The following is a 57317-nucleotide window of genomic DNA, read 5'->3' on the forward strand; positions in this document are numbered from 1 at the left end:
CGCCGATTAAATCAGGGCTCAGCCCTCGCCGGAAAGATCCCGCCGCGCCTTGTCCAGCTCCTCGGCGTAGCGTCGCATCAGATGGCTTTCAGTGAGCAGGCCAAGCACGATGCGGTCGTCGAAATCCTCAACGACCGCCAGCTCTTCAGCGCCGGCGCGCTGAAAGGTCTCGGCGGCGGACTGGACGTTCATCGACGGCACCAGCACCGCATCCTTGAACTGCGCGAGCGCCTGCACCGGAGTCTCGCCGTCTGAGAGGTCGCTGTGCAGTTCGGCCACGAGCAGCACGCCGACATAGTGCCGGCCCTCTTCGACGGCGATGACGCGCTGCGCCGAGCCGAGCGGGATCTCCTTGCGGAACTCGGCCAAGGTAATCGAAGCATCGATGGTGCGGACGTCCTTGCGCATCATCGACCCGACATTGAGGCTGCGCATCCAGCCGACGTCGTGGGCGCTGCGGATCGTCTCGCCGCGCAGATGGAAGCGCCAGGTCGAGAAGGAGTAGCCGAAGGTCTCGCGGACCAGAATGGCCGACATGATCGACGCTGCCAGCACCACGCCGGTGAGCGTCAGGTCCCGCGTCGATTCCAGCGCGAGAAAAGTCATGGTCAGCGGGCCGCCGACCACACCTACGGCAAGCGAGGTCATGCCGACGACAGCGGCGACCGCCGGATCGAGCGCGGTTGAGGGCGCAGCCATCGCCATGACGCCGGCAAAGACCTTGCCGAGCAGCGCCCCCAGGAACAGCGAGGCGAAGAACAGACCGCCGCGGAAACCGGAGCCGAGCGAGATCGCCGAGGCAGCAAGCTTCAGCACGAACACGCTAGCCACCACGGGAAGCGCGTAGTTCATGGCGAACTCGCGGTGCAGCGCGCCGTGTCCGCTGGACAGCACCTGCGGCGTGACCAGCCCGAGCAGCCCGACAACGATGCCGCCGATGAAAGGTCTGACGGAAGCGTCGATCGCCAGCCGCACAAAGACGCGCTCGATAAGGCTCACCAGATGCATGATCGCGATGGACGCAGCCCCGCCGAGCAGTCCCAGCAGCAGGAACGGCACATACTGGCTGGCGGTCAGCGTCGGCAGGCCGGAAAGTTCCAGTGGAAACGGCACGCCGCCGAACATCTCAGCCGTCAGCGAGGCGGCGATCGCCGCCGTCATGACCGGCGCTACATTGGCCACCGAGTAGATGCCGATGACCAGTTCGAAGCCGTAGAAGGCGCCCGTCAGCGGCGCGTCGAAAGCGGCAGCGATCGCCCCGGCGGCGCCGCAGCCGACCAGGATGCGCACGTCATTGCGGCGCAGCCGGAAGGCGCGCGCCAGCCGTGAGGCGATGCCGGAACCAACCTGCGTATAGCCGGCTTCCAGACCGACGGAGGCGCCGAAGCCGCTGGAGATCATGGTCTGGCCGACAATGATGAACGTATCGGTGAGCGACATGCGCCCACCGTAGAGCGCGTTGGCTTCGATCGGGTCGACAGGCGTTCTGAACTTCCGCCTTCTCAGCCAGATCACCGAAAGGCCGAGCAGCAGTCCCCCGATCGCCGGAAACATCGCCTGCACCGGACTGGCCAGCGAAAACATCGCTGAAAGACGCCCGCCCGGCTGCACGTCAAAGAGCAGGAAGTGCATGGCTTGCACCAGCGCGCTCATGCCGGTGACCAGGGCGCCCGCGATCATGCCGACCATCCCCGCCATCAGCACAATGACGATGCCGCGCGCCTCGAGCACGGGAATGGAATTGATCAGCACCGCCCGAAGCCGGCGGGCGTAGACTTGCGGTTCGTTTATGGCAGGCAACGGAGCGGCTCGCCGGTATGCGGAGGATGGATGCTGCCGCGCCTGATACGCCCGACGGCATGGAGTGGCAACCGCAATGCCGACCGCTTGTGGCGCCATTTTGGCGTTGCGTCGATTAGCGACGGTTGGGCCGGCTACCCTCGCTGCGAGAACGGGAAAATGTCACTGATCGAAGATGGTCAGCGGCCCGCAATCGTCCCTCGCGACGAAGGTCGCCAGCAGCTCCGCCGGCTCCGTTGCGCTCGCCTTCTCCGCGAACGATGCACCGTGCCCGGCGGCTCGAACCAGGTTCGTCCTTTGGCGGCAATTCCTTCGTCCCTCACATAGCCAGGCGGAAGTCGGGCCGCCAGCCGAGTTCGCTGACGGCCTTGTCGGTCGCGGCATGGCCGTTCGGCTCGGCGATGTTGAAGGCGCCCGGCGCGCCGCGCTCGACGGCAAGCAGCGCCGCATAAGCAGCGGCATCGACATGCACGGCCGGATCGGCCGCAATCTCATCTCCGGTGCCGGGACCATAGAGATGTCCATAGCGCAGCACGATGCCTGTCATGCTCGAGCCCTCGAGAACCTGGCGTTCGAGCGCGATCACGCCGCCGACGCTGATGCCGCGGCCGCCTTCGGCGCCGCTGTCGAGCGGATCGGTTTCGGCATGCGGCTCGGGTCCGGGCGCATAGGCCCAGGCGATGCTCTGCGCGATCAGGCGACGGGCGCCGGCCGACGTCGCGGCCTCGACCAGATTGCGGGTCCCCTCGTCGCGGACGCGCGCGTTTCCGATGATGGACTCGCCCATCCTATTGGGATCGAGTCCGGCCGGCAGATCGGTAAGCTGATGGATCACGACCTCTGGCCTCGCCGCGGCGACCGCCGCAAGCAGGCCGCCGGCATCGAACACATCGATCACCACCGGGCTGGCCCCGATCGCGCGGAGCTTCTCGGCCTTCTCGGCCCGACGCGTTGTCGCAGTCACCCGATGGCCGGCAGCGACCAGTTGCGGGATCAGGCGGCGGCCGATCGCGCCGGAACCGCCGGCAAGAAAGATGCGATAGCCCATCGTCTTCCATTCCATCTTGCGATAATATCAGAGTTCGAACAACATATAAGAGCTCTTACATCATGCGCAAGCAGAAACCGGAAATTCCGCCCCCTGGCAAAGGCAAGCGCGGCGAGGAAGGTTATCTCGGCTACCTGCTGCGCCAGGCCGCCGGCGCCTACAGGCTGCGGGTCGAGCGGGCGCTGGATGAGTTCGGCGTCACGCAGCCGCAATTCGCGACGCTGACCATGCTGTCGGCCTATCCAGGCATCTCCAATGCCGACCTCGCCCGGCTCGCGGTGCTGACGCCGCAGACGGTGAGCGTGATCGTCGGCAATCTGGAAAAGGCCGGTTCCGTGGTCCGCAAGCCGCATGCGGTGCACGGGCGCATCCAGCACCTCGATCTCAGCGACAGCGGCCGTGCCTTGCTGAAGAAATGTCGCGAGCGCGTGCAGCGGCTTGAACGCCAGCTGACCGCCGGACTTTCGGCCAACGACGAGCGCGCCGTCCGGCGCTGGCTGGTCGCCGTCGCGATCGCGGGCGCGGCCGGTTAGATCGCAGCACCCCCACCCGCTTCATAGAGCGTCAGCTTCCGATCCCCAATGCCGAGCTCCGCCCAGCTCGCGCGCCATTCGGCTATATGCGCTGACTTGAAATGCAACTCGAGCGCCGCACGATCCCGCCACGCTTCCGAGACATGGATCAGGCCGGGATCGAGAACATCCTGCGCATACGAATATGCCAGGCAGCCGGCTTCGGCGCGACTCGCTGAAATCATTCGTTCCATCGCCGGCCTTGCCTGCTCGAGCCTGTCGGGTGGCAGCCGAATCGTGCCGATGATGAGGAGCATGCGCCTTTCCTTTCGCCAGCCGGCTCAAATCCCGTAGCCTCTCTCCCACCTTCGCGCAAGCTTGACCGGTTAAGGTCGGGAGCCTGCCTTTGCGCTGGGCAAGTCTGGATTCGAGGACGATATGGCGATCAGCGAAACAATCCCGTCCGGCCTGGCGGCCAAGAACGGCCGCGACGTTTTCTTCGCGCTCGGCATCGTCGTCATCCTGGCGGTGCTGTTCCTGCCGATCCCGGCCTTCCTCATCGACATCGGCCTTGCCTTCTCGATCGCGCTCTCGGTGCTGATCCTGATGGTGGCGCTCTGGATCCAGCGGCCGCTGGATTTCTCCTCCTTCCCGACCGTGCTGCTCATCGCCACGATGCTCAGGCTCTCGCTCAACATCGCCACCACGCGCATGATCCTGTCGCATGGCAATGAGGGTACGCATGCCGCCGGTTACGTCATCTCGGGTTTCTCGAAGCTGGTGATGTCGAGCGACTTCGTCATCGGCCTCATCGTCTTCATGATCCTGATCGTGGTGAACTTCATCGTCATCACCAAGGGCGCCACCCGCATCGCCGAAGTCGGTGCGCGCTTCACCCTCGACGCCATCCCCGGCAAGCAGATGTCGATCGACGCCGACCTTTCCGCCGGAATGATCGACGAGAAGACGGCGCAGCTTCGCCGCCGCGAATTGGAAGAAGAATCCTCCTTCTTCGGCTCGATGGACGGCGCGTCGAAATTCGTGCGCGGCGACGCCATCGCCGGCCTCATCATCACCGCCATCAACATCGTCGGCGGCATCGCCATCGGCTATCTGCGCCACGGCATGGGCCTCGGCCAGGCGGCCGACGTCTTCATCAAGCTGTCGGTCGGCGACGGCCTCGTCACCCAGATCCCGGCCCTCATCGTCTCGCTCGCCGCCGGCATGCTCGTCTCCAAGGGCGGCACGCGGGGCTCCGCCAATCAGGCGGTGTTCGGCCAGCTCGGCGCGCATCCGCGCGCGCTCTATGTCGCGGCCTCGCTGCTCGTCATCCTCGGCCTTATGCCCGGTCTGCCGCTATTCCCGTTCTTTGCCCTTGCCGGCGCCATGGCCGGCCTCGGCTACGTCATCCCGCTGCGCCACAACCGCGCGCTGGCGGCAGCCGAAGCGCAGAAGAACAAGGAGAAGGCCGACAAGGTCGAGGAGGAGAAGAATTCGGTCAAGGCCTCGCTTGCGACTGCCGAGATCGAGCTGCTGATCGGCAAGCAGCTCTCGACCAGGCTGCTGGTCGCACATCAGGAGCTGGTGTTCCGCATGTCGAAGATGCGCAAGAAATTCGCCCAGCAATATGGGTTCGTGGTGCCGGAGGTGCGCGTTGCCGACGACTTCGCCATCCCGCCGAAGAGCTATCAGATCAAGGTCCACGGCACCGTCGTTGCCGAATACCAGATGCGCGTGGGCGAAATCATGGTGCTGCTTGGCACCCGCGGCGTGCCGGACATCCCCGGTGAGGAAATCCGCGAGCCGGCTTTCGGCATGCGCGCCTATTCGGTGCTGGAAACCTTCGCCGAAGATCTGAAGCGCGAGAACTACACCTTTGCCGACAACATGTCGGTGCTGCTCACCCACCTCTCCGAGGTGATCCGCAACAACCTGCCGCAGCTTCTGTCCTACAAGGACATGAAGGCGCTGCTCGAGCGGCTCGACCCCGAATACCGCAAGCTCGCCGACGAGATCTGCACCTCGCACATCTCCTATCCCGGCCTGCAGGCGGTGCTGAAGCTTCTGCTTGCCGAGCGCGTCTCGATCCGCAACCTGCACCTGATCATCGAAGCCATCGCCGAGATCGCGCCGCATGTGCGCCGCACCGAGCAGATCGTCGAGCATGTCCGCATCCGCATGGCGCAGCAGATCTGCGGCGATCTCTCCGAGGGCGGCATGCTCAAGGTGCTGCGCCTCGGCAACCGATGGGACCTCGCCTTTCACCAGAGCCTCAAGCGGGACGCCAAGGGCGAGGTGCGCGAGTTCGACATCGATCCGCGCCAGCTCGAGGAATTCGGCCAGGACGCCACCAAGGCGATCCGCAAGCATCTCGAAGCCGGCGAGCGCTTCGTGCTGGTCACCGCGCCGGACGCGCGGCCTTATGTGCGCATGATCATCGAGCGGCTGTTCACCACGCTGCCCGTGCTCAGCCACGTCGAGATCGCCAAGGGCGTCGAAATCAAGGTGCTCGGAACGATCTCGTGAACGCGCTCTCGCAAGGCGTCGTCATCGCCGCCTTCCTTGCCTTCTGCCGCATCGGCGCCTGTTTCATGCTGATGCCCGGCCTGTCGAGCGCCCGCGTGCCTCTCCAGGTCCGGCTGTTCGTGTCGATCGCCGCCACCGGCGGCCTGCTCGCCTTCCTCTGGGACCGCATCTATCCCTATGTGGATCCGCGCCCACAGGTGCTGGTGCCGATGATCGTTTCCGAGCTTCTGGTCGGCGGGCTGATCGGCGCCATGACCAGGCTCTATATGGAAGCGCTGCGCTTCATGGGCTCGGCCATCGCCATGATGATCGGCTATGGCGGCTCAGGCGGCCCGGCGATCGAGGAGCCGGAGCCGCAGGCTGCCCTCGCCGCCATCATCTCGTTCTCGGCGCTGCTCCTGCTTTTCGTCTTCGACTTCGACCATGAGATCGTGCGCGCGCTGGTCGCCTCCTACACGGTTGCTCCGGTCAATGTATTCTTCAACCCGCAGGCGGCGCTGGTGGACGTCACGGACACGGTGTCGGACGCCTTCTTCCTGGTCATCCGGCTCGGCAGTCCCTTCGTCGCCTACGCCATTCTGGTCAATTTGACGATCGGCTTCGTCAACAAGCTGACGCCGCAGATCCCGGTGTATTTCATCTCGCTGCCCTTCGTCATCGCCGGCGGGCTGATCATCTTCTACTTTGCCATCGGCACCTTGCTGTCGTTGTTCGTCGACGGCTTTGTCGACCTGACACTAGCGAGGTAGCCGCGATGGCCTCGCGCAAGGACAGACTGAAGAAGTTGGTCAAGGTGCAGGAGCAGTTGAAGGCGGTGCACGAAACCCGTCATGCCGGCTTCCTCTCCGCGGCCGCGGCGGCCGAATCGGAAGCAAAGGAACTCATCGGGCATTTCGACGCTGACAGCTCGCTGGCCGGCCTGTTCCCGGAACTTTACCATCGCCGGATTGCGAACGCGCTCGGCCAACAAAAACAGAATCTTGAAAGCGCCCGGGAGGAGGCGACGTTGATCGCCGCCGCGACCGCGCGGACCAATATGGTCGAGCGCGCCTATAGGGACGCTCGCCGCCGCGACGAGCGCGAACGCTCAGACCGCGAGCGGCTGGACCTCATTGCCCAGAAGCGGGGACATGACTAGGGCAATCAGGAAAAGCATGAAACGGTTGGGCTCGGCGACGTCGCCGTGGCCTCCCGTCCGGACTTGCGTCAAACCAAGGAGATAGAGCGGTGGATCCGGCGCGCGGCGAACGAGGCTGTCAGGTGCCGGTCGCCGTCGTGCCGACCGACTTGGCCGCCCCGATCCGCTCCCAGCGCCTCCCATTGCCCTGCGCCTGCCGGGCGAAATAGTTGTAGGGCGTGCTGGACCAATCACGGACCGCGCTGGTGAGGTTGTCGAGCACCAGGTCGCCCTCGTTGGTGCGCACCGTCAGCACCGTGTGTCCCTCGCCGTGATAGCTTGCCACGGTCAACAGCAGCGCCGAGGCCGGCCAGCCGCGCTTCATCAGTTCGAGCTTCTTCAGTATCGCGATATCCTCGCAATCGCCGGACACGGTCGGCACGCGCCAGTCGTCGTTCTTGCCGACAACGGCTCGATCACTGACCTCGGTAATGCGTGAATTGACCGAAAGGTTGATCTCGTTCAATTGCGCGCTAAGCTGAGGCCGCAGGGCGACGACCTTTGTTCCGCCGGCAGTGCTGCACAGGCTGGGTTGGCGGCTGCAGAACGAATAGAAGGCCGGCGGTGCGAACGCCTTGCCTTTGGTTTGCATCGCCGTTCCGGCCTGGGCGGCAAATGGGCTGGCAACCGACAGCAGAAATGCGATCAGCACGACATCGCTTTTCACGATCAACGTCTCCAAGGCGTGGTCTCGAGGATGAGGGGGCGGGGTTAATTAGTCGTTTTCAAAACCCCGAATTGCGCCGGCGGCGGGGCAACACCGTTAAAATATTAATACATGCTAAAATAAGATTTGAGCGCTGCACTGCACCTCGCCATCCCCGCAAGCCTGCCACAAGCTTGTTGCGTCATTGTGCAACGGACAAAAACCGGCAAAAGGCAGTGCTTTCTTGGCGATTTCACCTCCCAGCGACATCGTGATGGACGTCGCCCGTGCGGCGGAGCCGGCCGACGTCGAGGCCGCGCGGGCAGCACTCGCGAGGCGGGCTGGCGGTGCCGGGGAGACCTTCTCGATCGACCAGACTGCCTCGGTCGAGGCGGGCTCGGTGCTCTCGCGCGCCGCTGCCGACAAGGCCGAGGCGGCAAATCCAGCCAAAAAGTTCCAGCGCTTCGAGGCGATGGTGCTGACCACTTTCATCCAGAACATGATGCCTAAGGACACCGAGGGCGTTTACGGCAAGGGTCTGGCCGGCGACATGTGGAAATCGCAGCTTGCCGAAAAGGTAGCCGATGTCATGGCCGCGCATGGCGGGATCGGCATCGCGAGATCGATGCTTGCCGACCATTATCTGGACGGCAAACACAAGGTGCCGGTCGGGCCCGTTGGGGGCGGACCGGAGAAAGCCGAGATCGACCAGCAGACCAGGCTTTCGACCTCCCTGGTCGACGAGCTCGAGCGTAAGGCCGCCCGGTCTATGACCGGTGACGACACAACCATAAAAACGGACATCAAGATCTAGGGACCTACATGGCCGACCAAACGGACCTATCCAACCTGCCTGCACGAACCACCGCCGCGGAAGCACCGATCGCAGCTGCACGGCCTGGCAACCTCGCCGCCATCATTGGCCGGATCGAGGAGGCGGTGGACGAGGAGACGGCGGGTATCCGCAGCGGCACCAGCTACGACCTCAAGGCCTCGAATGCCCGCAAAAGCCGCTATCTCTACGAACTGACCCGCGCGCTGAAGGGCGCCAATGAGATCGAGTTCCTCGAGCAGCATCGCGAAGGGCTGGCGCGGTTGCGCCAGAAGCTGGCAAAGAACGAGGCGGCTATTCTTGCCCATCTCAATGCCGTCAACGAGGTCGCCACGCTGTTGAAGAACGCCATCCAGCGCGCCGATGCCGACGGCACCTATTCGGCAGGCGAATTCGGATATGCCCGGGCTTGAACGAGATGACTGCGGAGCAAGGTAGGATCCGGTGATCAAATTCCTCGCCGCAGCGCTTTGGATCTGCGCCGTAACCCTCGGCGCGGTGTTTTATTCGTTCCAGGCGGCGGGCGAGCGCGGCGTCGGTGAGCCGCCGAAGCCGATGCTGGGCGGTCTCGACTACGTCAAGACCGACATCATTTCGGTACCGCTCGTCCGCGATGCCAAGATCGACGGCTATTTTCTCACCAAACTCGTCTACACGGTGGAGCCGGATCAGATAAAGAAACTGTCGATCCCGGCGCCGGCGATCATCACCGATCAGGTCTATTCCTACCTCTATTCCAATCCGCAGATCGATTTCACCAAGAAGGACACGATCGATCTCGAGGCTTTCCGCAAAGCGATCCGCGAGACCGTCAACGCCCGCGTCGGCGTCGAGCTGGTGCATGACGTGCTGATCGACCAGGTCAACTTCCTGTCCAAGGACGAAATCCGCGACAACGCCATCCGCCGCCGCAAGACAGCCGGCGAGACCGCGCAAGCGATGACCAAGCCGTTCCAGCCGGAGCATTGATCGGCTCTGGATCGACTTGGCACCGCCAGGGGTTCACATGCTTGTCCGGTGATGCGACATGCCGCATGGCGGCCACGTTGACGTAAACGTCAACCCGAAGCTATATGCGCCGGTGGCTGTCGCCGCGCTCCCGCGCGACGCGGCGCCTCGCCCAGCGGCCAAGGCCGGTGCGCGTCAAACGCAACCAAACGAGGAGAACCGCCATGGGCGTTCAGGAGATTGCCGACAAGATCAGGTCGCGCGTGGCAAGCGCCGGCTTCGAGCACTCGGTCAAGTTCGACACCGGCAGCGACGGCGTCATCGTTATCGACGGCGCGACCGTTTCGACCGCCGATGCCCCGACCGACTGCACGATCAAGCTCTCGCTCGACGATCTCGATTCACTGATCGCCGGCGATCTCAACCCGACCATGGCCTTCATGGCCGGCAAGCTGAAGGTCGAGGGCGACATGACGGTCGCCATGGCGCTCAGCCAGTTGCTCGGCTGATTGGCGTCGAGACGCAATTACCACGCGATTCGGCACCGCGCTTCTTTGAACGCGCGACGCCGCGACTGCGCCTCTCCGCGGTGTTCAGGCCACGAAGTCCAAGGCCTTGACCTTGCGGCCGGCGGCCTTGATCGTGCCCGCGGTCCCGTCGAGCGAGCCCTCCTTCAGCTCGAGCGCCAGCAGGCGGTGCCGCTCATAGGGACCAGGCATGGCGAGCGAGCCGGTGCGATCGGCCGAAAAACCGAACCGCCCGTAATATGGCGCATCCCCGACGAGCAGGATCGCGCCATGACCGAGCCGCGCGGCCTCGCCGATCGCGTGCCGCATCAGCGCCGAGCCGATGCCGCCGCTCTTCAGGCCCGGCTCGACTGCCAGCGGCCCAAGCAGGAGCGCTGCCGGACCGCCCTCGCCCAGCGTCACATCCCACAGCCGAACCGTGCCGACGACCGCGCCCGACGGGTCGCGCGCGACAAAGGCCAGGCCTTCCGACGGCCGGCGGCCACGCCGCAGTTTCTCGGACGACTTCTTCCTGCGCTTCGGCCCCATGGCGCGGTCGAGCAGCGCTTCGCGAGCCTGCATATCCCCAATGCCTTCGGCAACGATGCCGAAGCCCGGAGCAACCTCCCCCCTCGAGCGGGAGATGTCGCCAAAGGCGACAGAGGGGGTCGTTGCGCATGTAATACCGGCGCCCAGCGTGACGAGAAGCGGCGCTGGCGCTCCACGCGCGACGCCCCCCTCTGACCGCTGCGCGGCCATCTCCCCCTCGAGGGGGGAGACCCGGCGCGCGGCGCCCTCAATGATGAAATCTGCAAAGTCCATTTCCGCGATCCTTCACGAGCGGAGATCTGTTCCACAAGCGAGCCCGGGCGGGCGATGTCGCCCACGCCGGTTGATCTGAAGGCTCGCGCCTTCAGATCACGTAGGATCGGAGAGGCTCGAAGCCGTTGAAGGCGACCGACGAATAGGTAGTCGTGTAGGCGCCGGTACCTTCGATCAGCACCTCGTCGCCGATGGTGAGCGACAGAGGCAGGGGATAAGGCGTCTTCTCGTAGAGCACATCGGCCGAATCGCAGGTCGGGCCGGCGAGCACGCAGGGCGCGGTCTCCGAGCCGTCGCGCGGCGTCACGATCGGATAGCGGATCGCCTCGTCCATCGTCTCGGCGAGGCCGCCGAACTTGCCGATGTCGAGGAACACCCAGCGCACATTGTCATTGTCGGCCTTCTTCGAGATCAGCACGACTTCCGACTTGATGACGCCGGCATTGCCGACCATGCCGCGGCCCGGCTCGATGATCGTCTCGGGCAGCGCGTTGCCGAAATGCCTGCGCAGCGCCGAGAAGATCGCCTGGCCATAGGCCTGCGCCGCCGGTACGTCCTTCAGGTAACGGGTCGGGAAACCGCCGCCCATGTTGACCATTTTCAAGACGATGCCTTCCTCGGCGAGCGTGGCGAACACCTTCTTGGCATCGCCCAGCGCGCGGTCCCAGGCCGAGAGATCGGTCTGCTGCGAGCCGACATGGAACGACACGCCATAGGCGTCGAGGCCGAGGCTCTTGGCGTGACGCAGCACGTCGACGGCCATCGCCGGCACGCAGCCGAACTTGCGCGACAGCGGCCATTCGGCACCCTCGCCGTCGGTGAGCACGCGGCAGAACACGCGCGAGCCCGGAGCGGCGCGGGCAATCTTCTCGACCTCCTCGACGCAATCCACCGCGTAGAGGCGGATGCCGAGCTGGTAGGCGCGCGCAATGTCGCGCTCCTTCTTGATGGTGTTGCCGAAGGAAATGCGATCCGCCGGCGCGCCGGCATCCATCGCCATCTCGACCTCGGCAACCGATGCGGTGTCGAAGGACGAGCCCATCGCAGCAAGCAGGCGCAGGATCTCCGGCGCCGGGTTTGCTTTCACCGCATAGTAGATCTTGGAATCGGGCAACGCCTTCTCGAAGGCGCGGAAATTGTCGCGCACGACATCGAGGTCGACGACGAGGCAGGGGCCGTTCGGACGTCGGGTGGCGAGAAAGTCAAGGATGCGCTGGGTGGCCATCGAGGTCTCTCCATCTGCGCCTTTCGGCGCGCACAAAGGCTGCGGGACGCGGGCGCTCGGCCTCGCGAACTCGCGGTGGACAAAGGCGGGACGGAAAATCCATGGAACCAGCCGGTGGAGACCCCGGAACCACGGATCGCCGTCTCGCGGCGGTGAACCTGGCCTTGCCCGGCCTCGGTTCGCTTTGTCTGCCTTGGCTTGGATGGGAGGACCCGTCCGCACTGCCGGCAATGAAGGTGTGCCTCTTCAGTAACCCCGGTCTTTGGACGACCGGCAGACACCAGAAAGGCCCGCACCGTCGTTGCTTCAAGGTGTCCTCGGTCTTGTGGTTGGCCACTGACCGACTGGAGGGGTTGGCTCCAGTTACCTTACCGATTGCCCTCACCATTCGAGGATCGGCGGACACCCACAGGCACGTGCGACTTTGGGCAAGCGCGATATAAGAGCGAAGGGTTTCACAATCAATAAAAATCGACAGCGCCGGTTGTAAAAATTGCGGCGTCGAACAATGTTTGTGGACCGTATTCGGAAATCGAACAATGCCAGGCACCCACGGCCCTCTCAACGCCTTCCTCGATCTGCGCCAAATGCCCGTGGCCAATGCGGAATTTGGCCCGTTGGCCGGCCTGCGCCTAGCCGTGAAGGACATCTATGACGTCGCCGGCTATCGCACCGGCTGCGGCAACCCGCGCAAGTTCGAACAGGCTCACGCCGCCTCGCGGACGGCCGAGGCTGTGCAGTTGATTCTCGATGCCGGTGCGCGATTCGTCGGCAAGACGCAAACCGACGAGCTCGCCTTCTCGCTGTTCGGCCAGAATTCGCATTTCCCGTTTCCGGTGAACGCAGCCGCTCCGGATCGCGTGACCGGCGGCTCCTCGTCAGGTTCGGCGGCAGCGGTCGCCGGCGGCCTTGCCGACATCGCAGTCGGCTCCGACACCGGCGGCTCGATCCGCGCGCCGGCGAGCTTCTGCGGGTTGATCGGGCTGCGCACCAGTCACGGCCGGGTATCGCTCGAGGGCGCCATGAAGCTCGCGCCGAGCTTCGACACCTTCGGCTGGTTCGCCGGCGACATAGAAGCTTACGAAATGGCCGGCAAGCTTCTGCTCGGACGCGATCCACACCAGCATCCGCTCAACCGCCCGCTGTCGATCGGCTGGCTCGATGCCTTTGTTTCCGGGCCGACGGAAGCCGCCGAATATGCGCGGATGAAGGCACAGGCAGCAGCCGTCCTCGGCGAGCCGACCGAAACCGAACACGCCTTCGCCTCCTCCCCGGATGATCTCTACTGGTGCTTTCGTCGACTGCAGGCCTTCGAGGCGTGGCAGGTGCATGGCGGCTGGATTTCGGCAGGCGATCACGGACTTGGTCCGGGTGTCGACGAGCGTTTCGGCTTCGGCCGCACGATCGATGCAAAGACGGTCGAAGCCGAAACGGCGCGTCGGGCAGCCTTCCGTTCCGAGTTCGGCAAGCTGCTCGGCAACGACGGCTTTCTTGTTCTGCCGACGGTGCCGGGCGCAGCGCCACTGAAGACCAGCACGCCGGAGCAGTTCCAGGCCTATCGCGAAAGGGCGCTGCATCTTTTGTGCTTGGCCGGGTTGTCGGGCTTCCCGCAGATCACCTTGCCGCTCGGTTCCGTCGACGGCGCGCCCTTCGGCCTGTCGCTGCTCGGCCCTTTCGGCAGCGACGTCGCCCTGATAGGGCTCGGCCGCACGATTCTGGATGCGGCCCGAAAGGTCTGATCATGGATACATTGACCCGCATGCGCGCCTTCATCGACGTGGTCGAGGCCGAAGGCTTCTCGGCCGCCGCGCGCAAGATCGGCCGTTCCAAGGCGCTGCTGTCGAAATATGTGCGCGAGCTGGAGGACGAACTCGGCGCGCTGTTGTTGAACCGTACCACGCGGCAGTTCTCGCTGACCGAAGCCGGTCACACCTATTATCAGCGCGCCTCCGAAATCGTGCGCGAGGTCGACAGCCTGGCCGATGCCGTGCGCGAATCTTCCGGCGACGTGCGCGGCCGCATCAAGCTCTCGGCTGCGCGCACCTTCGCCGACGCGCCGATTGGCCAGTCGCTGATCGATTTTGCCAAGCAACATCCGGACATCGTTCTCGACATCCATCTCGACGACCGCTTCGTCGATCTGGTCGAGGAAGGCTTCGATGTCGCCGTGCGCATTTCGCGGCTGGAGAACTCGTCGCTGATCGCGCGGCGCCTCGGGCCGTTTTCGATCAAGCTCTGCGCGTCGCCGGACCTGCTCGCAAAGCACGGCACCCCGACCCGCCCGCAGGATCTTTCCAACATGCCCTGCATCGTCGACACCAACGGCCGCTCTTTAGCCAACTGGCGCTTCAAGGGAGACGGCGAGGATTCGGTGAGCGTCACCGTGTCGGGGCCGATCGAGGTCAACAGTCCGATGGCGGCGAGAGCAGCCGCCGTGTCGGGCCTGGGCTTCACCATCCTGCCGGATTTCATCGCTGCGCCCGAAGTCGCGTCGGGCAAGCTGGTGACGGTGCTCGACGACCGCATCCTCTCGGGCAGCGGCATCTTCGCGGTCTATCCGCATCGCCGCTATTTGCCCGCCAAGGTCCGTGTCTTCGTCGATTTCCTGGTGCACTGGTTCAGGACGCGCGACGCTGCGTGAAGCACGTCCCCGAAGGTGGGAACCGTTTTCGGCACAAGGACATGCGCAGAAACAGAGCCTAAAAGCGCATCGAGCGATCTGGAAAGAGCGCAACGCTCTCCGAGAGCGCGTCCCAATTTCGCCCCCTTTCTGTTAACTCTCGGAGCCCACTCCCAAAGTCGATGGAATCGCGGCCCGGAATGCACCTGAAACGGCAAGCAATCGTACTGGCTTCGGCAATTGCGGCCACCTTTGCCGCGGTAGAGCCCGCCCAGGTGCACCCGCACGTCTTCGCCGAGGCTCGCCTCGACGTCATCCTCAGCGCGGATCACCAAAGTGTGACGGCGCTGCGCCACCTTTGGCGCTTCGACGATCTGTTTTCGAGTACAGTGATGATGGAGTTCGACAAGAACTCCGATCTGAAGCTTGACGACAAAGAGCTCAAGGAAGTGGCCGACACCGTCCATTCCTCGCTGGCCGAGTTCAACTATTTCCAGCTGGTCACGCAGGACGGCAAGGACGTGCCCATGGTCCCTCCGCCGCATCTGATGGCGAGCTTCGACAACGACCAGCTGATCATTCTGTTCGAGTCGCAGCCGAAGACGCCGATCAAACTCGCCGGCAAGATCGACATCGGCGTCTACGATCCTACCTTCTACACGGCGATCGACTTCACCGACGACGCCAACCTCACCGTTGAGGGATTGCCCGCGAATTGCACCAAAAAGGTGATCCGTCCCGATCCGGACGAAGCGATCAAGGAAAACCAGAAGACCCTGACGGAAGCCTTCTTCAACGATCCGACGGGCACCGACATGAGCAAGATCTTCGCCACCAAGCTCGAACTGAACTGTCCGCCGGAAGGATAATTGGTGATGAAACCGTCGCTGCGCCTGGCGCTCGGCCTCGCGGCCGCCACCTTGGTCATGACGCATCTACCCGGCGTCGCCCATGCCCAGAGCTCGCTCGGCATCGGCACCAATGACGGCATGGCGCCGAGCACGACGGGTCCGTTCGCCCATATCCTAATGTGGATCAATCTCAGGCAGCAGGAATTCTACCATTCGCTGGCGGCCGCGATGAAAGCCATGCGCCAGGACGGCAGCAAGCTCTGGCTGCTGGTCGGCCTGTCCTTCGCCTACGGCATTTTCCACGCCGCCGGGCCCGGCCACGGCAAGGCGGTGATTTCGTCCTACATGGTCGCCAACGAAGTGGCGCTGAAGCGCGGGATCATGCTGTCCTTCGTCTCGGCGCTGCTGCAGGGGCTGACCGCGGTCGTCGTCATGATGCTTGCCTATTTCGTGCTGCGCGGCACGGCGGTGTCGATGACCGACGCGGCATGGTTTCTTGAGATCTCCAGTTATGTGCTGGTGACGCTGTTCGGCGCCTGGCTACTGTGGCGCAAGGCGGGCCCGGCCATTCTTCGGCGGTTCGGCGCCGGTCCGGCCTACAGCCTGTCGGCGGCCCATGCCGGCCACTCGCGTGGCGGGCACTCGCATGCTCACGCGCATTCCCATGCCGGTCATTCCCACTCCCATTCGCATTCCGCGCATGCCCACTCGACGCACTCGCACGCGCATCACGACCATGATCATGCCGCGCATTCGCATGCGCACAGCGATGAGGCGACTGATCACAAGGCGCATGATCACGACCACGCGGCGCACGACCATGCTCACGCTGGGCATCATCACCACGGCCCGGGCGAAGTCTGCGACACCTGCGGCCATTCGCACGCGCCGGATCCGGCGCTGCTTTCGGGCGATCGCTTCGACTGGAAGACCGCCTGGTCGGCGGTGGCCGCCGTCGGCATCCGCCCTTGCTCCGGCGCGCTGATCGTGCTGAGCTTCGCGCTTCTCAACGGACTCTGGCTCGGCGGCCTGCTCTCGGTGCTCGCCATGTCGATCGGCACCGCGATCACCGTCTCCGCGCTGGCGACGATCGCGGTGACTGCCAAGAACTGGGCTGTCTATTTCGCCGGCGACGGACGCATCGGCAACCGCATCCATTCGATCGTCGAGATCGGCGGCGCCGCCTTCATCTTCCTCGTTGGCCTGCTGCTCTTGTCGGCCAGCCTGACGGGCGGCGTCTGAAGCCGACCGAAACTGTCACTCGATCCTTCCGTCGAGTTCGTCCTCGATATGGGCGCGGATGATCTCGTCAAAATTCTTCTCGGCGACAAAACCAAGTTCCCGCGAGCGGCGCGCCTCGAAGCGCGTCGGCCAGCCTCTCACGATCGCCCAGATCGTTTCGTCGGGCTGCTCGCGGATCCGTTTGACCACCTCGGCGCCGCCTATGCGCCCGAGCGCGTCGATCTGCTCGCCGACGGTGACCGCCACGCCGGGCATGGTGAGATTGCGCCGCGGCCCGACCTTATCGCCATCGATTTCGGCCGCATGGATCAGGAAATTCACCGCCGATCGCGGGCTGGCATGCGTGTGCAGCACCGAGCGCGGCACCGGCAGGATCGCCTCCTGGTCGCTGAGCGGCTCGCGGATAATCCCTGAGAAGAAGCTCGACGCCGCCTTGTTCGGCTTGCCCGGCCGTACGCAGATGGTGGGCAGCCGGATGCCGATGCCGTCGAAGACTCCGCGCCGCGAGTAGTCGGCAAGCAGCGCCTCACTGATCAGCTTCTGCGTGCCGTAGGAGGTGAGCGGCGTCGGATGGAACTCGTCCGGGATGACATCCGGGAACGGCGCGCCGAACACCGCGATCGACGAGGTGAAGACAAGGCGCGGCGCGAAGCCCGCCACCCGCACCGCGTCGAACAAAGCGCGCGTGCCGTCGAGATTGACGCGGTAGCCGAGGTCGAAATTGGCCTCCGCCTCGCCGGAAACGATGCCGGCGAGATGGAAAATCACGTCCGGGCGGGAAGCAACGAGCTTGGCCGTCGCGCCGGGCGTGGAAAGATCGCCGGCGTGGATCGAGATATCGACTCCGGCGAGCGTCGGCGCCTGCGGCGGCACGATATCGTGCAGATCGAGCGCGGTTATTTTGCGCCCGCGCAGCACACCGTCCTTGGCCAGCCTTGCGATCAGCTTGCGGCCAACCATGCCGGCGGCGCCGGTAATCAGAACTCTCATCTCATAGACCCTTCTTGCGTTGGCTGCGTCCGCGCAGCCACAGGACGACGAACAGCCCCACCATGAAGAGCGCGGCGATGACGACCGCAAGGACCGTCGAGACCTTGCCGGCGGCCAGCATGATGGTCGGCAGGAAATAGGCGGCGAGGCCGAACAGGAGCAGTATCCAGGCCGCGGCGATCGCCGCGTTGCGCGTCTCGCGATCCATCAGGCGCCGTCCCTCGATCCGAAGCTCATCACCGGCTCAGTGATAGTGGCGGCGATCGCGAGGCGCATCATGCGCATGGTCGTGATCATGGTGATGATCGTGCTCGTCATGGCTGTCGGCGCACAGGCCGAACTCGGGCTCCACCGTTGCATGATCGATCCCGTGCTTCGCGGCAAGCCGCTTCTTGATGGCGCTCACCGCCGCATGCGCATCGACGCCGTCATTCAGGCAGGCATGCAGCGTCGCCATGTTGCTGGTGCCGTCGAGCGACCAGACATGCATGTGATGCACCTCCCGCACGCCCTTGACCGCGGCTTCCAGATCCTTGGCGATTTGATCGCGATCGAGGCTTGCCGGCACGCCTTCGAGCAGCACATGGGCGGCCTCGCGCATCAGCGACCACGCCGTCGACAGGATCAGCAGCGCCACCAGCACGGAGAGGATCGGATCGATTGGCGTCCAGCCGGTGGCGAGAATGATGAGGGCCGCAGCGATTGCCGCAGCCGAGCCAAGCAGGTCGCCCAGCACATGCAGTATGGCGCCGCGCATGTTGAGGCTCTCGCGGTCGCCGCCATGCAGCACGAAGAACGAGGCGACGTTGACCAGCAGGCCGGCGACCGCCACCACCAGCATCGGCCCGCCCAGCACCGGCGCCGGGTGCATCAGCCGCCCCCAGGCCTCGTAGACGATCCAAAGCGCGATGACGAAAATGGCGATGCCGTTGGTGTATGCGACCAGCGTCTTCACGCGAGCGAAGCCGTAGGTGAGACGCCCGGTGGCGGGACGTCCGGTGAGGTGGAAGGCATACCAGGCGAGACCGAGCGCGATCGCGTCCGCCAGCATATGGCCGGCATCCGCAAGCAGCGCCAGCGAGCCGGTGAGCAAGCCGCCGAGCGCCTCCGCGATCATGAAGCCCGCTGTCAGGCAGCCCGCGACGAGAACGCGCTTCTTGTCGGTCGACCCGTGCACGTGATCGGCGCCGTGGCTGTGGGCGTGTGAGCCGTGATCATGCGCCATCGCGCAACTCCTGCTACGCGCCGGACTCGGCGCGGAAATCCTCGAGCCGTCGCTTTTGGCGGCCCTCGCCATCGAAATTCGCCGGATCGAGCCAGGCCTCATAGGCCTTGCGCAGCGCCGGCCACTCCTTGTCGATGATCGAATACCACGCCGTATCGCGGTTTTCGCCCTTCACCACAAGATGCTGGCGGAAAATGCCTTCGAACTTGAAGCCGAAACGTTCCGCCGCACGTTTCGACGGCTCGTTGCGGTTGTTGCATTTCCATTCGTAGCGGCGATAGCCGAGCTCGTCGAAGGCATATTTGGTAAACAGGAACTGTGCTTCCGTCGCCTGCGGCCTGCGCGAGATCAGCGGCCCCCAATAGATGTTGCCGATCTCGATGACGCCGTTGGCGGCATCAATGCGCATCAGCGTCTGACGTCCGGCGACCTTGCCGCTCGCCTTGTCGATGACGGCGAAGACCAGCGGATCCTCGCTCGCCTCGACTTTGTCCAGCCATGGCTGGAAGGCGGCGCGGTTCTCGGGCGGATAGTCCGGCAGCCAGGCGAAGCGGCCTCCGGCATCCGACACCGACGACGCTTCATAGAGCCCGTCGCCGTGCTTTGACGCGCTCAGCGGTTCGAGCCGGACATAGCGACCTTCCAGCGCCTTGCGTTCGGGGCGCGGGCGTGCCTGCCAATTCTTCAGATTTTCCGACACCGACCGCTCCAATCCGTTTGACTTTTCCTGGCGCACGCTCACAAAAACGCTCGTCCACAGAAAGAACCACAGGGACGGGAAAAATGCTCCACACCATCGCGGCCTTCGATCGTCTCGGCGAGGAAAATGCCTTTGCGGTGCTCGCGCGGGCAACGGCGCTTGCCCATCAGGGCCGCGACATCATCAACCTCGGCATCGGCCAGCCCGACTTCAAGACGCCGCAGCATATCGTCGAGGCGGCGATCAAGGCGCTGCGCGACGGCCACCACGGCTACACGCCTGCCAACGGCCTGCTAGCCACGCGCGAGGCGGTCGTGCGCCGAACGCTGACCACCACCGGGGTCGAAGTATCGCCCGAGAACGTGATGATCCTGCCCGGCGGCAAGCCGACCATGTTCGCCGCGATCCTGATGTTCGGCGAGCCGGGGGCGGAGATTCTTTATCCCGATCCCGGCTTTCCGATTTATCGCTCGATGATCGAGTTCACGGGTGCTGCTCCAATCCCGGTGCCGATCCGCGAGGAGAACGGCTTTGCCTTCTCGGCGGAAGAGACGCTGGCGCTGATCACGCCGAAGACGAGGCTGCTGATCCTAAACTCGCCCGCCAATCCGACCGGCGGCGTGACCGCGCGGGACGAGATCGCCAAACTCGTGAAGGGCTTGGAGAAGCACCCTGAGGTCGCGATCCTCTCCGACGAAATCTACGATGTCATGACCTATGACGGCGAGACCCACTGCTCGCTGCTCAACTTTCCGGAACTCCGCGACAGGCTGATCGTGCTCAACGGCTGGTCCAAGACCTGGGCGATGACCGGCTGGCGCATGGGCTGGTCGATCTGGCCAAACGGCGAAAAGGGCGCCTATCTCTACGACAAGGTGCGCAAGCTTGCGGTCAACTGCTGGTCCTGCGTCAACGCGCCGAGCCAGTATGCCGGCATCGCCGCGATAGACGGCCCGCAGGACGATGTCGAAAAGATGATGCTCGCCTTCGACAACCGCAGGAAGATAGTGGTCGAAGGGCTGAACGCGCTCCCCGGCATTTCCTGCATCACGCCGAAGGGCGCCTTCTACGCCTTCCCCAATGTTTCGAAGACCGGCTGGAAGGCCAAGAAGCTTGCCTCGGCGCTGTTGGAGGATGCCGGCGTAGCGCTGATCGGCGGCCCCGATTTCGGCGTGCTCGGCGAAGGCTATGTCCGGCTTTCCTACGCCAATTCCGAGGAGAACATATTGCGAGCGCTGGAGCGGATCGAAGGGTTCTTGACGAAATAGAGCCTCAGCCCCCTCACCCGCGGCCGACGAACGGCATCTTCGTCGCCATCACCGTCATGAACAGCACATTGGCGTCGAGCGGCAGGCTCGCCATGTGAAGCACCGCGTCGGCGACGCGCTGGACATCTATCACCGCTTCGGCGGCGATGGAGCCGTTGGCCTGCGGCACGCCGACGGTCATCGCCTGCGCCATCTCGGTCAGCGCATTGCCGATGTCGATCTGGCCGCAGGCAATGTCATAGGGCCGGCCGTCGAGCGCCAGGGTCTTGGTCAGGCCGGTGATGGCATGCTTGGTCGCCGTGTAGGGCGCTGAGCCCGGCCGCGGCGCATAGGCCGACACCGAGCCATTGTTGATGATGCGCCCACCCATCGGCTTTTGCCGGCGCATGACGCCGAAGGCGGCACGGGCGCATAGGAACGAGCCGGTCAGGTTGACGCCGACGACATCGTTCCAGACCTCGACCGGGATCTCGTCGATCAGCGTCGACTTGTAGCCCATGCCGGCATTGTTGAAGAGCAGGTCGACGCGCCCGAACGCCTCCACCACTGTCTCGAACATGTCGTCGACTTCGCCGGCCTTGCTGATGTCGCATGCAACGGCAAGCGCCCTGGCGCTGGTCTTCCCGGCCTCGGCGATCGCCTCCTCGAGCAGCGTCTTGCGGCGGCCGCAGAACACGGTGTTCCAGCCTGCCTTGAGCAGCGTGGTGGCGACGCTCTTGCCGATGCCGGTGCCCGCGCCGGTTACGATGGCTGTTTTCTCTGTCATGGCGGTCATCGTCCTCGCTCCCCGTCACTGCTGGAAGAAGACGTGGCATCGCAAATGACAGAGGGCGTGGCAAGCGGCTACTGTCGGCAAGAAAGCGGAGCCGACAAAAAGGGCGGTCATTGGCGACCGCCCCTCATCTGAACCGCGCTTGGGAGGAGGATAAGCCGGTCCGACTGGTTAGAATGATGCGCTTGCTGGGTTAACGAAAGATTAACGGCCAGCAGCACGTCCCATGCCCGTTTACCAACCGGCAATTTGCTGGCGCGGATCGGGCGCGGTTCAAGCCGGCGCCTTCGCCGCCGAGACCGTCGCCTCGACATGGTCGACCAGCGCGTCCGGCAGGCCGAGGCGGCCGGCTAGCAGGTCGAGATAGCCGCGCTCCGTGCGGGTGTCGGGATCGATGGTAAGGCGCGAGGCGGTGTAGAGCTCAACCTTCTGCGCATCGGTCTTGGCGCCGGTGATCAGGACGTCGAGATCGAGCGGGCGTTCAAGCTCATCCAGCAGAAATTTTTCCGCTTCGGCACCGATGCCGGCGAGCTTGAGCTTGTCGGCGATTTTCTGCCGCTCCTCGTCATCGACATGACCGTCCGCCTTGGCTGCGGAGATCATCGCCCGCACCAGGGTCAGCGTGAATTCGGCCTCGCCCTGCGGCGCCTGCGAGGGATGGAAGGCGGTGTCCTTGGGCGGCGGCAGCAACTCGGGCTCGCCGGCCACGGGTTCTTGTGCCGGCACATTGCCGGCCTTGTAGTTCTGGTAGGCCTTGTAGGCGAGGCCGCCAATGGCTGCCAGGCCGCCGAGCTTCATGGCAGCGCCCGTCACCTGTCGACCGGGGCCGGTGCCGAGCAGCACCGCCGCCAGCGCGCCGGCGGCGAGCGGATTGTCCTTCGCCATCTGCACCGCCTGCCCCGCCTTGTCGCGAACGGTCGATCCCGTGCCGGGAATTTGCGAGCCGAAAAGGTCGTCGAGCAGCTTCTTGGGGTCGAGCATCAATGCCTCCAGAATTGGCCCGGCCGAATGCGCCCGGGCGGGGTTTCGGATCGGCAAGACGTAGGCCCCGCGCATTGACATTACAATGAACGGGCGGATGATTTGACGAAACCTGGGCTGCTCAGCTTCCGATGTGGCGCTTGGCGCCCCGCGCATGCGCGAGTTCCACCTGGCGATGGCGCTCGGCGTAGCGCGCGCGGTCCTCGTCCGAGCGCGCTTCGAAGCAACGCGGGCATGAGACGCCGACCGTATATTTCGGCGAGAGCCGGTCCTCGACGGTGAGCGGATGGCGGCAGGCGCGGCAGAGTTCGGCTTCGCCCTCGGCCAGGCCATGCGACACCGATACCCGCTCGTCGAAGACGAAGCATTCGCCCTGCCATAGGCTCTCTTCGGCCGGCACCTCTGCGAGATATTTCAGGATGCCGCCCTTGAGATGGAAGACCTGCCTGAAGCCCAGCGACTTCACGTAAGCGGTCGCCTTCTCGCAGCGAATGCCGCCGGTGCAGAACATCGCCACCTTGCGGCCTTCGAGCTCCTCGCGGTGCTCTTCGACCCAGGCCGGGAACTCGCGAAAGCTGGCGGTCTTGGGATCGACCGCGCCCTTGAAGGTGCCGATCGACACCTCGTAGGCGTTGCGCGTGTCGATGACCAACGTGTCGGCGTCCGAGATCAGCGCGTTCCAATCGACTGGCGCGACATAGGTGCCGGCGCTGCTCGCCGGATCGAGATCGTCGACGCCCATGGTGACGATCTCGCGCTTCAGCCGCACCTTCATGCGATGGAACGGCATGTCAGCAGCAATGCTGTATTTCACTTCCAGGTCGGCAAGCGCTTCGATCGCCTCTAGGTGATCGATAAGCGCGGCGATCGCTGCCTCGCTGCCGGCGACCGTGCCGTTGATGCCCTCATGCGCCAAAAGCAGAGTGCCCTTGATGCCGCGTCCGCAGCAGAAGGCGGCGAGCGGCGCGCGCAGCGCTTGGTAATTGTCGAGCCGCGCAAACTTGTAGAGCGCGGCAACGCGGACCGGCTGAGTTTCCTTGGTTGTTGTCATGCCCATGCCACTAGACCGTGCTGAAAGCCGTTTCAAGGCGGAGCGGACGGGCCGCGTGACATTGCGACACGCCCGCCTTCGTGGACTCGGAATACCCCTTCTGCTAATCGGTTGAAATCGACCGAAACGGAGAGACAAGCCAATGACCAGCAAGACCGAAAAGCTCCTGTCGCTCCTCAACGGCCAGCCGGTCATCCCGGTGCTCAAGATCGCCAATGTCGCCGACGCCGTGCCGCTCGCCCGCGCTCTGTCGCGCGGCGGCTTGAGGGCGATCGAGATCACGCTGCGCACCGCCGATGCGCTGGAAGCGATCCGCCGCGTCGCGGCCGAAGTCGAGGATGCGGTTGTCGGTGGCGGCACCATTCTCGATGCCAAGCAGTTCGACGAGGCGGCACGCGCCGGCTCGAAATTCATCGTCAGCCCCGGCATTACGGGCCAGCTTCTCGACGCGGCCAAGGACAGCCCCGTGCCGCTGCTGCCCGGCGCCATCACCCCCGGGGAGATCATGGCTGCGCGCGAAGCCGGCCTGCGCTTCCTGAAATTCTTCCCGGCCGAACAGTCGGGCGGCATCGCATCGCTGAAGGCCTTCGCCTCGCCGCTCGCCGACGTGAAATTCTGCCCGACCGGCGGCATAACGGCCAAGAACGCCGCCGACTATCTGAGCCTCCCCAACGTCATCTGCGTCGGCGGCTCGTGGGTGGCGCCCGACGAATTCATCAAGGCCGGCAAATGGGATGAGATCGAAGCCCTGGCGCGCGAGGCGAGCAAGCTCGCCTAACGCAATTCCAGGAAGAGTGGGCACCGGTTCTTCCGTGCGGATCGTGTAAAGAACACCTGGAGCGGTTCAGCGGTCTATCAAACGCTGAACCGCTCCAGGGCTGGACATGCGGTCAGTGGCAGACCTTGACCTTCTCGACGACCTTGCGGTGGTGAACCCAATGGGTGACCACCTTGGTTCTGCAGTGATGCTTGCCGGTCTTGACGATAACGGTTTCGGCCTGCGTTGGAGCCACGGCAGCCGATGCCGCGGCCAAAGCGAGAACTGACGCCAATAGAATCTTCTTCATGAATATCCCCAGTTTGGAACGAACGCATCCTAACCCGAAAAAGCGCGGCCCGTTCCGGTCTCACGAGAAGTTTAAGCGTGCGTGATCGCATGCCGGTGCGGGCCGAAAACCAGCCGCCGGCTGGTTCCCGCTCATGGATTCGAACCACGATTCACGCCTTCAAAGGGCGCTGTCCTACCGTTAGACGAAGCGGGAAAAGACCACGCGGGAAACCCGCGCCGTTCAAACTATGCTGCCGTGATAAAAAGCAAAAGCCGCGCTGTTGTTCAACGCGGCTGTTGCGGCATTGGCAGGCTCGTTATTTCGTCTGGAAGCGTGCGACCGAAAGGAACTTCACCGCGTTGCCGGTGAACCGGCTGGGGTCCGGCAATTGCGCATCCGTCTGGAATCCGGCCGTGTAGACCTCGCTCGGCGGCGTGTGCACGATATTGTAGGCATAGCGCGGTGCCGTGGTCGGATCGGAAACGGTGGCGATGTTGTCGCCGCTGCCCAGCGCCCAGCGCGCTGCCTGCGGCGGCGTTGCCACCACCATTGCCTTCGGGCCGGGCTTCAGGTCGTTGGCGGACGCCCTGGCCTCCTTGCGCGTCGTCTTCACGCCGGCGCCGATCGCCTGCGCCGGATCGGTGCCGGCGGGGCGTGCGGCAATGGCTTGACGCGGCGAAGCTGCATCGAGACCCGACGGATCGTTGAATGCCGAGCGTGGCTCCGGCGCAGTCAGCGAAGCGACTTCGTATTCGGCCCCACTCGAGCCGGCCACGGTGGTCGCGCTGGCCTGCTCGAGCACCGCTTTGATCTCATCCGGCTTGCCCGTGTCGGGCCGCGCGGTCGGCAGCACCGAGAAGGCATCGGTCGCGCTCTTGTCCTGCGAGGCGGTTTCCGCCAGCGCCAGAAGCACGCCCTTGTCTTTGGGCGCAAGTTCCCTCGGCAGATCGGGCCGCCTCGTCGGCAGCGGAACATTGTTGAACGCCCCCTGCGCGGGATCGGCTGCGGCCTGCGCCGCGCCGGCGGCCATGCCGAACGGTACGTTGGCCGGAGCATGCGCCGTCGCCACCACCTGCTCAGCCGTGGCCGAGGCGTCCGCCACGGCGAACGGCACGTTTTCAGCCGTCTGCTGGCCGACATCGGCCTTGGGCCTCGGCGCGAAGGCGGGCAGAGGAACCTCCTTCGGCGGCAGCGCGGCAATGATGGTTTCGGGCGTGTCCTGCTGCGGTTGCGAATCGTCCGAGCTGTCATCGGCGATCTGCGGGATGTTGGCGCGCTTGGCATCCTGCGGCGAGACGATCGCGATGCCCGGCAGGCTGCCGCTGTTGCCGCTCTTGGCGGCCGCCACCTGCTTCACAGCTTTCGGCTGGGGTGCGGGTTGGGCGCTCGCGACATCGGCGCTGTCGTCGGCCTCGTCGTCGCCGCCGCCGAACCAGGCCGCAAACAGTCCGCCGGACCGCTTGGTCGAGCCGCCGGCGCTGGCCAGCTCGATATTGGGGGTGCCGGCGCCCTTGCGCGCCTTATAGGCGGCCAGAGCCTGCTCATAGCCAGGCAGCGGCCGGCCGTCGCTCGGCACGTGCAGCGTCTTGCCGTTCGGGAACAGGCTGACCAGTTCCTGACGGCTGATACCCGGCCAGTGGCGGACATTGCCGACATCCATGTGGACGAACGGAGAACCGGAATTCGGATAGTAGCCGACGCCGCCGCCCTGCATCTTGAGGCCGATGTTGCGCAGCTTCTTCAGCGGCACGCCGGGGATGTAGAAGTCCATCGCCTTGCCAAGCATGTGCTGGCTTTTCTCGGCGACACCGCGGCTGCGGCTGCGCAGCATCGAATTGGTAGATGGCGAGCGATAGCCGCAGACGACCTGGATGTAGTCGGTCGCTCCGCTCTGCCGGTAGGCCTCCCACACCAGATCGAGCAGCCGCGGATCCATCTTGGTCGGCTCGTTGCGGCGCCAGTCGCGCAGGATGATGTTGATCTTGCGCAGGCCTTCGGGAACGTAGCGGCCGTTACGCTTGTAGACGATCTCGGCCTTTTCGTGTGTGTGCAGGTGATAGAGCTTCAGCGAACGGACTTCGGCTTTCGCGCCAGAGGCGGCTGCCGAAAGGAACCCTACGGCCAAAATCACAAACGTCAGCCACCGTGGCCAGACGCTCATGTGAAAATGCCGCCCGTTCGTGTGTCGTTCGACTTGGTTCAAATCAAAAGGCCTTGCAGGCTGCCGTTTGTCCCCGGATTTGCCCAAACGGATGCGTGGTTCTCACATCCGAATATCGATCCTAATGGTTAATCATCGCTTATTGGAGCCGAAATGCGGTAACACCGTGGCGATATCCCGTCAAAAATGATGCACCACGTTTCGTGGTAAATCGCTGGTTTAGATCGAGAATTCGGCTTTGGCCCAAACACAATCTGTTACCGATTGCGTTAAATGCGTGATCGCGAACACGCAAGCGACTGAAAAAGCGCCTTCAGAAACGAAAAAGCGACGATTAAGTCGGAATATAAACCGGTAGGCTGGGCTGGGCTTGCGTCTCAAGAGGCAAGTCGATCAAGCCGACCCGCTTCGGGGTCAATGCCATATTCCTTCAACTTACGGTAGAGCGTAGAGCGCCCGATGCCGAGGCGGCGCGCCACCTCGCTCATCTGGCCGTTATAGTGGTCGATCGCAAGCTTGATCATCTCGAACTCGACATCGGCCAGCGCCCGCACATTGCCGCGCTCGTCCAAGGCCCTCAGCGTGCCGAATCGCGGCTGCAGCCGCGCCGGCGCCTCGGCCTCGTGCGAGCCTGACGCCACTCCGCCGGAGACGGCCTGATCGCCCGACTGCAGCTCGTCCGCGACCGGTGCCACGGCAGGCGCGGGCTCGGCATCGAGCTTCACCGTGCCTTCGACCTGCGCGCGGATTTGCGGAAATTCCTCTTCGGTCAGCAACTCGCCTTCGGCGAGCACCGACGCCCTGAATACCGCATTTTCGAGCTGGCGGATGTTGCCCGGCCAATCGTAGGCCTGCAGCATCGCCAGCGCTTTGGCCGATATGCCGGTGAGACGATGACGCGGATCGGCCGGCGCCACCTTCTCCATGAAATGCCTGACCAGATGGGGGATGTCCTCGCGCCGGTCGCGCAGCGGCGGCACGAAGATCGGATAGACGTTCAGGCGATAAAATAGGTCCTCGCGGAATTTGCCGTCCTTGACCTGCTGCAAAAGATTCCGATGCGTCGCCGAGATCAGCCGGATGTCGACCTTGACGGTCGAACGGCCGCCGACCGGGTCGACCTCGCCCTCCTGCACGGCGCGCAGCAGCTTGACCTGGACGTCGAGCGGCAGGTCGCCGATCTCGTCCAGGAACAGCGTGCCCGAATGCGCCTCGACGAATTTGCCGGTGTGCTTGTCCGTGGCGCCGGTGAAGGAACCCTTCTCATGGCCGAACAGGATCGATTCCACTAGATTGTCGGGGATGGCGCCGCAATTGACGGTAACGAAGGGTTTCGAGCGGCGGTCGCCGCTGCCCTGGATGGCGCGCGCCACCAATTCCTTGCCCACGCCCGATTCACCTTCGATAAGGATCGGAATATTGGAGGCCGCCGCCTTTTGCCCGAGCCGGATCACCCGGTCCATCGCCGGGCTGCGGGTGATCAAATCCTTAAAGGTGAGATGGCCGCCGCGACGCCGCGACGAGCGCTTCACCTCGTCCTCGACCGCTTCCACCTTCAAAGCATTGGAAATCGAGGTCTGCAGCCGGTCGGGCGAGGCCGGCTTGACGACGAAATCGAAAGCGCCGTGGCGCATGGCCGAGACAACGGTTTCGATGCCGCCCTGCGCGGTCTGCACGATGACCGGGAGATTGATGGCGCGCTCGCGCATCGCCTTCAGCACGCCGATGCCGTCGAGACCGGGCATGACCAGGTCGAGGATGACGACCGACACATCGCGCGCGTTCGGTCCGTCCAGCACATCGAGGCCCGCCTCGCCGCCGTCGGTGATGATGGCGCTGTGGCCGAATTTCGTCACCGCCGCCTCGAGCAGCCTGCGCTGCACGGGATCGTCATCGACTATGAGTACGGAACCTGTCATGACTCTTTGAATTATCCGCCCGATAAATCCCCATGGATCATCTTGGCACAGGGTTCTAAATAAGGTTTCAAAAAACCCGGTGAACGAATTCCTTAGGATTTGACCGGCTTCTCCTTTCCCGTTGATTCGAAGAAGGTATTGTCGATGCGCATGATGTTTGGTCAGCGGCTTGCGGCGACGGCCTCTGGCCAGTCCGCGGCGGAGCTCGGCGATCTGCCGGAGTGGAATCTCGCCGATCTCTATTCCGGCATGGAAGCGCCGGAGCTGGAGCGTGACATCGCCCGGGCGGCAAGCGACGCCATTGCCTTCGAGGTCCGTTGGAAGGGCACGTTGGCCGCCGAAGCCGAGCGTGGCGCCGCCGGCCGGCTCGGCGAGGCGCTGAGGGCCTACGAGGCGCTGGAGGAACTGATCGGCCGCATCGTCTCCTATGCCGGGCTTGTCTATGCCGGCAACACCGCCGATCCGCAGCGCGCCAAGCTCTATGGCGACATCCAGGAGAAGATGACGGATGCCAGCGCGCATCTTTTGTTCTTCGCGCTGGAGCTCAACCTGATCGACGACTCGGTGATCGAAGCAGCACTCGTGGCCGACCCGGCCTTCGCCCACTATCGCCCGTGGGTGCTCGATCTCAGGAAGGACAAGCCGTACCAGCTCGAGGATCGGGTCGAGCAGTTGTTCCATGAGAAGTCGGTCACCGGACGCGGCGCCTGGAACCGCCTGTTCGACGAGACGATGACCGATCTGCGCTTCGACGTCGATGGCGAGGAGCTGACGCTGGAGCCGGCGCTGAACCGGCTGCAGGACGCGGATGGCGAAGTGCGCCGCCGCGCCTCCGAGGCGCTCGCCGCGACCTTCCGCAAGAACCTGCGCACCTTCACGCTCATCACCAACACGCTCGCCAAGGACAAGGAAATTTCCGACCGCTGGCGCGGCTTCGAGGACATCGCCGATTCACGCCATCTCGCCAACCGCGTCGAACGCGGCGTGGTCGATGCTTTGGCCGCGGCCGTGCGCGAAGCCTATCCGCGCCTGTCGCACCGCTACTATCAGATGAAGGCGCGCTGGCTCGGCATGGACGTCATGAACCACTGGGACCGCAACGCGCCGCTGCCCGAGACCCCGCAGTCGGTGATCCGGTGGGACGACGCCAGGGACACGGTGCTGTCAGCCTATCAGCGTTTCTCGCCGAAGATGGCGGAAATCGCGCGGACATTCTTCGATCGCAAATGGATCGATGCGCCGGTCAGGCCGGGCAAATCGCCCGGCGCCTTCGCCCACCCGACTGTGCCATCGGCGCATCCCTACGTGCTCCTCAACTACATGGGCAAGCCGCGCGATGTGATGACGCTGGCGCATGAGCTGGGTCACGGCGTTCACCAGGTGCTGGCCGCCGGCCAGGGCGCGCTGATGGCGTCCACCCCGCTGACGCTGGCCGAGACGGCCTCCGTCTTCGGAGAGATGCTGACCTTCCGCTCGCTGCTCGACCAGACCTCCGACAAGCGCGAGCGCAAGGCCATGCTCGCCCAGAAGGTCGAGGACATGATCAATACTGTCGTGCGCCAGATCGCCTTCTACGAGTTCGAGCGCAAGGTGCATGCCGAGCGCCGCAGCGGCGAGCTGACCTCGGACAGGCTGGGCCAGTTCTGGCTTGAGGTGCAGGCTGAAAGCCTGGGGCCGGCGATCAAGTTGCGCGATGGCTACGAGGTCTTCTGGACTTATATCCCGCACTTCATCCACTCGCCCTTCTACGTCTACGCCTATGCCTTCGGCGACTGCCTGGTCAACTCGCTCTACGCCGTCTACCAGAACGCCGAGCGCGGCTTTCAGGAGAAGTATTTCGAGATGCTGCGCGCCGGCGGCACCAAGCATCATTCGGAACTGCTGGCGCCCTTCGGCCTCGACGCCACGGATCCGGCCTTCTGGCAGATCGGCCTGGGTGTGATCGGCGCGCTGATCGACGAGCTGGAGGCGCTCGACAAATGACGGGTGCTCGCCTGGCGGCATAGACCGGGAACAGTTTGGCCGGAACGCATACTTGTGCTGTTCTTCAATAACTCTGCCCGCACTTTTCAATTAGCTTTGCGCAGGCCGTGTGCTAGCGTCAGACCCAAGCTCAACCGGACGCGACAGCAAGGCCGGAGGCGGCCCTAGCGTTGCTTCAGCGAGAGCGATAGCGGCCGTCGGGCCGCAGCCGGAGGAGGGCCAGCCGCCAGCGATTGGAGGGGCGGTTCCGCCCAGCGATTGACGATCCCTGCGGCAAGGCCGCCGTTTGCGGCCGCGGCCCGATCGGACTGGAGAGGAAAATGAGCACTTTCTTCTATATGCTCCTGGCGTTCGTTGTCGGTGTCCTGGTTGGCTGGTTCATCTGGGGCCGCCTGCGTGGCGAGCTCGACAGCCTGCGCGGCGAACTCGGTCGCGCGAAGAGCGAACGCGACCGGTTTAGCGCCGATACCTACCGCCTGAGCGGCGAGCTCGACGCATGCGGCCGCAGCCGCGCCGATCTCGAACGCAAGCTGCGCGAAGCGCCGACCTCTTCCGCCAAGGCGGGAACCGACAAAGCCTCCGCGCCTGCGCCGGCGGCGCTGATATCGACCCCGACCCCAGCCAGATCCTCATCTGCAAGACCGTCAGCGGCAAAATCGGCTTCGACCAAATCCGCCGCGGCCAAGCCGGCAGCGGCAAAGACGACCGGCGCGGCGCCAAAGAAGGCGCCGGCTCCGAAGAAAGCCGCCGCCCCGAAGGCGACCACCGGCAAGGCGGACAATCTGCGCCGCCTGATCGGCATCGGCCCGGTCAATGAAAAGCTGCTCAAGGCGCAGGGCGTCACGTCCTATGCCCAGATCGCCGCTTGGACCGATGCCGACGTCAAGCGCGTCGAGGAGGTGCTCAATTTCGACGGCCGCATCGCGCGCGAGAAATGGATCGAGCAGGCGAAACTGCTGGCCGCGGGCGACGAGGCCGAATTCGCTAGCCGGTTCCCCACGGCGGCGACCTCGAACAACAACTGATCTCGCTGTGCCTTCCCAGCGCAGGCGGCGTCCATTGGGCGCCGTTTTTGCTTTGGACCAGATGCCTTTACGCCCTCCGACGCCGCTCTCTCGATTGCGCCTCGCCGCGCCCCCATATAGAGCGATCGACTTAATCGACCCCATCCGAGGCTTATGTCCCTGCCCTCAGCAATATTCCGCAATGACGAGACCGGCCGCCAGCTCGTCTTTGACGGGCCGCATGAGGTCATCACGGCGCGAGCCGCGGACGAATTCACGCCGGCGCTGGAAGCGGCACAGGCCGCCTCCGACGCGGGCAAATGGCTGGCAGGCTATTTCTCCTATGAGGCAGGCTACCTGCTGGAGCCGAAACTGGTGCCGTTGCTGCCAGAGGGCCGCCGCGCGCCGCTGATCTGTCTCGGTGTCTTCGATGCGCCGCTCGAACAGGCCGTGCCGCGGAACGAAGGCCCCGCCAGCAACGGACCGATCTTCGACGCCCGCGCATCCTGGTCCGCCGAGGACTACGCCGTCCGCTTCGCGCGCCTCCACCACCATATTCGCAAGGGCGACTGTTATCAGGGCAATCTGACCTTTCCGGTCCATGCGCAATGGTCGGGCGATCCGCTTGCCGCCTTCGAGGCGCTGACCGGGCGCCAGCCGGTGAAATACGGCGCGCTGATCTCGTTCGGCGATCCGATCGTGCTGTCGCGCTCGCCGGAACTCTTCTTCCAGATCGACGCCGACGGTATGATCGAGACGCACCCGATGAAGGGCACGGCGCCGCGCGGCGCCACCAAGGCCGAGGACGCGCGGCTGAAGACGTTCCTGCGCAACGACGAGAAGAACCAGGCCGAGAACCGGATGATCGTCGATCTCCTCCGCAACGACATCTCGCTGATCAGCGAGGTCGGCACGCTGGAAGTGCCTGAGCTGTTCCGCATCGAGACCTACCCGACGGTGCACCAGATGGTGAGCCGGGTGCGGGCGAAGCTCCTGCCTGATATCGGTATTCGCCAAGTCTTCGCAGCGCTCTTTCCCTGCGGCTCGATCACCGGCGCGCCGAAGATCCGCGCCATGGAGATCCTGCACGATTTGGAGGGCGTGCCGCGCGACGTCTATTGCGGCGCCATCGGCTGGGTCGCGCCCGGCGGCACGATGCGGTTCTCGGTGGCGATCCGCACCATCTCGCTTTTTGCCGACGGCGAGGCTGTCTACAATGTCGGCGGCGGCGTGGTCTTCGATTCCACCGCCGAGGAGGAGTACCGGGAGTGTCTTCTGAAAGCGCGCTTCGCGACGGGAACCGTCCCGACTTCGAGCTGATCGAGACCATGCGTTGGGAGCCGGGGTCCGGCTTCCTGCGCTTCGAGCGCCACCTTGCGCGGCTTTATGCCTCGGCGGCTGAGCTCGGCTTTGCCTGCGATCCGCAACGGGTCGGCGAGGTGCTGAAGAACGCGACCGGTGGGCAGCGGATCGCTTTGCGCACCCGGCTTGCACTGCAGCGCAACGGCGAGGCGACAGCCGCCGCGCAGCCCTTTGAGCAGCTTCCCGCAGACAGGGCATGGCGTCTGCAGCTGGCGCGGGTCCGCCTCGATTCCGGTAACTTGTTGCTGCGTCACAAGACCAGCCGCCGCGAAACCTACCAACAGGCGCGCGCCGAATACCTCGCCACCCGCGCCGACGAAGTGCTGCTCGCCAACGAGCGCGGAGAACTCTGCGAAGGCACGATCACCAATCTGTTCGCCGATTTCGGCGGCGGGGTGCTGGTGACGCCCCGGCTTGATTGCGGCCTGCTGCCTGGAGTATTGCGCGGCGAGCTTCTGGACGAAGGCCGCGCCGCGGAAGCGATCTACACCTTCGACGATCTGAAGTCGGCGCAGGCGATCTTCGTCGGCAATTCGCTACGTGGGTTGATCCCGGCGAGGCTGGCATGACGCCAAGCAGGAGAATGCAATGTTCATCGTTTCGCTGAACTACAAGGTGCCGCTGACCGAGATCGATCGGCTGGCGCCGGCGCATGTCGAATGGCTGAAGGCCTGCTACGCGGAAGGCATTTTTGTTGCGTCTGGACCGAAACGGCCAAGGACCGGCGGCATCATCGTCGCGCGCGGTTCCCGCGACGTGCTTGACGCCAGACTGGCGGCCGACCCTTTCTCCGAGGCAGGCGCGGCCGACTACGAAATCACCGAATTCGCGGCGCGGTTGACCGCCACCGAACTGGACGCCTTCAAGGAAGCATGAGTGTTCGCCCGCCGACCCATACGCCCTATGACGGATCGTCAAGGCTTTTCACCATCGGGCTGAAACCGCTCGATCTCGATCGATGGATCGAGCTCGACGAGCTTCTTTTGCCGCATCTCGCCGAGAAGCGCCGTCTCTACGCGGACATCCCAAGCCGGGTTTTTGTCGAGGAGGAGGGCACGCGTGAGGCGCAGCAGGAGGTGCTGGATCTGCTTGGAGCGCACCTGCTGGCGAAACATCCCGAAACCTACCGCCGCAAGGGTGCCGGGATCGAGGTAGCCGGCCCCGAAGGCAGCAATGTCGGCCCCGGCGCCCCGCTGGTCGCAGCCTCGCTGCTAATCCAGGAAGACCTGATCCTGATGCGCCGCGACGACAGCGGCTGGCGGCTCGCCGCCGGCTCGCTCTGCTTTCCGTCGTCCTGGTCGCTCCAGGAGAAATTCGGCAAACCGCTGCAACAGATCCACGCGCCGGTGCCCGGCTTTGGCCCCGGCACACGGCCTGCGGACCTCATCAACCGCATGTTCGACGGCCTGCAGGGCCAGGCGGTCGAGCGCTTCAACTGGTCGATCCAGGCGGGCGACGCGCTCTATCATCCACTTTCCAACGGGGAGCGGATCGACCGTGCCACGAACCGTCCGACTCGTTTTCCGGATGGTGACATCAACGCCCATGCCTTCATTCGCGTCGAGCGTCAGACCTTGCGCAAGCTGCCGGTGTCACGCGACATCCTTTTCACCATTCGCATCCATCTCGACCCGCTGGCGGTGCTTGCCCGCCACCCCGACAAGGTCGCGCTTGCGGCCTCCTTCGCCGACCAGCTCAATGCTCTCGATCAGGCGCAGCTCGACTACAAGGGTTTGAGCGCCGACCGCGACCGGCTGGTTTCGTACCTCGCCGGCATGGCCATGGTGGCTTAACCAAACCGCCAGGCCGGTTTGGCCGTCGGTTGGCGGTTTTTGCTGGTTTGTGACAATGATCTGTGATGTAGGGCTACCGGCGAAAAATGCCGGACTTTCCCGTGTTTGAAGGAGTGTGCGAAAAAATGGCGAACGAGAACTGGCCCGTTTACGGTGAAATCACCGGCCCTGTCGTGATGATCGGCTTCGGCTCGATCGGACGGGGAACGCTGCCGCTGATCGAACGCCATTTCAAGTTCGACAAGTCGCGCATGGTGGTCATCGACCCGCGCGACAGTGACCGCATGCTGCTCGACGAGCGCGGCATCGCCTTCGTCCAGGACGCGGTGACCAGGAAGAACTACAAGAAGCTTCTGACCCCGCTTCTCACCAACGGCAGCGGTCAGGGCATGTGCGTCAACCTGTCGGTCGACACCTCCTCGCTCGAGTTGATGAAGCTCTGCCGCAAGCTCGGCGTGCTCTATATCGATACGGTGGTCGAGCCGTGGCTCGGCTTCTATTTCGACGACAAGGCCGACAATGCCTCGCGCACCAATTACGCGCTGCGCGAGAGCGTGCGCCAGGAGAAGGAGAAGGCTCCCGGCGGCACTACGGCGATCTCCTGCTGCGGCGCCAATCCTGGCATGGTCTCCTGGTTCGTCAAGCAGGCACTGGTCAACCTCGCCACCGATCTCGGGCTCGAGTTTGTGGTCCCGGCGGAGCACGACCGCGAGGGCTGGGCGAAGCTGATGAAGAAGGCCGGAGTCAAGGGCATCCACATCGCCGAGCGCGATACCCAGCGCACCAAGAAGCCGAAGCCGATGGATGTATTCTGGAACACCTGGTCGGTCGAGGGCTTCATCTCGGAAGGCCTGCAGCCGGCCGAGCTCGGCTGGGGCACGCATGAGATCTGGATGCCGAAGAACGGCAAGAAGCACAAGCACGGCTCGCAGGCGGCGATCTATCTGGAGCAGGCGGGCGCCAACACGCGCGTGCGCTCCTGGTGCCCGACGCCCGGCCCGCAATACGGCTTCCTGGTGACCCACAACGAGGCGATCTCGATCGCCGACTTCTTCACCGTGCGCGGCAAGAAGGGCAAGGTTCAGTATCGCCCGACCTGCCATTATGCCTATCACCCCTGCAACGATGCCGTGCTGTCGCTGCACGAGATGTTCGGCGCCGCCGGCAAGGCGCAACCGGTGCATCACGTGCTCGACGAGAACGAGCTGGTCGACGGCGTCGACGAGCTCGGCGTGCTGCTCTACGGCCATGCCAAGAACGCCTATTGGTACGGCTCGCAGCTGTCGCTGGCCGAGGCGCGCAAACTGGCGCCTTACCAGAACGCCACCGGCCTGCAGGTCACCTCGGCGGTGCTCGCCGGCATGGTCTGGGCCTTGGAAAATCCGATGGCCGGCATCGTGGAAGCCGACGAGATGGATTACCGGCGCTGCCTGGAAGTGCAGCTTCCCTATCTCGGGCCGGTCAGGGGCTACTACACCGACTGGACGCCGCTCGACCATCGCCCGGGGCTTTTCCCAGAGGATCTGGACAAGGACGATCCGTGGCAGTTCCGCAACATCCTGGTGCGATAGCAGCCAAGCCTACCCGCGTCTCCACCTTGCAATCGCCCGGAAATCGGGCGATTGAAGACGGGCGGCCCAGAGCGACGCGCGTCCTGTCGGACGCACAAAGTACGCTCTAGCACTTTGAATGCACGCATCGTGCTTTTCCGAAGATCGGAGATCGATTTTCCGGCCGATGCGAGAGGAGAGGATTCTTAAATGACCATTGCGCGCAAATTGCTTTCGGCAGGCGCCGCGGCAAGCCTTCTGGCCGCTGCCGCCTGCACCACCACCGGCCCTTCGGAGCCGATCGCAGCGGCGCCCAAGGGCGTCGAGGGCAACTGGATCGACGCCAAGGGCACCGGCCTCTCGACTTTCGCGGCCGGCAGCTTCACCACCGTCGCAACCGATACCGGCCAGAAGCTGTCCGAGGGCAGCTACACCATGACCGGCGCGACCTCGGTCGAGATCCACGGCACCTCGCTGATCCGCCAGACGCCGGTCAGCTTCAACTGCCTGATGGTCTCCACCAGCCAGCTCAACTGCACCAGCTCCAGTGGTCAGAATTTCGTGCTGACGCGCCGGGCCTGAGCGCAGACATAGATCGACTTTGTTGGGGATGGCGGCGCGAGCCGCCGTCCTTTTTTGTGCCGGCAAAATCCCCTCCCGATTTCCGCTTGCATCGGCCAAAACGCGATGTGAACATGACCCGAAGCTGACTGTTACCTTCCAGCCAAGCGAGGGCTTTAAGCACTTCAAGTCAGCTCATCCGGGAGACGAGAATGAAGAAATTTGCCGCCATTGCCGCCCTTTCCGCATCAGCACTTGGCCTCTCGGCCGGAGCGTCTTTTGCCGACTACACGCTGAACATCCTGCATTTCAACGATTGGCATAGCCGCATCGAAGGCAACAACAAATACGAGTCGACATGTTCCACGGAGGAGGAGACCAAAGGCGAGTGCATTGGCGGCGCCGGCCGGCTGGTCACGGCGATCGCACAGGAGCGCAAGAAGCTCCAAGGTCAGAACGTGCTGCTGCTCAATGCAGGCGACAGCTTCCAGGGATCGCTGTTCTACATCACCTACAAGGGAGCAGCGGAGGAGGAATTCCTCAATCAGCTCAAGCCCGACGCGGTGACGCTCGGCAACCATGAGTTCGACGACGGCGAAAGCGCGCTTGTGCCTTACCTCGACAAGGCGAAGTTCCCGGTGGTCAGCGCCAACGTCGTGCCCAACGACAAGTCCGGCGCCCACGGCAAGATCAAGCCGTCCATCGTGGTCGAGGTCGGCGGCCAGAAGATCGGCATCGTCGGCGCCGTCACCAACGACACTCCGGAACTCGCCTCGCCCGGCCCCAACATTGCCATCGCGGACGACGTCAAGTCGATCACCGCCGAGGTCGAGAAACTGAAGGCGCAGGGCATCAACAAGATCATCGCCGTCACCCATATCGGCTACAACCGCGAGCGCGACGTCATCGCGAAAATCCCCGGCGTCGACGTGGTGGTCGGCGGCCACAGCCACACGCTTTTGTCGAACACCGATCCGAAGGCGGCAGGCCCCTACCCGACGATGGTCGACAACCCCGACGGCTACAAGGTGCCGGTGGTGCAGGCGGCGTCCTATTCGAAATATCTCGGCGAATTCAAGGTCGTGTTCGACGACAACGGCGTCGTCAAGTCGGCCAGCGGCGACCCGATCTTTCTCGACAAGTCGATCACGCCCGATCCGGCGGTGCTCGCCCGCATCAAGGAGCTTGACGCGCCGATCGAGGCGCTGAAGAACAAGGAAGTGGCGGAGACCACCAAGCCGATCGATGGCAGTCGTGAAAGCTGCCGCACCCGCGAATGCGAAATGGGCAATCTCGTCTCCGACGCCGTCCTCGATCGGGTCAAGGGCCAGGGCGTCGAGATCGTCATCTCGAATGGCGGCGGACTGCGCGCCTCGATCGACCAGGGCACCGTGACCATGGGCGAAGTGCTGACGGTGCTGCCGTTCCAGAACACGCTGGCGACCTTCAAGATCTCCGGCAAGGACCTGGTCGCCGGTCTCGAAAGCGGCGTCAGCCAGGTCGAGGACGGCGCCGGTCGCTTCCCGCAGGTGGCCGGCTTGAAATATGCCTTCGACAAGTCGGTCGCGCCCAATGCCGGCCGCGTCAAATCGGTCGAGGTGATGGAGAACGGCGCCTGGGTGCCGATCAATCCGGACAAGCAGTATCTCGTCGCCACCAACAACTACGTCCGCCAGGGCGGCGACGGCTACAAGGTCTTCGCCGAAAAGGCCACGGACGCCTATGACTACGGCCCGGGCCTGGAGCAGGTGGTGGCCGACTATCTCGGCGCGCACCGCCCCTACACACCGAAGCTCGACGGCCGCATCACCGAGACCGGCGCCACGACAGCGGCCGCGGAGCCGGCAAAACCTGCCGAGACCGCCACGACGCCGCCTGCCGCCCAACCCGCGAAGCCGGCCGAGACGGCGCCGTCGGCCACCGAGCCTGCCATGCCGGCTTTGCCGTCCAATTCCGGCGACATCGCCGGGACGCCGCCGGCCGTTCCGACCGAGACGGCACCGGCAACGTCGGAGACAGCAAAACCTGCCGAGACTGCGCCGGCGACCGCCGCCCCTGCGACCGAATCCGCCAAGCCGGCCGAAACAGCGCCCGCCGAGGCCAAGCCGGCCGCGACCGGTCCGGAGGCCAGCCCAGAGACCAGCCATGTGGTTGCCGCCGGCGACACCTATTGGGATCTGGCCAAGAAAAACTATGGCGACGGCAGCAAATGGAAGCTGATCTCCGAGGCCAACAAGGACTACAGGCCGCGCCGTCTGCCGCTCGGAGCAACGCTGACAATTCCGCCGGCCGCAAAGTAACCTTTCGCCGGAAGTTCATGGCGCCCGTCCGGGAGACCGGACGGGTGTTCCGTTTTCAGACGCAAACGCGGTAAGGTGCGTCCAGACGCAGCATTCCAAAACCGGCATGGCATCGCTAGTTTTCGCACCGACAACCGGAGACCGTCGATGACGCTTGCCAATCCTGCCGATGCGAAAGCCGCCAAGACCGCCGGTCCGGCGCCGGCGGGTGCCGCGCCGGCGAAGGCGGGCAAGATCGGCATCATGCTGATCAATCTCGGCACGCCCGACGGCACCGATTTCAAGCCGATGTGGCGCTATCTCAGAGAGTTCCTCTCCGATCCGCGCGTCATCGAGCTCAACAAGGCGATCTGGTATCCGATCCTCTACGGGCTGGTTCTCACAACGCGGCCGAAAAAGTCCGGCGCCAACTACGCCAGGATCTGGAACCGGGAGAAGAACGAGTCGCCGTTGCGCACCTTCACCCGCTCGCAGGCGGAGAAGCTCGCCATTGCGCTTGCTGACTTGCCAACCGTCGTGGTCGACTGGGCCATGCGCTACGGCAATCCCTCGACCCGCAGCGTCGTCCGCCGGCTGGTCGAGCAGGGCTGCGAGCGCATCCTCACTTTTCCGCTCTATCCGCAATATTCGGCGACGACCACGGCGACGGCGAACGACCAGCTGTTCCGGGCGCTGATGAAGATCAGGAAAGCGCCGGCCATCCGCAGTGTGCCGCCCTATTATGACGAGCCAGTCTATATCGACGCCCTCGCCCGTTCGATCGAGCAAAACCTGGCGACGCTCGATTTCGCGCCGGAGGTGGTGATCACCTCCTACCACGGCATCCCAAAACCCTATTCCGACAAGGGTGACCCTTACCAGGCGCATTGCCTCGAGACGACGAGGCTGCTCAGGGCAAGGCTCGGCTGGGACGAGAAGAAGCTCATCACCACCTTCCAGTCGCGCTTCGGCGCCCAGGAATGGCTGCAGCCCTACACCGACGTCACTATCGAGAAGCTGGCGAAGGACGGCGTCAAATCGATCGCGGTCGTCAATCCAGGTTTTTCCGTCGACTGTATCGAGACGCTGGACGAAATCGGCCGCGAGGCCGCCGAGACATTCCACCATGCCGGCGGCAAGAACTTCGCCCACATCCCTTGCCTCAACGACAGCGCCGAGGGCATGGCGGTGATCGAGGCGCTGGTGCGGCGGGAACTGTCAGGCTGGGTCTGACGTCCGATAATAGGCGGCGAAACCGGTTCGCAATAGCCTTCGCTAACCAATATTCGCGATCACCTGATTGTAACGCTTCGGAAACACACTTAAGTGATTCCGCGAGGTCGCCGCCTTTTGAGGGAGAAACGAAATGGGGTTTAGCGGTTTCGATATTGCCATCATTGTTCTTGTATTCCTCGTCATCATCCTTCTTTTCAAAGGCATCAGAACGGTGCCGCAGGGCTACAACTACACGGTGGAGCGTTTCGGCCGCTACACCAAGACGCTGACGCCCGGCCTGAACATCATCAATCCGATCTTCGAGCGCGTAGGCGCCAAGATGAACATGATGGAGCAGGTGCTCGATGTCCCGACGCAGGAGATCATTACCCGCGACAATGCAATCGTGGGCGTCGACGGCGTCGCCTTCTACCAGGTGTTGAATGCCCCGCAGGCCGCCTATCAGGTCTCCGGGCTGCAGAACGCCATCCTCAACCTCACCATGACCAACATCCGTACCGTCATGGGCTCGATGGACCTCGACGAATTGCTGTCCAACCGCGATGCGATCAACGAGCGGTTGCTGCGCGTCGTCGATGAGGCCGCGCACCCGTGGGGCATCAAGATTACCCGCGTCGAGATCAAGGACATCAACCCGCCGGCCAATCTGGTGGATTCGATGAGCCGCCAGATGATCGCCGAGCGCGACAAGCGCGCCCAGATCCTGGCCGCCGAAGGCATGAAGCAGTCGCAGATCCTCGAGGCCGAAGGCCGCAGGGAAGCCGCCTTCCGCGATGCCGAAGCGCGCGAGCGTTCCGCCGAGGCGGAGGCCAAGGCGACCCAGGTGGTGTCGGAAGCCATCGCCAAGGGCGACGTGCAGGCGATCAACTATTTCATCGCGCAGAAATACACCGAGGCGCTGGCCAGGATCGGCTCGTCCAGCAACAACAAGATCGTGCTCATGCCGTTCGAAGCCTCATCGCTGATCGGTTCGCTCGGTGGCATCGGCGAGATCGCACGCGAAGTGTTCAAGGCCGACGGCCCTTCCGGCCCGCAACGTCAGGGCGCGCGCACGCCGCTCGTGCGACCGTCGGACAATTGAGGCACGCCATCTGGGTGGGAGAAGGTCAATGATCGAGCGCATCGTATCGGAACTCGGCCCGTGGAACTGGATGGTCCTCGGATTCGTGCTGCTGGTGATGGAAATCGTCGCGCCCGGCGTGTTCATGCTGTGGATCGGCATCGCCGCGCTGATCATCGGCGCGGTTTCGCTGCTGATTTGGGATGCTGCCTTCTGGACTTGGCAGCTCCAGGTGCTCGCCTTCCTCGTGCTCTCCCTGGCCTCAGCCTTCGTCGGCAAGAAGCTGGTGGGTGATCGTGCCATCAATGCGGACCAGCCGCTGCTCAACCGCCGCGGCGCTCAGATGGTCGGCCGCACGGCGACATTGGCCGAGCCCATCAAGAATGGCCGCGGCCGCATCCGCCTCGGCGACACGCTGTGGCGTGTCTCCGGCCCGGACCTGCCCGTCGGCACCCAGGTGCGTGTGACCGGCGCCGCCGACACCGATCTGGAGCTGACGGTGGAGGCCGTCTGAGTTTGCGGATTTCCTATTCTGAAGCCGCTTGGGATCAGGCCTGCGTGTCCTGAGTCTCGCCCATCTCAAGCGGCGCCGATGCGCAGCAGATCGTGCAGATGCACTAGCCCCACGGGGCGATCGGCCTCGACCACCATCAGACTGGTGATGGCCGATGTATTGATCGTCTGCAGCGCCGTCGCCACCAGCGTGTCGGGGGCAGCCGTCTTCGGCTTCTTTGTCATCACCTCATCGACGTTCATCGACAGAAGGTCATCGGCAATGTGGCGGCGGATGTCGCCGTCGGTGATGATGCCGATCAGCGAACCGTCGGCGCCGGTGATCGCCACGCAGCCAAAACCCTTGCGCGACAGCTCGACGATCGCTTCGCGCATTCCCGTGCCCGACGGCACCAGCGGCAGCCGCTCGCCGACATGCATGATCTCGCGCAGTTGCATCAGATTGGCGCCGAGCTGACCGCCGGGATGGAAGGTGCGGAAATGGTCCGGCGTGAAGCCGCGCGCCTCGAGCAGCGCGATCGCCAGCGCATCGCCCATGACCAGCTGCAGCAGCGCCGATGTCGTCGGCGCCAGCCCGTGCGGACAGGCCTCCGGCGCGGCCGGCAGCAACAGCACGACGTCGGCGGCGCGCGCCAGCGCCGAATTCTCGCCCGAGGTGATGGCGATCAGCGGGATCGAAAAGCGTCTGGAATAGGCGACGATGCCCATCAGTTCCTTGCTCTCGCCCGACCACGACATGGCGATGATGGCGTCGTCCCTGGCGATCATGCCGAGATCGCCGTGATTGGCCTCGGCCGGATGGACGAAGAAGGCAGGCGTGCCGGTCGAGGCGAGCGTCGCCGCGATCTTTGAGCCGATATGGCCGCTCTTGCCGACGCCGGTGACGATGACGCGGCCCTCGATCCGCGCGATGGCATCCACTGCGGCAGCGAACGGTTCGGACAAGCCGTTGCCGAGAGCGGCTGCAAGCGCGGCCATGCCGGCCTGCTCCGTCGCCACCGTTCTCAGCGCCGATTCAATCGCTGCCTGCCTGTCCGGCTGCTTTCTTTCTGAGGACCCCGCGTGCATGGCAGATGCCATTAGCGCCATGTCGCCCGCCTGTCCAACGGAATTCCCGTCTCGCGTGCGTCGCGGACAGGGTCCTTGGCCTGTTTCAACCCTCCGTTAACCATCCGCATTTACGGTCCGGTAAGTATGGCGCGCCTGCGCCGCGCAAGCAGTGGTGATGATGTTCGGCGGCGAGCCAGATACGAAAAAGGGCCGGAAGTGCATTGCCGTTGCAGCGCTTTTGCTGACGGCAAGCATTGTCGCCTTGCTGCGCACCGTGCCGGCATTTTCGCAGGAAACCGAGTTGCGCGGCGAGGTCTCCGAATCGGCAATCCTGGCCGACCAGCAACGCAAGGCGAGACAGTTGCGCCCGCAGGGATCGCTGGATCAAGCGGTTCCAGCGACCCAGACGGCTGAGGACCAGACGCCCGCCAACCCTTATGAGCCGGCAAGCCCAGGCGCGGTGCCCGACGACGACCAGACCGGGGGCGCGGAGGGCAGCATCCTCAACCAACCGCGAGTCACCGACGACCCCTTCGCCGACAATCAAACAATGGCCGCGCCGCGCCCGCCTCCGACTGCAAGGCAGAGTGCGGGTGCCAAGGCGAAAAGCGATGCCAAGGCGGCCGACAAGAAAAACGCCAACAAGAAGCCTGGCCAGACGGCCGACAGCACGGCCAAGGCCGCCACCGGCGATCCGGCCGAAACGGCGGCCACCGAGGATGACGGCGCGAACCGCCGCGCCGTCACCATCGACAGCGTCGACCGGCAGAAGCTCGATCCCGGCGCGGAGCGCACAGGATCGATCGAGGGCCAGAAAGTGAGGCTGGAGGACGATCCCTTCGCCGCCCCCGGCATCAAGCTCGGCACCTTCGTCTTCCGTCCGACACTCGAGCAAGGCCTCACCGCGACTTCCAATGCCGATGCCAGCGCCGGCGGCAGGTCGGCTGTGCTGTCCGAAACCGCGCTGCGTTTCTCCGCCACCTCCGACTGGCGCGAGAATTCGGCCGTCATCGACGGCTACGGCCTTTTTCGCAACACGCTTTCGGGCCAGAAGATCAACGATGCGCAGGGCCGGATCGAAGGCCAGCTCAGTGTCGACCTCGACAATGAACTGCGCGCCATCGCCAGGCTCGGCTATGAAGCGGTGCCGGAATCGGCGTCCTCGCCGGATGCGATTGCCGGCGTCACCTCACAGCCGCTGCGGCAGACCGTCGACGGCAGCCTCGGCATCGAGAAGGATGTCGGCAAGATGCGCTACGCGCTGACCGGCGCGGTCTCGCATGATTTCTATGGCGACGCCAAGCTCTCGGACGGCACCGTCTTGTCGCTGAAGGATCGCGACTCGACACTCTACTCTGCGACCTTGCGTACCGGCTATCAGGTCTCACCGGCCATGACGCCATTCGTTGAAGTGGAAGCCGGCCGGCGGATCTACGATCTGCGCCTCGACAGCAACGGTTTCGAGCGCTCCTCGACGCGGCTCGGCGCGCGCGCCGGCCTCGAGCTCGACATGCGCGAGAAGCTCTCCGGCGAGTTCTCCGTCGGATGGCTGCGCGAAGGCATCGACGACGACCGTCTGCCGGCGATTGCGGGGCCCTACGTCAACGCCGACCTCAAATGGTCGCCCGAGCGCGGCACCATCATCGGGCTGACCGGAAGAACCACGGTCGAGACCACGACCATCGCTAACGAGAGCGGCGACCTCCTCTATTCGGGCCGGCTCACCGGCGAGCGGCAGGTCCGCGCCAACCTGACGGCGAATACAGCGCTGGGGCTCGATTGGCGCGACTACACCGGCTCCGATGGCCACGATCTGATCCTGAGCGCCGAGGCCGGCCTGACCTGGTGGCTGAACCGCTATGCCGGCCTCACCACAAGAATCAGGACGGAGAAGCTCACCAGCAACCTTCCCGGTCGCGACTATGTCGCCAACAGCGTCTATCTCGGCCTGAAGGTGCAGCGCTGACACTTCGTGATCCTCGCGCCAGCGACGCGGACGCGGAGATCCGAAGGATCAACGCCGCTTAACCGCCTAGGAAGCGGCGCCGATCCGCTCCGCCGGCCGCACCTCATCCAGCAGCGTGCGGATGACCCCGGCCATGCTCGCATTCATGTCGCTGCGCCAGAGCGCGAAGGCGACATTTGCCTCGACGAAGCCTTCCGGCGAGCCGCAGTCGAAGGTGCGCCCCTTATAGTGATAGCCGTAGAAGGGCTGCTGCTTCTCCAGCTTCAGCATCGCATCCGTCAGCTGGATCTCGTTGCCGGCGCCGCGCTCCTGGCTTTCGAGGATGCCGAAAATCTCCGGTTGCAGGATGTAGCGCCCGTTGATGAAGAGATTGGAGGGCGCCGTGCCCGCCTTCGGCTTCTCCACCATGCCGGTGATGCGAAAACCGTGATGGGTGTCCTCGCCACGGCCGACGATGCCGTATTTATGGGCCTCGGCCGGGTCGCATTCCTGCACGGCGATGATGTTGTTCCCGGTCTCGGCATAGAGTTCGACCATATCCTTCATGCAGCTTTTTTCCGACTGCATGATCATGTCGGGCAAAAGCAGCGCGAACGGTTCGTCACCGACCAGTTCACGCGCGCACCAGACGGCATGGCCAAGGCCCATCGGCACCTGCTGGCGGGTGAAGCTGGTCTGGCCAGGCGCTGGCTGCAGCCGCTGCAGGCGGGCGAGCTGGTCGTCCTTCCCGCGCTGGGCGAGCGTATCGTAGAGCTCGAACTGGACGTCGAAGTGATCCTCGATGACCGCCTTGTTGCGCCCGGTCACGAAAATGAAATGCTCGATGCCGGCGTCGCGCGCCTCGTCGACCACATATTGAATGACCGGCCGGTCGACGACCGTCAGCATCTCCTTCGGGATGGCCTTGGTGGCCGGAAGAAACCGTGTGCCGAGACCGGCGACCGGGAAAACTGCCTTGCGAACTCGCTTCATGCTCCACCCATACGTCTAAGCCCATTATCCGCGCGGCCATCCGCTCCGCAATCCCCCCGAACATTTTCGCGCCGGAATGTTGAATTACCCGAGCGGCTGGCCTGAAAATCGAAAGTTAAAGCACCGACCTCTCTTTTCGTTCCTAATGGCACCTATGGTAAACTAAATACTAACCGGGTTCGGCGTTGAATGATCCTTCCTAATTTTGATGAAGGAGGAAAAGGATGTCCGTTCGCAACAGCGCAAGGCGCCTGACGGCATTTGTGACGGCCGCGAGCCTCACGCTTGCCTTGCTGATGCCCGCCGGACCCGCTTTCGCCGATGCGGGTTTCCGCCAGTGGGTCGCGGGCTTTCGTGCCACCGCGGTTTCGGGCGGCGTTTCCGGCGCAGTCTACGACAAGGCCATGAGGGGCATCGAGCCCGACCCGGTCGTGCTGGAAAAGGCCCGCACCCAGCCGGAATTCACCGCCCCCGCCTGGGATTATTTCGACAACCGCGTGCATGACCAGTCGGTGACCAATGGTCAGGCAATGGCGCGCAAATGGAAGCCATGGCTGGATCGGATCGAGGCACGGTTCGGTGTCGATCGCCATATCCTTCTCGCCATCTGGTCGATGGAATCGAACTATGGCGAGATCCTCAAGCGCGACGACATCATGCGCAATGTCATCCGTTCGCTGGCGACCCTTGCCTATGGCGACCCGAAGCGCTCGAAATATGCCCGAACCCAGCTGATCGCGGCGCTGAAGATCCTGCAGACCGGCGACATCGACGAAAGCCATCTCATGGGTTCCTGGGCGGGCGCGATGGGTCAGACCCAGTTCATCCCGACCAGCTACCAGCACTACGCGGTGGACATGGACGGCAATGGCCGGCGCGACATCTGGAATTCGATACCCGACGCGTTGGCGACTGCCGCCAACCTGCTCAGGAAGAACGGCTGGCAGGCCGGCAAGACCTGGGGCTATGAAGTGACCTTGCCGCCGGGCAAGCTGCCCGCCGGATCGAAGACGCTGGCGCAGTGGCAGGCGCTCGGGGTCGCCAGGGCCAACGGGAAGCCGTTCAGGAACCTGAGCGACAAGGCGACGCTCAAAGTGCCGGACGGCAGGGGCGGACCGGCCTTCCTGATGATCAGGAATTTCTCGGTCATCAAGGCTTACAACAATGCCGACAAATATGCTTTGGCTGTCGGCCTGCTCGCCGACGAAATCGCCGGTGGCACCGGCCTGGTGCAGGACTGGCAGCGGCCTTTCACCAAGCTCAGCTTCGAGCAACGGCAGGAACTGCAGAAGCGGCTTTCCGAGCACGGTTATTATGACGGCAAGTTCGACGGCAAGATCGGCGAGGGGTCGAAGGCTGCCATCATGGCCTACCAGGCGAAGGTAGGCTTGAGCCAGGATGGCTATCCGAGCCTGGAAGTGCTGAAATGGCTCCGGAAGCAATAGAGCCGCCCATGGCGTCAAGCATCCTTTCAAAAGCGGAAAGGATGCTGTAGCGCTGCGGCCTGCGCATGACTTGCCGGCTTTTTACGTTGTCATGCGCCAAGGATGGGAGACTTTCATTGGTTACGGTCGCGCGTGTCTGGCTGATCGTTCGCCGCCTGCCGATTCTCGTCTTGGCCATCGCTGTGCTTGCCGTCGCCGGCTCAAGCGCCTTTCATTCCCCGGCTTTCGCGCAGGAAGACGGAAACCGCGGCTGGTCGCTGCGCGATCTTCTTTTCCCGCGCCGCAGCGAGCGCATTGAACCCCCTGCCAATGTCCAGCCGGTGAGGCCGAAGCCGAAGGCCAGAAAACCCAAGCCGCGCCCGCCGGCCGAGCCGGAGGCGCCGGTCGTCGAAAAGGCGCCGGATGCGCGCGTCGTGCTGGTAGTCGGCGATTTCCTGGCGGGTGGGCTCGCCGAGGGTCTGGAGGTCGCCTTTGCCGACAATCCGGCGGTCAGGATCGTTTCGCGCAGCAACGGCTCGTCGGGCTTCGTGCGTGACGATTTCTACAATTGGCCAGTCGAGATCAAGTCTCTGATCGAGACGGAGAAGCCGTCCGTCGTGGTGGTCATGCTTGGCTCCAACGACCGCCAGCAGATGCGCGTCGGCGACGTCCGCGAGCAGCCGCGCTCCGAGAACTGGACCAAGGAATATGAGCACCGCACCGATGCGCTGGGCAAGGCCATTCAAGATGCAAAGGTGCCGTTCCTGTGGGTCGGCATGCCGGCGTTCGGGGCGGCAAAAATGACCTCGGACATGCTCGCCTTCAACGACATCTATCATTCAGCCGCACAGACCCATGGCGGCGAGTTCGTCGATGTTTGGGACGGCTTCGTCGACGAGAACGGCGCCTTCGTCACCTCCGGTCCGGACATCAACGGCCAGCCGGTGCGCCTGCGCTCCGACGACGGCATCAACGTGACCAAGGCCGGCAAGCGCAAGCTTGCCTTCTACACCGAAAAGCCGCTGGCCAAGATCCTCGGGCTGGCGGCACCCGGAAGCGTCACCACGGTTTCCGCGCCGGCGGGCGCTCCGGTCGAGGCGTCGAAGCCTGCCGCGGCCCCTGTCATCGTCGACCGCACCGCGCCGATGCTGCTCAGCGACCCCGCGCTCGACGGCGGGACCGAGCTGCTGGGTGCCGCACCGCCAGCCAAGGCCGATCCGAATCTTCCAGGCGAAAAGCTGACCGTCGAGGGCAAGGCGCCCGTCGCCTCGCCCGGCCGAGCCGACGATTTTTCCTGGCCGCCGAAGACGCCGACCGCTTCATCGGAGACCTCGACAGCGGTGCGTCGGTAGGGCCGCAACGGAAGAGCACATCGTGGCTGCAGGTAGACTCAGCGGGGGAGTACGCTAGACCCCATCAGCGCCTCGTCGATCGCGCGCGCTGCCTGGCGGCCTTCGCGGATCGCCCACACCACCAGCGACTGGCCGCGACGGACGTCGCCCGCGGCATAGAGCCTGTCTATGCTGGTTCTGTAGTCGCGGTCGTCGGCCTCGACGTTCCGCGAGCGGCGGCTGTCGGTGACCACCTTCATCTCGCCGTCCAGCTCCTTCATGACCCCATCATTCGCCGGACCGGCAAAGCCGATGGCGATGAAGGCGAGATCGGCGCGGATGACGAACTCGGTGCCGGCGATCGGCTTGCGCTTTTCATCGACCTCGCAGCAGCGGACGCCGGTCAGCTGTCCGTCCTCGCCGATGAATTCGAGGGTCGCCACCTGGAATTCGCGCTCCGCGCCCTCGGCCTGCGAGGAAGACGTGCGCATCTTCGTCGCCCAGTAAGGCCAAACGGCGAGCTTGTCTTCCTTCTCCGGCGGCTGCGGACGGATGTCGAGCTGCGTCACGCGCACCGCGCCTTGCCGGAAGGCGGTGCCGATGCAGTCGGACGCGGTGTCGCCGCCGCCGACGACGACGACATGCTGGCCGCCGGCGATGATCGGATGTGACGGCCAGGCCACCGATTGGATCGGCTCGCCGCCGACGCGGCGGTTCTGCTGCACGAGATACGGCATGGCATCATAGACACCGCTGAGATCGTCGCCCGGAATGTTGGCCGGGCGCGGCGTTTCCGAGCCGCCGCAATAGAGCACGGCGTCGTGCTCGGCGAGGAGCTCGGCAACCGGCTTGTCGACGCCGACATTGACGCCGCAATGGAAACTCACGCCCTCGCCCTGCATCTGCTCGATGCGGCGATCGATGTAATGCTTCTCGATCTTGAAGTCGGGAATGCCGTAGCGCATCAGCCCGCCCGGCCGGCTCTCGCGCTCATAGACATGCACATCGTGGCCGGCGCGGCCGAGCTGCTGGGCGGCAGCCATGCCGGCCGGCCCGGAGCCGATGACGGCAACCCGCTTGCCGGTCTTCTTTTCCGGCGGGTAGGGCCGGATGTGGCCGGTCTCATAGGCCTTGTCGGCGATCGCCTGCTCGACCGTCTTGATGGCGACCGGAATGTCCTCGAGGTTCAGCGTGCAGGCTTCCTCGCAGGGCGCCGGGCAGATGCGGCCGGTGAACTCCGGGAAATTGTTGGTCGAATGCAGGTTGCGGATGGCGCTGTCCCAGTCGCCATTGTAGACGAGGTCGTTCCAGTCCGGGATCTGGTTGTGGATCGGGCAGCCGGTCGGTCCATGGCAGAACGGGATACCGCAATCCATGCAGCGCGCGGCCTGTTTCTCGACCTCCTTGTCCGACATCGCCAGCGTGAATTCGCGGAAATGCCGGATGCGATCCGAGGCAGGCTGGTACTTCTGCACCTGCCGGTCGATTTCGAGAAACCCTGTTACCTTGCCCATAGTCCAGTCCCTGCTGTCCGAAGGCGCGCTCGCAAGCCTAGCTTGTCGGCGCACCCGTTAACCTCATAAGGCCGCCGTGGCAACCTTGGTCCGAGGTCAGGATTGTTGGTGAGGATGCCGGCCGGGCGATTACCTCCCCGGCCGTGCCCAAAGCCTATTCCGCCGCCACGCTCATGCGCATGCGCTCCATCTCGATCAGCGCGCGGCGATACTCGACCGGCATGATTTTCCGGAATTTCGGCCGGAAGCTTGCCCAATTGTCGAGGATCTCGCGGCCGCGCACCGAGCCCGTGTAATGGACGTGGTTCGAGATCAGCTGATAGAGCCGCTCCTCGTCATGGCTTGTCATGTCACCGGAGACGTCGACGCGGCCCTTATGGTCGAGGTCACCGCCATGATGGAGCAGCTTCTCCATCAGGTCGTCCTCTTCCGGAACGGGCTCCAGCTCGACCATCGCCATGTTGCAGCGTTCGGCGAAATCGCCCTTCTCGTCGAGCACATAGGCGACGCCGCCCGACATGCCGGCGGCGAAGTTGCGGCCCGTTTTGCCGATGACCACTACTATGCCGCCGGTCATGTATTCGCAGCCATGGTCGCCGACGCCTTCGACGACGGCAACGACGCCGGAATTGCGCACCGCGAAGCGCTCGCCGGCGACGCCGGCGAAATAGGCCTCGCCCTCGGTCGCACCGTAGAGCACCGTGTTGCCGACGATGATCGAGTCGGCCGCGACGATCTTGGCCTCTTCCGGCGGCCGGATGACGATGCGGCCGCCCGACAGGCCTTTGCCGACATAATCGTTGCCGGCGCCGACCAGCTCGAAGGAAACGCCGCGCGCGAGAAACGCACCGAAAGACTGGCCAGCCGTGCCGGTGAGCTTGACCTGGATCGTGTCCTCGCGCAGGCCTTTGTGCTTGAAGCGCTTGGCGACTTCGCCCGACAGCATCGCGCCGGCAGAGCGGTCGACATTGCGGATCGGCAGCTCGATGCTGACCGGCTGCTTGGCTTCCAGCGCCGGCTTTGCCAGCTCGATCAGCTTGCGGTCGAGCACGTCGTCGATCGGATGCTTCTGCCGCTCGGTCCAGTGCAGTGCCTCAGCGGGCGCCTCCGGCTTGAAGAACATCTTGGAGAAGTCGAGCCCGCGCGCCTTCCAATGCTGGATCACCTCGCGCTTCTCCAGAAGGTCGGTGTCGCCGATGATCTGGTCGAGATGGGTGAAGCCCATTTCGGCAAGCAGCGCGCGCACCTCCTCCGCCACATAGAAGAAGAAGTTGATGACATGCTCCGGCGTGCCCTTGAAGCGCTTGCGCAGCACCGGGTCCTGCGTCGCCACCCCGACCGGACAGGTGTTCAGGTGGCACTTGCGCATCATGATGCAGCCGGCCGCGATCAGCGGCGCGGTCGAGAAGCCGAACTCGTCGGCGCCAAGCAGCGCGCCGATGATGACGTCACGACCGGTGCGCAACCCGCCGTCGACCTGCAGCGCCACGCGGGAGCGCAGGCCGTTGAGCACCAGGGTCTGATGCGTCTCGGCGAGGCCCATTTCCCACGGGCTGCCGGCATGCTTGAGCGAGGTCAGCGGCGAAGCGCCGGTGCCGCCGTCGTAGCCGGAGATCGTGATGTGATCGGCACGCGCCTTGGCGACGCCCGCCGCAACCGTGCCGACGCCGACCTCCGACACCAGCTTGACCGACACATCGGCCGCCGGGTTGACGTTCTTCAGGTCGTAGATCAGCTGCGCCAGATCCTCGATCGAATAGATGTCGTGATGCGGCGGCGGCGAGATCAGGCCCACGCCGGGGGTCGAATGCCTGACCTTGGCGATGGTGGCGTCGACCTTGTGTCCGGGCAACTGACCGCCCTCGCCGGGCTTGGCGCCTTGCGCCACCTTGATCTGCATGACGTCGGAATTGACCAGATATTCCGCCGTCACGCCGAACCGCCCCGACGCGACCTGCTTGATCGCCGAGCGTTCCGGATTCTTGCCACCGCCGGGCAGCGGCAGATAGCGGTCGGCCTCTTCGCCGCCCTCGCCGGTGTTCGACTTGCCGCCGATGGCGTTCATCGCGCGCGCCAGCGTGGTGTGCGCTTCCCGGGAGATCGAGCCGAAGGACATCGCCCCGGTCGAGAAGCGCTTGACGATCTCGGCCGCCGGCATGACGTCTTCGATCGCCACCTTGTTGCGGCCGGTCTCTTCCGCCAGCTTGATCTCGAACAGGCCGCGGATGGTCTGGGCGCGCGCCGTCGCGCTGTCGATCTGCGCCGAATACTCCTTGAACGTGTCCCAGGAGCCCTGGCGCACGGCATGCTGCAGGCTGGCGACCGCATCCGGCGACCACATATGCGCCTCGCCGCGCATGCGGAACATGTATTCGCCGCCGACCTCGAGATTGTTGCGCAGCACCGGGTCGTTGCCGAAGGCATCGGTATGGCGGCTGAGAGTCTCGGTCGCGATCTCGTCCAGCCCGACGCCTTCGATCAGCGTCGCGGTGCCGGTGAAGTACTTCTCGACGAAGTCCGACTTGAGCCCGATGGCGTCGAAGATCTGCGCACCGCAATAGGACTGGTAAGTCGAGATGCCCATCTTGGACATCACCTTGAGGATGCCCTTGCCGATCGACTTGATGTAGCGGGAGACGACCTCGTATGCGTCGACCTCCTCCGGCAGCTCGCCGCGCCTGTGCATGTCGAGCAGCGTGTCGAAGGCGAGATAGGGGTTGATCGCCTCGGCGCCATAGCCGGCCAGGCAGCAGAAATGATGCACCTCGCGGGGCTCGCCGGATTCGACGACCAGTCCGACCGCGGTGCGCAGGCCCTTGCGGATCAGGTGATGGTGCACCGCCGCCGTCGCCAGCAAAACCGGAATGGCGATGCGGTCCGGCCCGACCTGGCGGTCGGACAGGATGATGATGTTGTAGCCGCCCGCGACCGCCGCCTCGGCGCGCTCGCAGAGCCGGTCGATGGCGCCTTGCATGCCGGCAGCGCCCTCGTTCGAACCGTAGGTGATGTCGATCGTCTTGGTGTCGAAGCGGTCCTCGGTGTGTCCGATGGAGCGGATCTTCTCGAGATCGCCGTTGGTGAGAATCGGCTGGCGCACTTCAAGCCGCTTGCGGCGCGATGTGCCGATCAGGTCGAAGATATTCGGCCGCGGCCCGATGAAGGACACCAGGCTCATCACCAGTTCCTCACGGATCGGGTCGATCGGCGGATTGGTGACCTGAGCGAAGTTCTGCTTGAAATAGGTGTAGAGCAGCTTCGACTTGTCCGACATCGCCGAGATCGGCGTGTCGGTGCCCATCGAGCCGACCGCTTCCTGGCCGGTGGTGGCCATCGGCGCCATCAGAAGCTTGGTGTCTTCCTGTGTGTAGCCGAAGGCCTGCTGGCGGTCGAGCAGGCTGACATCCTTGCGCAGCGCCCGCGGCTCGACCGGCTTCAGCTCTTCAAGAATCAACTGCGTGTTGGCGAGCCAGGTCTTGTAAGGATGCCTGGTCGCGATCTCCGACTTGATCTCCTCGTCGGAGATGATGCGGCCCTTTGCCAGATCGATCAAAAGCATGCGGCCGGGCTGCAGCCGCCACTTCTGCACGATCTTTTCCTCCGGCACCGGCAGCACGCCGGCTTCCGAAGCCATGATGACGCGGTCGTCGTCGGTGACGATGTAGCGAGCCGGACGCAGGCCGTTGCGATCGAGCGTCGCGCCGATCTGGCGCCCGTCGGTGAAGACGACCGCCGCCGGCCCGTCCCACGGCTCCATCAGCGCGGCGTGGTACTCGTAGAACGCCTTGCGGTCGGAATCCATGAGCTTGTTGCCGGCCCAGGCTTCCGGGATCAGCATCATCATGGCGTGGCTTAGGCTATAGCCGCCCTGGAACAGGAATTCGAGCGCATTGTCGAAGCACGCCGTGTCGGACTGACCCTCATAGGAGATCGGCCACAGCTTCGAGATGTTGTTGCCGAACAGCTCGGAATCGACCGAGGCCTGACGCGCCGCCATCCAGTTGTTGTTGCCGCGCACCGTGTTGATCTCGCCGTTATGCGCGACCATGCGATAGGGATGCGCCAGCTTCCATGACGGGAAGGTGTTGGTCGAGAAGCGCTGGTGGACGAGGATCAGCGCCGTGTCGAAGCGCGGATCCTTGAGGTCCTTGTAATAGGCGCCGACTTGGTAGGCGAGGAACATGCCCTTGTAGACGATGGTGCGCGCCGACAGCGACACGCAATAGGCGCCGACATCCTTGTTGTCGTTCTCGGCATAGATGCGGCCCGAGATCACCTTGCGCAGCAGGTAGAGCCTCGCCTCGTACTCCTCGTCGTCCGGAATCTCGGCCGTGCGGCCGATGAACACCTGGCGATGGAACGGCTCGGAGGCGACAATCTCCGGCGCCTTCGACAGCGACGAATTATCGACCGGCACGTCGCGGAAGCCGATCAGCGGCAGCCCTTCGGACTGGGCCGATTCGGCGATGATGTCCTCGATATGGGCGCGAAGTGCTGCGTCCTGCGGCATGAACCAGTGGCCGACGCCATATTGGCCGGCCGGCGGCAGTTCGACGCCCTTTGCGGCCATCTCATCGCGGAAGAACCGATCCGGAATCTGCACCAGCACGCCGGCGCCGTCGCCGACCAGCGGATCGGCGCCGACAGCGCCGCGATGGGTGAGGTTTTCCAGCATCGCCAGACCGTCCTCGACGATCTGGTGCGACTTTACGCCCTTCATGTTGGCGATGAAGCCGACGCCGCAGGCGTCATGCTCGTTGCGCGGATCGTAGAGGCCCTGCGCGATCAAACCATTGGCGGTGGTACCAGTTTTGACGGCTGCCGCTTTCGTCTGCGCGGCCTGGCCGTTGATCGCAGATGGCGTCAGTTCCGTCATCGTCCTGTCCTCCGTTCCGCACCCTTGGCGGTGATTTCCCTCGGGGCGCTGGTTTGCCTTGGGAAGCACGATGCTTCCCTTCGTCCTTGCTGCACGTCTCGCGAAATTCTTGCCGAACTATGCGGCCATACGCCCGGTTCGCATCCGGTATCGTACAGGCCAGAGCGGAGCCGTCTACCCGCCGCTCGCGACAATGGCCGGAATGGCAGCGATGATATGCCAGTCCAGCCTGTTTTGTGCGACAAAATAAGACAGCACTACTGTCCTAAATTTTTTATGGCAGAAATCCCGCACCTGCACAAGACCGATTCACAAAATTCTTGGGCGTGCCGCGACACAAAATTTCGCGACGGGATCAAAAAACGCAACCTCTGGTCAGTTGTTACGGCCCGGCTGGCTTCACAGTTTTGCGAAAGATTGGCCCTTGCGCTTCGCGCGCCAAAGCAGTCAAGTCGCGCCGCTTTCTGCCAATCACAATACGGACCTCTCGATGTTCTTTGCATCCGACAACTGGGCGGGCGTTCATCCCGACATTTCGGCGAACCTCTCCCGCCACGCGGCCGGCATCGCGACCGCGTATGGCGACGGCGACCTGGACCGGGCCGTCTACCGCCGCTTCAGCGAGATCTTCGAGCGGGAAGTTCAGGTGTTCTTCGTCGCCACCGGCACCGCGGCCAACGCCATTTCGATGGCGGCGTTGAACCGTATCGGCGGCATCGCCCTTTGTCATTCCGAAGCGCATATGAATGTCGACGAGTTCGGCGCGATGGGCTTCTACACCGGCGGCGCTCGTACGGCGCCGGTTGCGGGCCCCCTGGGGCGCATCAACCCGCAGGCTCTCGACGACGCCATCAAGCGCTATTCGCAGGACCTTGCGCCGGCCGGCCAGCCGATGGCCGTGACGATCACCCAGGCGACCGAGGTGGGCACCGTCTACACCGTCGACGACGTCAAGGCGATCGCCGAGGTCAGCCGCAGGCACAAGCTGCCGCTGCATATGGATGGCGCGCGCTTCGCCAATGCGATTGCCGCGACCGACGTCACGCCGGCGGAAATGACCTGGAGGAGCGGCGTCGACCTGATCTCCTTCGGCGGCACCAAGAACGGTTGCTGGATGGCCGACGCGGTGGTGATCTTCAACCCGGAAGTCGGCCGAGATCTGCGCCTGCTTCGCCAGCGCGCCGGACAGACCTTTTCCAAGGCGCGCTTCATCTCGGCGCAATTCGAAGCCTATTTCACCGACGACCTTTGGCTGAGGATGGCGCGGCATGCCAATGCGATGGCGGCACATCTCGCCGAGACGATCGAGGACGCGCCGGCGGGCAGGCTCGCCTGGCTGCCGCAGGCCAACGAAGTGTTCGCAATCTTCGACCGCGCTCTTGCCGAAAAGCTGCAGACCGCCGGCGTCAAATTCTATGAATGGGGCGTGCCGCAGGGTTTCGATGGCCATCTCGGCGACAAGGAAGCAATCTACCGTTTCGTCGCCAGCTTCGCCACCACCACGCAAGAGATCGACCGTCTCGGCCAACAGCTCTCGCAATGATCAGGCGAGCAAAGGCCCCAGCGACAGTTCGAGGCCAAGCAGGATCAAAAACGCCAGAAAACATCGGCGAAATTGTCGCCGCGTTGATTTTCTGGTGCAGGATTAATGTCACAAACAAGCGGCGCCCTTCGGCGCCGCTTTCGTCTCGGGAGGGAGACGTTTCTTACATGGAGCCCGCGGCTTACGCGGCGGCCTTGGCCTCGATCTGCTTGGCCTTGTCCGAAGACGAGGTGATCGCGATCTTGCGCGGCTTCAGCTCTTCCGGAATGTTGCGCTTGAGGTCGACGAAGAGCAGGCCGTTCTTCAGCGTGGCGCCCTCGACCTCAACGTGGTCGGCGAGTTGGAAGCGACGCTCGAAGGCGCGCGAAGCGATGCCGCGATAGAGCAGCTCCGAACCCTCGCCATTGTTCTCTTCCTTGCGCTCACCCTTGA

52 protein-coding genes and 1 tRNA gene (2 of these 53 cut by a window edge) are annotated in these 57317 nt (G+C 64.3%); 31 read left to right on the forward strand and 22 right to left on the reverse strand.

The window, feature by feature from the left end; genetic code table 11:
* Positions 1–10: the end of a bifunctional diguanylate cyclase/phosphodiesterase gene (locus CK215_RS09175; protein ID WP_095830748.1), read on the forward strand. It extends 2072 nt beyond the left edge of the window; 10 of the gene's 2082 nt are visible here — the last part of the coding sequence; the start codon falls outside the window, past its left edge; its stop codon occupies positions 8–10.
* 8 nt (positions 11–18) lie between these two features.
* On the opposite strand, the gene CK215_RS09180 is transcribed toward CK215_RS09175, so the two are convergent.
* On the reverse strand, positions 19–1800 hold the full coding sequence (locus CK215_RS09180; protein WP_067002454.1) for a chloride channel protein: 1782 nt from the start codon (positions 1798–1800) through the stop codon (positions 19–21).
* A gap of 319 nt (positions 1801–2119) precedes the next feature.
* Positions 2120–2863, reverse strand: a complete 744-nt coding sequence (locus tag CK215_RS09185; protein ID WP_245418650.1) for an NAD(P)-dependent oxidoreductase — start codon at positions 2861–2863, stop codon at positions 2120–2122.
* Positions 2864–2910: 47 nt separating this feature from the next.
* Here CK215_RS09185 and CK215_RS09190 point away from each other — a divergent pair, with 47 nt between their 5' ends.
* The gene (locus tag CK215_RS09190) at positions 2911–3381 is read left to right on the forward strand and encodes a MarR family transcriptional regulator (protein WP_095777147.1); all 471 of its coding nucleotides are present in this window, start codon (positions 2911–2913) and stop codon (positions 3379–3381) included.
* On the opposite strand, the gene CK215_RS09195 is transcribed toward CK215_RS09190, so the two are convergent.
* Positions 3378–3677, reverse strand: a complete 300-nt coding sequence (locus CK215_RS09195) for a putative quinol monooxygenase (RefSeq protein WP_095777146.1) — start codon at positions 3675–3677, stop codon at positions 3378–3380. The genes CK215_RS09190 and CK215_RS09195 overlap by 4 nt on opposite strands.
* Before the next feature lie 121 nt (positions 3678–3798).
* Here CK215_RS09195 and flhA point away from each other — a divergent pair, with 121 nt between their 5' ends.
* From flhA to CK215_RS09210, 3 genes are read left to right on the forward strand one after another with little or no spacing between them, the layout of a single operon-like run.
* Complete coding sequence (flhA, locus tag CK215_RS09200; RefSeq protein ID WP_067326003.1) at positions 3799–5886, forward strand: flagellar biosynthesis protein FlhA; 2088 nt, start codon at positions 3799–3801, stop codon at positions 5884–5886.
* On the forward strand, positions 5883–6635 hold the full coding sequence (gene fliR / locus CK215_RS09205; RefSeq protein ID WP_067326000.1) for a flagellar biosynthetic protein FliR: 753 nt from the start codon (positions 5883–5885) through the stop codon (positions 6633–6635). The genes flhA and fliR overlap by 4 nt, the downstream gene beginning before the upstream one ends.
* 5 nt (positions 6636–6640) lie before the next feature.
* On the forward strand, positions 6641–7024 hold the full coding sequence (locus CK215_RS09210) for a hypothetical protein (RefSeq protein WP_067325997.1): 384 nt from the start codon (positions 6641–6643) through the stop codon (positions 7022–7024).
* 118 nt (positions 7025–7142) lie between these two features.
* On the opposite strand, the gene CK215_RS09215 is transcribed toward CK215_RS09210, so the two are convergent.
* Complete coding sequence (locus CK215_RS09215) at positions 7143–7730, reverse strand: transglutaminase-like cysteine peptidase (RefSeq protein ID WP_245418651.1); 588 nt, start codon at positions 7728–7730, stop codon at positions 7143–7145.
* 223 nt (positions 7731–7953) lie between these two features.
* Here CK215_RS09215 and CK215_RS09220 point away from each other — a divergent pair, with 223 nt between their 5' ends.
* The 4 genes from CK215_RS09220 to CK215_RS09235 all read left to right on the forward strand — a co-directional run bounded on the left by CK215_RS09220 (position 7954) and on the right by CK215_RS09235 (position 9998).
* On the forward strand, positions 7954–8523 hold the full coding sequence (locus tag CK215_RS09220; protein ID WP_245418652.1) for a rod-binding protein: 570 nt from the start codon (positions 7954–7956) through the stop codon (positions 8521–8523).
* An 8-nt stretch (positions 8524–8531) separates the two neighbouring features.
* Positions 8532–8954, forward strand: coding sequence for a hypothetical protein (locus CK215_RS09225; protein ID WP_067325992.1), 423 nt, complete (start codon positions 8532–8534; stop codon positions 8952–8954).
* Positions 8955–8985: 31 nt separating this feature from the next.
* The gene (locus CK215_RS09230) at positions 8986–9510 is read left to right on the forward strand and encodes a hypothetical protein (protein ID WP_095830749.1); all 525 of its coding nucleotides are present in this window, start codon (positions 8986–8988) and stop codon (positions 9508–9510) included.
* Positions 9511–9713: 203 nt separating this feature from the next.
* Complete coding sequence (locus CK215_RS09235; protein ID WP_067002744.1) at positions 9714–9998, forward strand: SCP2 sterol-binding domain-containing protein; 285 nt, start codon at positions 9714–9716, stop codon at positions 9996–9998.
* A gap of 84 nt (positions 9999–10082) precedes the next feature.
* On the opposite strand, the gene CK215_RS09240 is transcribed toward CK215_RS09235, so the two are convergent.
* Complete coding sequence (locus CK215_RS09240; RefSeq protein ID WP_095830750.1) at positions 10083–10577, reverse strand: N-acetyltransferase; 495 nt, start codon at positions 10575–10577, stop codon at positions 10083–10085.
* A gap of 331 nt (positions 10578–10908) precedes the next feature.
* The gene (odc2, locus tag CK215_RS09245) at positions 10909–12042 is read right to left on the reverse strand and encodes an ornithine/lysine decarboxylase (protein ID WP_067002471.1); all 1134 of its coding nucleotides are present in this window, start codon (positions 12040–12042) and stop codon (positions 10909–10911) included.
* A gap of 539 nt (positions 12043–12581) precedes the next feature.
* On the opposite strand from odc2, the gene CK215_RS09250 reads away from it, so the two are divergent.
* From CK215_RS09250 to CK215_RS09265, 4 genes are all read left to right on the forward strand, one after another.
* Complete coding sequence (locus tag CK215_RS09250; RefSeq protein WP_095830751.1) at positions 12582–13781, forward strand: amidase; 1200 nt, start codon at positions 12582–12584, stop codon at positions 13779–13781.
* 2 nt (positions 13782–13783) lie between these two features.
* Complete coding sequence (locus CK215_RS09255) at positions 13784–14683, forward strand: LysR family transcriptional regulator (protein ID WP_067002475.1); 900 nt, start codon at positions 13784–13786, stop codon at positions 14681–14683.
* A 179-nt stretch (positions 14684–14862) separates the two neighbouring features.
* Positions 14863–15531 (forward strand): DUF1007 family protein, encoded by a 669-nt coding sequence (locus tag CK215_RS09260; protein WP_095777358.1) that lies wholly within the window; start codon positions 14863–14865, stop codon positions 15529–15531.
* A 6-nt stretch (positions 15532–15537) separates the two neighbouring features.
* The gene (locus CK215_RS09265; protein WP_095830752.1) at positions 15538–16755 is read left to right on the forward strand and encodes a nickel/cobalt transporter; all 1218 of its coding nucleotides are present in this window, start codon (positions 15538–15540) and stop codon (positions 16753–16755) included.
* A 15-nt stretch (positions 16756–16770) separates the two neighbouring features.
* Here CK215_RS09265 and denD read toward each other — a convergent pair whose 3' ends face one another.
* Genes denD through CK215_RS09285 form a run of 4 tightly spaced genes read right to left on the reverse strand, consistent with a single transcriptional unit; the run spans position 16771 to position 19670 of the window.
* The gene (denD, locus tag CK215_RS09270; RefSeq protein ID WP_095830753.1) at positions 16771–17745 is read right to left on the reverse strand and encodes a D-erythronate dehydrogenase; all 975 of its coding nucleotides are present in this window, start codon (positions 17743–17745) and stop codon (positions 16771–16773) included.
* A 1-nt stretch (position 17746) separates the two neighbouring features.
* Positions 17747–17953, reverse strand: a complete 207-nt coding sequence (locus CK215_RS09275; protein ID WP_095777137.1) for a hypothetical protein — start codon at positions 17951–17953, stop codon at positions 17747–17749.
* A gap of 36 nt (positions 17954–17989) precedes the next feature.
* Positions 17990–18970, reverse strand: coding sequence for a cation diffusion facilitator family transporter (locus tag CK215_RS09280; RefSeq protein ID WP_095830754.1), 981 nt, complete (start codon positions 18968–18970; stop codon positions 17990–17992).
* Positions 18971–18983: 13 nt separating this feature from the next.
* Positions 18984–19670: a GNAT family protein gene (locus CK215_RS09285; protein WP_095830859.1), complete on the reverse strand. Its 687-nt coding sequence runs from the start codon at positions 19668–19670 to the stop codon at positions 18984–18986.
* An 83-nt stretch (positions 19671–19753) separates the two neighbouring features.
* Between CK215_RS09285 and CK215_RS09290 the strand changes: the two genes are divergently transcribed.
* Complete coding sequence (locus CK215_RS09290; protein WP_095830755.1) at positions 19754–20938, forward strand: pyridoxal phosphate-dependent aminotransferase; 1185 nt, start codon at positions 19754–19756, stop codon at positions 20936–20938.
* A 13-nt stretch (positions 20939–20951) separates the two neighbouring features.
* Here the strand turns inward: CK215_RS09290 and CK215_RS09295 are convergent, their stop codons facing one another.
* The 3 genes from CK215_RS09295 to CK215_RS09305 form a co-directional block, all read right to left on the reverse strand.
* Complete coding sequence (locus CK215_RS09295; RefSeq protein ID WP_095830860.1) at positions 20952–21704, reverse strand: SDR family oxidoreductase; 753 nt, start codon at positions 21702–21704, stop codon at positions 20952–20954.
* A 279-nt stretch (positions 21705–21983) separates the two neighbouring features.
* Positions 21984–22691 carry a tellurite resistance TerB family protein gene (locus CK215_RS09300; protein ID WP_067002750.1) on the reverse strand — a complete coding sequence of 236 codons (708 nt, stop codon included), beginning with the start codon at positions 22689–22691 and terminating at the stop codon, positions 21984–21986.
* Positions 22692–22812: 121 nt separating this feature from the next.
* Positions 22813–23742, reverse strand: a complete 930-nt coding sequence (locus CK215_RS09305; RefSeq protein ID WP_095777356.1) for a rhodanese-related sulfurtransferase — start codon at positions 23740–23742, stop codon at positions 22813–22815.
* A 142-nt stretch (positions 23743–23884) separates the two neighbouring features.
* Here CK215_RS09305 and CK215_RS09310 point away from each other — a divergent pair, with 142 nt between their 5' ends.
* On the forward strand, positions 23885–24520 hold the full coding sequence (locus CK215_RS09310) for a 2-dehydro-3-deoxy-phosphogluconate aldolase (RefSeq protein ID WP_095830756.1): 636 nt from the start codon (positions 23885–23887) through the stop codon (positions 24518–24520).
* A gap of 112 nt (positions 24521–24632) precedes the next feature.
* Here CK215_RS09310 and CK215_RS31275 read toward each other — a convergent pair whose 3' ends face one another.
* From CK215_RS31275 to CK215_RS09330, 4 genes are all read right to left on the reverse strand, one after another.
* Positions 24633–24809: a hypothetical protein gene (locus CK215_RS31275; RefSeq protein WP_082980697.1), complete on the reverse strand. Its 177-nt coding sequence runs from the start codon at positions 24807–24809 to the stop codon at positions 24633–24635.
* A gap of 121 nt (positions 24810–24930) precedes the next feature.
* Positions 24931–25004: transfer RNA gene (locus CK215_RS09320), tRNA-Gln, on the reverse strand.
* A 103-nt stretch (positions 25005–25107) separates the two neighbouring features.
* On the reverse strand, positions 25108–26952 hold the full coding sequence (locus CK215_RS09325) for a DUF882 domain-containing protein (protein ID WP_095830757.1): 1845 nt from the start codon (positions 26950–26952) through the stop codon (positions 25108–25110).
* Between the two features lie 377 nt (positions 26953–27329).
* Positions 27330–28871, reverse strand: coding sequence for a sigma-54 dependent transcriptional regulator (locus CK215_RS09330; RefSeq protein ID WP_095830758.1), 1542 nt, complete (start codon positions 28869–28871; stop codon positions 27330–27332).
* 144 nt (positions 28872–29015) lie between these two features.
* Between CK215_RS09330 and CK215_RS09335 the strand changes: the two genes are divergently transcribed.
* The 12 genes from CK215_RS09335 (at position 29016) to CK215_RS09390 (ending at position 42213) form a co-directional block, all read left to right on the forward strand.
* Positions 29016–30854: a M3 family oligoendopeptidase gene (locus CK215_RS09335; RefSeq protein WP_170950263.1), complete on the forward strand. Its 1839-nt coding sequence runs from the start codon at positions 29016–29018 to the stop codon at positions 30852–30854.
* Between the two features lie 320 nt (positions 30855–31174).
* Positions 31175–31879, forward strand: a complete 705-nt coding sequence (locus tag CK215_RS09340; protein ID WP_095830759.1) for a proton-conducting membrane transporter — start codon at positions 31175–31177, stop codon at positions 31877–31879.
* A 153-nt stretch (positions 31880–32032) separates the two neighbouring features.
* Positions 32033–33178 carry an aminodeoxychorismate synthase component I gene (locus CK215_RS09345; RefSeq protein WP_095830760.1) on the forward strand — a complete coding sequence of 382 codons (1146 nt, stop codon included), beginning with the start codon at positions 32033–32035 and terminating at the stop codon, positions 33176–33178.
* Positions 33127–33789, forward strand: coding sequence for an aminotransferase class IV family protein (locus CK215_RS09350; protein ID WP_095830862.1), 663 nt, complete (start codon positions 33127–33129; stop codon positions 33787–33789). Before CK215_RS09345 ends, CK215_RS09350 begins: the two co-directional genes overlap by 52 nt.
* A 19-nt stretch (positions 33790–33808) precedes the next feature.
* Positions 33809–34096 (forward strand): YciI family protein, encoded by a 288-nt coding sequence (locus tag CK215_RS09355; RefSeq protein WP_067002501.1) that lies wholly within the window; start codon positions 33809–33811, stop codon positions 34094–34096.
* Positions 34093–35013, forward strand: coding sequence for a DUF3445 domain-containing protein (locus CK215_RS09360; protein WP_095830761.1), 921 nt, complete (start codon positions 34093–34095; stop codon positions 35011–35013). Before CK215_RS09355 ends, CK215_RS09360 begins: the two co-directional genes overlap by 4 nt.
* Before the next feature lie 125 nt (positions 35014–35138).
* Positions 35139–36584: a homospermidine synthase gene (locus CK215_RS09365; protein ID WP_095830762.1), complete on the forward strand. Its 1446-nt coding sequence runs from the start codon at positions 35139–35141 to the stop codon at positions 36582–36584.
* A gap of 189 nt (positions 36585–36773) precedes the next feature.
* The gene (locus tag CK215_RS09370; protein WP_067002507.1) at positions 36774–37145 is read left to right on the forward strand and encodes a hypothetical protein; all 372 of its coding nucleotides are present in this window, start codon (positions 36774–36776) and stop codon (positions 37143–37145) included.
* A gap of 191 nt (positions 37146–37336) precedes the next feature.
* Entirely contained in the window at positions 37337–39424 is a 2088-nt protein-coding gene (locus CK215_RS09375) for a 5'-nucleotidase C-terminal domain-containing protein (protein ID WP_095830763.1), read from the forward strand.
* Between the two features lie 147 nt (positions 39425–39571).
* A complete protein-coding gene (hemH, locus tag CK215_RS09380) occupies positions 39572–40636 on the forward strand; it encodes a ferrochelatase (protein ID WP_095830764.1) in 1065 nt (354 codons plus the stop codon).
* A gap of 133 nt (positions 40637–40769) precedes the next feature.
* Positions 40770–41720, forward strand: a complete 951-nt coding sequence (locus tag CK215_RS09385; RefSeq protein WP_067002512.1) for an SPFH domain-containing protein — start codon at positions 40770–40772, stop codon at positions 41718–41720.
* Between the two features lie 28 nt (positions 41721–41748).
* The gene (locus tag CK215_RS09390; RefSeq protein WP_095781118.1) at positions 41749–42213 is read left to right on the forward strand and encodes an NfeD family protein; all 465 of its coding nucleotides are present in this window, start codon (positions 41749–41751) and stop codon (positions 42211–42213) included.
* A gap of 65 nt (positions 42214–42278) precedes the next feature.
* Here the strand turns inward: CK215_RS09390 and CK215_RS09395 are convergent, their stop codons facing one another.
* Positions 42279–43280: a KpsF/GutQ family sugar-phosphate isomerase gene (locus CK215_RS09395; RefSeq protein ID WP_067002758.1), complete on the reverse strand. Its 1002-nt coding sequence runs from the start codon at positions 43278–43280 to the stop codon at positions 42279–42281.
* Positions 43281–43440: 160 nt separating this feature from the next.
* On the opposite strand from CK215_RS09395, the gene CK215_RS09400 reads away from it, so the two are divergent.
* Positions 43441–45228 carry an outer membrane beta-barrel protein gene (locus CK215_RS09400; protein WP_095830863.1) on the forward strand — a complete coding sequence of 596 codons (1788 nt, stop codon included), beginning with the start codon at positions 43441–43443 and terminating at the stop codon, positions 45226–45228.
* A gap of 66 nt (positions 45229–45294) precedes the next feature.
* Here CK215_RS09400 and galU read toward each other — a convergent pair whose 3' ends face one another.
* On the reverse strand, positions 45295–46200 hold the full coding sequence (gene galU, locus CK215_RS09405) for a UTP--glucose-1-phosphate uridylyltransferase GalU (RefSeq protein ID WP_067002516.1): 906 nt from the start codon (positions 46198–46200) through the stop codon (positions 45295–45297).
* Positions 46201–46424: 224 nt separating this feature from the next.
* On the opposite strand from galU, the gene CK215_RS09410 reads away from it, so the two are divergent.
* Both CK215_RS09410 and CK215_RS09415 read left to right on the forward strand, forming a co-directional pair.
* Complete coding sequence (locus CK215_RS09410; RefSeq protein WP_095777123.1) at positions 46425–47645, forward strand: lytic murein transglycosylase; 1221 nt, start codon at positions 46425–46427, stop codon at positions 47643–47645.
* Between the two features lie 116 nt (positions 47646–47761).
* Positions 47762–48976: a DUF459 domain-containing protein gene (locus CK215_RS09415; protein ID WP_095777122.1), complete on the forward strand. Its 1215-nt coding sequence runs from the start codon at positions 47762–47764 to the stop codon at positions 48974–48976.
* Between the two features lie 38 nt (positions 48977–49014).
* Here the strand turns inward: CK215_RS09415 and CK215_RS09420 are convergent, their stop codons facing one another.
* Positions 49015–50469, reverse strand: a complete 1455-nt coding sequence (locus CK215_RS09420) for a glutamate synthase subunit beta (protein WP_095830765.1) — start codon at positions 50467–50469, stop codon at positions 49015–49017.
* Between the two features lie 154 nt (positions 50470–50623).
* Positions 50624–55342, reverse strand: a complete 4719-nt coding sequence (gltB, locus tag CK215_RS09425; RefSeq protein ID WP_095830766.1) for a glutamate synthase large subunit — start codon at positions 55340–55342, stop codon at positions 50624–50626.
* A 490-nt stretch (positions 55343–55832) separates the two neighbouring features.
* On the opposite strand from gltB, the gene CK215_RS09430 reads away from it, so the two are divergent.
* Positions 55833–56885 (forward strand): low specificity L-threonine aldolase, encoded by a 1053-nt coding sequence (locus CK215_RS09430; protein ID WP_067002762.1) that lies wholly within the window; start codon positions 55833–55835, stop codon positions 56883–56885.
* A gap of 181 nt (positions 56886–57066) precedes the next feature.
* Here CK215_RS09430 and CK215_RS09435 read toward each other — a convergent pair whose 3' ends face one another.
* Positions 57067–57317: the 3' portion of an Hsp20 family protein gene (locus CK215_RS09435; RefSeq protein ID WP_067002526.1), read on the reverse strand. It continues 217 nt past the right edge of the window; the window shows 251 of its 468 coding nt (coding positions 218–468); its start codon lies off the right edge, out of view — the gene reads right to left on this strand; its stop codon occupies positions 57067–57069.

The sequence above is a fragment of the Mesorhizobium sp. WSM3864 genome, from assembly GCF_002294955.1.
Classification (GTDB): domain Bacteria; phylum Pseudomonadota; class Alphaproteobacteria; order Rhizobiales; family Rhizobiaceae; genus Mesorhizobium.

Coding starts and splice junctions, on each gene's coding strand:
- odc2 (WP_067002471.1), bottom strand. CDS start 12,042: ATGGCCACCCAGCGCATCCTTGACTTTCTCGCCACCCGACGTCCGAAC.
- CK215_RS09410 (WP_095777123.1), top strand. CDS start 46,425: ATGTCCGTTCGCAACAGCGCAAGGCGCCTGACGGCATTTGTGACGGCC.
- CK215_RS09370 (WP_067002507.1), top strand. CDS start 36,774: ATGACCATTGCGCGCAAATTGCTTTCGGCAGGCGCCGCGGCAAGCCTT.
- CK215_RS09235 (WP_067002744.1), top strand. CDS start 9,714: ATGGGCGTTCAGGAGATTGCCGACAAGATCAGGTCGCGCGTGGCAAGC.
- CK215_RS09390 (WP_095781118.1), top strand. CDS start 41,749: ATGATCGAGCGCATCGTATCGGAACTCGGCCCGTGGAACTGGATGGTC.
- CK215_RS09335 (WP_170950263.1), top strand. CDS start 29,016: ATGCGCATGATGTTTGGTCAGCGGCTTGCGGCGACGGCCTCTGGCCAG.
- denD (WP_095830753.1), bottom strand. CDS start 17,745: ATGAGAGTTCTGATTACCGGCGCCGCCGGCATGGTTGGCCGCAAGCTG.
- CK215_RS09255 (WP_067002475.1), top strand. CDS start 13,784: ATGGATACATTGACCCGCATGCGCGCCTTCATCGACGTGGTCGAGGCC.
- CK215_RS09185 (WP_245418650.1), bottom strand. CDS start 2,863: ATGGAATGGAAGACGATGGGCTATCGCATCTTTCTTGCCGGCGGTTCC.
- CK215_RS09310 (WP_095830756.1), top strand. CDS start 23,885: ATGACCAGCAAGACCGAAAAGCTCCTGTCGCTCCTCAACGGCCAGCCG.
- CK215_RS09290 (WP_095830755.1), top strand. CDS start 19,754: ATGCTCCACACCATCGCGGCCTTCGATCGTCTCGGCGAGGAAAATGCC.
- flhA (WP_067326003.1), top strand. CDS start 3,799: ATGGCGATCAGCGAAACAATCCCGTCCGGCCTGGCGGCCAAGAACGGC.
- CK215_RS09305 (WP_095777356.1), bottom strand. CDS start 23,742: ATGACAACAACCAAGGAAACTCAGCCGGTCCGCGTTGCCGCGCTCTAC.
- CK215_RS09375 (WP_095830763.1), top strand. CDS start 37,337: ATGAAGAAATTTGCCGCCATTGCCGCCCTTTCCGCATCAGCACTTGGC.
- CK215_RS09260 (WP_095777358.1), top strand. CDS start 14,863: ATGCACCTGAAACGGCAAGCAATCGTACTGGCTTCGGCAATTGCGGCC.
- CK215_RS09275 (WP_095777137.1), bottom strand. CDS start 17,953: ATGGATCGCGAGACGCGCAACGCGGCGATCGCCGCGGCCTGGATACTG.
- hemH (WP_095830764.1), top strand. CDS start 39,572: ATGACGCTTGCCAATCCTGCCGATGCGAAAGCCGCCAAGACCGCCGGT.
- CK215_RS09190 (WP_095777147.1), top strand. CDS start 2,911: ATGCGCAAGCAGAAACCGGAAATTCCGCCCCCTGGCAAAGGCAAGCGC.
- CK215_RS09280 (WP_095830754.1), bottom strand. CDS start 18,970: ATGGCGCATGATCACGGCTCACACGCCCACAGCCACGGCGCCGATCAC.
- CK215_RS09330 (WP_095830758.1), bottom strand. CDS start 28,871: ATGACAGGTTCCGTACTCATAGTCGATGACGATCCCGTGCAGCGCAGG.
- CK215_RS09325 (WP_095830757.1), bottom strand. CDS start 26,952: ATGAGCGTCTGGCCACGGTGGCTGACGTTTGTGATTTTGGCCGTAGGG.
- CK215_RS09345 (WP_095830760.1), top strand. CDS start 32,033: ATGTCCCTGCCCTCAGCAATATTCCGCAATGACGAGACCGGCCGCCAG.
- CK215_RS09395 (WP_067002758.1), bottom strand. CDS start 43,280: ATGCACGCGGGGTCCTCAGAAAGAAAGCAGCCGGACAGGCAGGCAGCG.
- CK215_RS09295 (WP_095830860.1), bottom strand. CDS start 21,704: ATGACAGAGAAAACAGCCATCGTAACCGGCGCGGGCACCGGCATCGGC.
- CK215_RS09265 (WP_095830752.1), top strand. CDS start 15,538: ATGAAACCGTCGCTGCGCCTGGCGCTCGGCCTCGCGGCCGCCACCTTG.
- CK215_RS09365 (WP_095830762.1), top strand. CDS start 35,139: ATGGCGAACGAGAACTGGCCCGTTTACGGTGAAATCACCGGCCCTGTC.
- CK215_RS31275 (WP_082980697.1), bottom strand. CDS start 24,809: ATGAAGAAGATTCTATTGGCGTCAGTTCTCGCTTTGGCCGCGGCATCG.
- CK215_RS09355 (WP_067002501.1), top strand. CDS start 33,809: ATGTTCATCGTTTCGCTGAACTACAAGGTGCCGCTGACCGAGATCGAT.
- CK215_RS09195 (WP_095777146.1), bottom strand. CDS start 3,677: ATGCTCCTCATCATCGGCACGATTCGGCTGCCACCCGACAGGCTCGAG.
- CK215_RS09430 (WP_067002762.1), top strand. CDS start 55,833: ATGTTCTTTGCATCCGACAACTGGGCGGGCGTTCATCCCGACATTTCG.
- CK215_RS09400 (WP_095830863.1), top strand. CDS start 43,441: ATGTTCGGCGGCGAGCCAGATACGAAAAAGGGCCGGAAGTGCATTGCC.
- CK215_RS09360 (WP_095830761.1), top strand. CDS start 34,093: ATGAGTGTTCGCCCGCCGACCCATACGCCCTATGACGGATCGTCAAGG.
- CK215_RS09240 (WP_095830750.1), bottom strand. CDS start 10,577: ATGCAGGCTCGCGAAGCGCTGCTCGACCGCGCCATGGGGCCGAAGCGC.
- CK215_RS09420 (WP_095830765.1), bottom strand. CDS start 50,469: ATGGGCAAGGTAACAGGGTTTCTCGAAATCGACCGGCAGGTGCAGAAG.
- CK215_RS09210 (WP_067325997.1), top strand. CDS start 6,641: ATGGCCTCGCGCAAGGACAGACTGAAGAAGTTGGTCAAGGTGCAGGAG.
- CK215_RS09385 (WP_067002512.1), top strand. CDS start 40,770: ATGGGGTTTAGCGGTTTCGATATTGCCATCATTGTTCTTGTATTCCTC.
- CK215_RS09225 (WP_067325992.1), top strand. CDS start 8,532: ATGGCCGACCAAACGGACCTATCCAACCTGCCTGCACGAACCACCGCC.
- CK215_RS09250 (WP_095830751.1), top strand. CDS start 12,582: ATGCCAGGCACCCACGGCCCTCTCAACGCCTTCCTCGATCTGCGCCAA.
- galU (WP_067002516.1), bottom strand. CDS start 46,200: ATGAAGCGAGTTCGCAAGGCAGTTTTCCCGGTCGCCGGTCTCGGCACA.
- gltB (WP_095830766.1), bottom strand. CDS start 55,342: ATGACGGAACTGACGCCATCTGCGATCAACGGCCAGGCCGCGCAGACG.
- CK215_RS09340 (WP_095830759.1), top strand. CDS start 31,175: ATGAGCACTTTCTTCTATATGCTCCTGGCGTTCGTTGTCGGTGTCCTG.
- CK215_RS09300 (WP_067002750.1), bottom strand. CDS start 22,691: ATGCTCGACCCCAAGAAGCTGCTCGACGACCTTTTCGGCTCGCAAATT.